Here is a 49,668-nt window from a genome sequence, read left to right on the forward strand (position 1 = left end):
CCCCGGAGCACCACGCCGAGCTGGCCGCCGCCCGCGCCCGCACCGATGAGGCCGCCGCCGTCTTCCGCCGGATCCAGGGCGGAGACCTCGCTTCCGTGTCCCACGAAGCACTGGACGCGCACGCGGCCTCCTTCGGTTCCGCGCTCGGCGCACTTTCCGCGCACCGCGACGCACCCGACGGCCTCGCCCGCCTCACCGACACCGCCGCGCGCGGCCTCACCCTCCTCACCTCGGCCGTCCCGCAGGCCGACACCCCGGACGCGATCGTCACCGCCGCCCTCACCTCCGGCCGCCTCACCGACGACGAACACGCGCTGTTCGGGGAGTACCTGGCGATACGTGAGGAGTCCGCCGCGCACCTCGCCGAGAGCGACACCACCCTCGCTTCCTTCATAGGCGTCCGCGCCGACGCCCTGCTGCTCGGCGCGGTCACCGGCGCCGTCGCCGCGCTCGCCCCGGTCCTCGCCGCCTGGCTCGTCTCCCGCAGACGCCGCCGGGCCTCTCTGAAGGACCTGCACGACCTCCACACCTACGCCGAGGAGCTCGCGGGCCGACGGCTCCCCGAGATCCTCGCGCGCGTGGAGAAGGGCGAGCGGATCGACCCGGCCGCAGCGCTCGGCACCGGCACCCGGCGGCGCGGCTCCGAGGAGATCCAGCGCCTCGCGGCCGTCATCGACCGCGTCGGACTCGTCGCCGCCGAGACCGCGATACGCCAGCACATGGGCCGCGAGGGCACCGAGAAGGTCGTCGCCCAGCTCATCCGCCGCACCCAGATCCTGCTGCACCGCCTCATCGCCCTCCTCGACGACCTGGAGCGCAAGCACGAGGACTCCGACCTCCTGCACGACATCTTCAAGGTCGACCACCTCGCCACCCGCGCCCGTCGGCACGCCGAGAACCTGATGATCCTCAGCGGCACGCCCACCGGCCGCCGCACCAACGCCGCCGTCCCGATCACGGACGTGATGCGCGCCTCCGTCGCCGAGACCGAGGCGTACACCCGGGTCAAGGTCAAGAACTCGCCCGCCGACCGCCGTACCGCGCTCGCCGCGCGCGCCGTCTCCGACGTCACGCACCTGCTGGCCGAGCTGATCGAGAACGGCACCAGCTTCTCCCCGCCGGAGACACAGGTCTCGGTGAGCGCGATCCAGGTCGCCAAGGGCCTCGCCATCCACGTCGAGGACCACGGCCTCGGCATCCCGCCCGCCCAGCGCCAGCAGGCCAACCAGCTCCTCGCCAACCCGCCCCGCCTGGACCTCACCGCCCTCGGCGAGGACCCCCGCCTCGGCCACTTCGTCGTCGCCAAGCTCTCCGAGCGGCACGGCATCAAGGTGGAGCTGCGCGAGTCGGTCTACGGCGGCACGCTGAGCATCGTCCTCGTCCCCGCCGAACTGCTCGAAGAGGTCGGCTCGCCGATCCTCGACCAGCTCCAGGCGGCAGCCGCCGCGACGCTGGACGCGCTGCCGGGACAGGAGCACGCGAGCCTCGGCGCGGGCGGCACGGAGACCTTCCAGCCCCCGGTGGAGCAGGTCCTGGCGGGCGCGGGCGCGCTCACCTCCACCGGCTTCGACCTGCCCACCCACACCCGGCTGACCGACTACGACGGCTTCCCCGAGTACGCGGGCGCGGGCCTCCTCCCGCCGGTCGCGGGCCACCCCGAACCCCAGGCCCCCTACGGCTACGAGCCGCAGCCGCAGACCCCGGCGGGCTACGAGACCCCGGCCTACGACGCCGCCTACGACCCCTCGGCCTACGGCGTCCCGGCGTACGAAGGCCTGCCCCCCGAGCCGTCCGCCCCGTACGGCGGCCAGGACGACACCCCGGTGTACGGCAGCCGCCCCGAGGCACCCTACGAGCCGTACCCCGCACAGGCACCCGGGCCCTACGGCCCGGGGGGCACAGGCCTGTACACCGAGCAAGCGGTTTCTCCGCTTTACCAGGAACCGCAGCCGCACCAGCAGTACGGCTACGACACCGCCGGCACCCCGGCGGCGCAGCAGTACCCCCAGCAGACCCGCCCCACAACCCCCCCGGCGGCGGCACCCATGACCGGCAATCCCCCCCTGACCACCCCCGACGTACTGCCACGGCGTACCCGGGGAGCCGCCCTCGCGCAGCAACTGCGCAAGGAGGCCACCCAGTTCGGCGGGGAGGGGGAACCGGACGAGAGCGTCATCTCCCCCGATGTGTCGGCACGCGCGCTGAGCGCCATCCAACGGGGCCTGAAACGAGCGCAGTCGCCCGAGACGGACCCTCCGCCTCCCGGGCAGTACGACGAAGGGCCCTGATGCTTACCAATTGTGAAGGAACGTTACGGAATGAGTGAGCAGGTACACCCCGGTCCGCAGCTGGACTGGCTGCTGGACGACCTGGTGGACCGGATCCCCGAGATTCGTTGTGCTGTCGTGCTGTCGGGGGACGGCCTTCTCATCGGCAAGTCGAAGGACATCCGCCGCGACGACGCCGAGCACCTCTCGGCCGTCGGCTCCGGCGTGCACAGCCTCGCCCGGGGCGCCGCACGCCACTTCCACGGCGGACCCGTCCAGCAGACGGTCATCCAGATGGAGAAGGCGTACCTCTTCATCACGGCGGCGGGCCAGGGCGCGCGCCTCGCGGCGTTCGCCTCGGACACCGTGGACATCGGGATGATGGCGTACGAGATGGGCACGCTCGTGAAACGTGTCGGCACCTATCTGAGCGCCCCACCACGGGTACAGAGCCATCCCGGCGGTCACGGCCAGGATGTCTGAGTCCCGATGGTCGGACGCGTCGGGCGGGGGGCGTTACTTACGGCCTTACGCCATCACGGGCGGCAGGACCCGCCACTCCCAGCACGCCTTCACGCTGATCACCCAGATCGTCTCGCGGTCCGTGGACGACACGGACCACGATTCGCTGGAGCCGGAGTCGGCCAAGATCCTGGAGCTGTGCCGGGACCGCGCGGTGGCGATCGCCGAGATCGCCGCCCTGATGGACCTGCCCGTGAGCGTGGTGAAGATCCTGTGCGGAGATCTCCTCAATACCTCGCTGATCCTAGTCCAGTCGCCGCCCGGCAAGGAAAGCCAGCCGGACGTCGAACTCATCGAAAGGGTGATGGATGCCATCCGTCAACTCTGAACCCGTCCTGCCGACGGCACTGAAGATCCTCGTCGCGGGCGGATTCGGCGTCGGCAAGACGACGATGGTGGGCTCGGTGAGCGAGGTGCCGCCGCTGGAGACCGAAGAGCGCATGACCGAGGTCAGCCGTGGCGTCGACGACCTCTCCGGCGTGGAGAACAAGGTGGCCACCACGGTTGCCATGGACTTCGGCCGGATCACCGTCGCGTCCGACCTCGTCGTGTACCTCTTCGGTACGCCCGGACAGGACCGGTTCTGGTTCATGTGGGACGACCTCGCGAACGGGGCGCTCGGAGCGATCGTCCTCGCGGACACGCGCCGCCTCGACGCGTCGTTCGCCTCCATCGACTTCTTCGAGTCGCGGGAGATTCCGTTCGCCGTGGGGGTCAACTGCTTCCACGGGCGTCGGGAGGCGTCCGTGGAACAGGTCCGGGCCGCGCTCGATCTCGATCCGGGGATTCCGGTCGTGCTGTGCGATGTGCGTGACCGCAACTCCAGCCGGGAGGTGCTGCTTTCGGTGCTTCAGGTGGCTCGTATGCGGGCCGCTGCGCGGCTCAGCAGGTTGGGGCTCGGCTGAGTGTTCGGAGGGGGTGGGGACTGTTTGCTCGAAGGTGCGGCGCCGTCTCGTTTTTTTGCGCCCACGCGGCGGAGCCGCAAATTAAATACAGTCCCGCGCCCCTAAAACGCTAGTGGGTATGTGACCGCCGGTGGGGCTTTGTCCGGTCTGCCTGCTGTGAACGTGAGTGTCACCTCCGTGTAGTGGCCCGCCCTCACGGCGTGCAGGCGGACCCTTACCGGGTAGGCGTGGAACTTGCCCGCCGCGCAGTACGGGACGCAGTCGTTGACCACGTTCACCCCCCGGCCCTCCGCCTCCCGGGACGTCCAGCTCGACCAGTGCAGGGACGTCAGGCGGCTGTTGCCGTCTCCGCAGGCCAGGGTGTAGTCGGTGGGGCGGGTCTGGGGGTGACCCGCGCAGTCCACGAGGGTGGTTCGGGGGTGAGGCGTCGGGGCTGACAGGGTCGCCACCGCGCACAGCGTCAGGGCGGTTCTCGTCAGGTACCTGGGCATGTCCGCTCCCTGTGCCGGTGCTCCCTTCCGACGCTACGGCTGTCCGTCGGGCGGCACCACCTCGCGGGCCCGCGCGAAGAACACGAACTCCTTGCCGGGGCGGTCCGGAGCGCCCCTGACCTCCTCGACGTCGAAGCCGGACGCCGTGAGGGCCGCCGTGACCTCGTCCTGTTCCCGGAAGCGCAGCGTGGACTCGGAGAGCAGTCTCTCGCCGGTCGCCGTCAGGACGTACACGGTCCGGAACGTCACCAGGGGCCACCGCACGCGGGTCACCTCGTGCCAGGTGTCGACCGGGCCGGTGCCGGGGACGTGCACCGTCCGGCGTGAGGACTCCCGTGTCCACTCCTCCCAGGCCCGCCGGGCCGGGTCCCGTGTCTCGAACACGAACCAGCCGCCGGGGCGCAGAGCCGCCCGCACCCCGCGCAGGGTGTCCGCCCAGAGGTCCTCGTCCACGACGGCCTGGGCGGCGTTGCCGGTCATGACGGCGAGGTCCGCGTTCAGGGCGGGCAGGTCGGTCGCGTCGCCGTGCAGCCAACGCACCTCGTCCGCACCGGGCTTGGCGCGGGCGATGTCGAGCGAGGCGCCCGCCGGGTCGACCCCCGTGACGGAGTGGCCCTGCCAGGCGAGCAGCAGCGCGAGGGTGCCTGTGCCGCAGCCGACGTCCAGGATCTGATGGGCCCTCAACTCCCTTGCTATGTCGCGGTAGACGTCGAGGTCGGGGCGGTCGCGTTCGAGGGGGTCGTAGAGGGCGGCCAGTCGCGGGTTCGTGTACTGCTCGTCCGTCATGCCGGTCACGCTAGGAGGCTCAGTGCGCGCCCGCACCCGGATTTCGGGCCGCCCTGCGGTGCGCGGCGACGCGTTCGCGGGTCGCGCAGCGGGCCGAACAGTAGCGGCGGGGGGTGCCGGAGGTGCTGGTGACATAGACGTTCTCGCAGGTGGCGGAGGTGCAGACACCGCCCGGGGGAAGCTGGCGGTCCCACAGGAGGACGGCGAGGGTCATGCAGGATGAGGCGAGGAACCACTCGGCCCAGGGGGCTTCGTCGTGCCGGTCCAGGTGGAGGTGCCAGGGGGTGTGACCGCCGTGGGAGGTGAGGCGGACGGGGCCGCAGGCGCTCGCGAGAAGGTGGTTGAGGCGGCCGGCGGCCTCGTCGGCGGTCGTGGCGGCGAACACCTCGCGCAGTGCGAGGGCCGCGTCCCGCATGCCGGTGACATCGGCGGTGGACAGGTCCAGGGGGTCCTCCTCGCCGTACTCCCGGAGCACGGCGGCGACGGCGTCGGTGCGGGGTTCGCCGGCCGTGAGGACGTTGACGAGGGCGACGGTGCGGTGGGCGGTGCGGGCGGGGGAGTGGCGGGTGAACCAGTCGTCCGGGGAGGGCTCCATGGCGGCGAGTGTAACGGCCTGGGCTTGACATGCGGTTACTTTGTAACGTCGGATCAATGAGAAGACGTTACGGACTTGTCCGGTACCTGCTCGGCGCGGGGGCCGCCCGCACCGGCGACGAGATGTCTGGCCCGGCTCTGCTCCTCACGGGGACGGCGCTCACCGGCTCCGCGTCGACCGGCTCGGCCCTCCTGGCGGCGGTGACGGCGTCGGCGGCCCTCGGGGGGCCGGTCCTCGGCACCCTCCTCGACCGCACCCCGCACCCCGGCCGCCTTCTCGGCGGGGCCCTCGCGGCGTACGCGGGGGCACTGACGCTGGTGTGGTGGTCACTGGGTGAACTCCCCTTGCCTGTACCCCTGTTCATTGCCCTGACCGGCGGCCTCCTCGCTCCCGCGCTCGCCTCGGGCTGGACCGCTCAGCTCCCTCGCCTGACTGACCCCGGGCGCCTGTCCCGCGCGGGGGCGCTGGACGCGGCGTCCTACGAATTCGCCGCCCTCGCCGGACCCGCACTGGCCGGGGTGGCGGCACTGGCGGCGGGACCGGAGGCGGCGCTGCTGACGTCGGTGACACTGATCGCGCTCGCGCTGCCGACGGCGTGGACTCTGCCGGAAGCCGGGCAGGCCGAAGGGGCGCGGGCCGGAGGTGCGCAGGGCATATCAGCGCGGGCAGCAGAAGCGCAGGCCGAAGAAGCACCGCACCTCCGCCCAGCCCCTCCCGCCTCCCGCGCCTCCCGCTCCTCCCACCCCTTCCTCGCCGACCTCCGCACCGGCTTCACCACCCTCCTCCGCACCCGCCCCCTCGCCCGCGCCACCCTCGCCTCCACCCTCTCCCACACCGGCCTCGGCGCGTTCACGGCTGTCACCCCGTACCTCGGCGGGCGGGAGTTCGGGGACGAGAGCGCGGGGGCCTTCCTGTCGGCCGCTCTCGCGCTCACTTCCCTCGCCGCGAGCCTGGCCCTCGCGCGGTGGCCCGTGAGGGCGAGCCCCGATGCCGTCCTGCTCGCCGGTGCCGTCCTGCTGGGTGCCGCGTTCCTCGCCGCCTCGGTGGCCTCACCCCTCGCCGGTGCGCTGCTCGCCGGGTTCGGTGCCGGGCCGCAGCTCGTCGCGCTGTTCGCGATCCGGCACCGGGAGGCTCCGCAGCGGCTGCGCGGACAGATCTTCAGCACCGGGGCGAGCCTGAAGATCAGCGGGTACGCGGCCGGCGCGGGCTCGGCCGTCCTCTGCCCGCCGCAAGGGACCCTGCTGGTCGCGGCGGGCTGCCAAGTCCTCGCCGTGCTCGGCTTCCTGGCCCTCTCGCGGACCGTCGACCGGCCGAAATCCCGGTCGGAGAGCTGTGGTTGACTACCCGGATGCTGCCCGAATCGGTGCTGAGCACATTGGACCTGCCTCCCGCCGACCGGTTCGAGGCATGGACGCAGCGGCTCGGCCGGACCCACGCGCCCATGCGGCTGCTCAGCGACCACGCGGACGACTACCGGGGAGTCCAACGCCTCATCGCGCTGGGCGAGGTGACGATCTGGCCGGCCTCCTTCGAGCACTTGGTCTTCCACCGCACCCCGCGCCTGGTGCGCCAGTCCGACCCCGAGGTCTACCACCTCTCCCTCCTGCTGCGCGGCGAGGGCGCCGCCGACTGGGGCGGACGACGACAGGCCGCGTACCGGGTCAAGGACCTCCATGTCAGCCACTCGTCACGGGAGTTCGAGGTCTCCACCGGTCCGGACCCCGTGACGATCGTCGGCGTCGAGATACCCCGCGACGCGGTCGTCCTGCCCGGCCGGAGCGCCGAGGACCGGGTGATCGGCCGGATCGACGGCCGCTCCGGGCTCGGCGCGCTGCTCACCCAGTTCCTGATCCAGCTCACCGACGACACCAGCGCGTACCGGCCGACGGACGCCACGCGCCTCGGCACCGTCGTCGTCGACCTCGTCACCGCCCTGTTCGCGCACCTCCTGGACGCCGAGCGGGCCGTGACCCCGGAGACCCGGGCCCGCGCCCTGACCCTGCGGATCAAGGAGTTCGTCCACCGCAACCTCTCCGACCCCGACCTCGACCCGGCGACCATCGCCGCCGCCCACCACATCTCCCGCAGCTACCTGTACCGCCTTTTCCGGGAGGAGGGCCTCACCGTCTCCTCGTACCTGCGCGAGCAGCGCCTGAGGAACGCGCGCCGCGACCTCACCGACCCGGCCCTGAGCGGCCTCCCCATCCATGTGATCGCCGCCCGCCGGGGCTTCCCGCGCGCCGCCGAGTTCACCCGCGCCTTCCGCGCGGCGTACGGCGACACGCCGAGCGAGGTGCGCGCCGAGGCGGGCAGGCGGTGGACGCATTGCGTAGTCCCTGTGGACTGTGTGCCAACGACACGCACCGGACCCGTGCCGCATGCTGGTGATCACCGCGCGGGGCACATGAGCCCGGGAGCCGGTCCAGGGTCACAGGGGAGCCCTGGGCGGCGCCGGGCGCCCTGAAACGACGCGGGTCCGTACCTCAGGGGGTGGAACCCCCCGGGGTACGGACCCGTCTCGCGGACCGGCCGGGCTCAGCGGCCCACGGTGATCACCCCGCCGGCCTTGCCGCCGCCGTCGTACACGACCTTGCCCGTCGACTTCTGCCAGATCCTGATCCGGAAGGTGTCGGGGGCGCCGTCGACGGCGGTGACGCGGAAGGCGTAGCCGGACTTCCTGTTCACCGTCGCCGTGCCCTGGTGGACGGCCTGCTTGCCGGTGACGACGAGCCAGTCCGAGGCGGTGGCGCTCAGCGACACACCGGGGGCGGTGAAGGTGACACGCCCGGTGGGAACGGTCGCCTTCTTGCCGTAGGCGGCGGAGAAGGAGAACGTCGCCCGGCCCTGCGCCGAGCGCAGCGTGCCCGACCCCGACGCCTTGCCCGCCCGGTCGTACACGACCAGCTCCGGAAGCGTCCGGGTGGCCTTGCCGCCGTCGTCGTCCTTGACGGTGACGACGGGACGGCGGATGCCCGCCGAGGTGTACCGGTGCTCCGCCCTGCACACCGGGCCGGTGTACGGCTTGCTGCCGTCGGCCCAGTCGATCGTGCAGGTGTGGGTGTCGCGGGCGCCCGCGTCGGTGAACGCGGCCGTCACGGACGCCGGCTGACCCATCGCCACCGGGGACGGGCCCGCCGCCTTCGTGATGACCGGCGCCGCGTTCGCGACCTTCACCGTCACCGTGTCGCGGCTGCCGCCGCCCGCGATGGCCAGGGTGAACGTGCCGTTGTCGGCGCACGTCACCGTCGTCCGCGCCTTCGTGGGAGCGGCGACCGTGCACGGAGCGCCGCCCTCGACGGACCACTTCGCGCCCGGTGCGCCGGAGGCGACGCCGGTCAGCGCGATCGGCGAGCCCTCGGTGCCGGAGACGTCCGGTCCGGCGTGCACGACCGTCACCGGGTCGATGCTCGACAGCGTCGGCACGACCTTCTTGATCAGGCCGTCCTTGTCGAACTCCATTCTGTCGATGGTCGTTTCGCGGTGGGTGCCGTCGCCGCCGGGGATCGCGAAGCGGTGGTAGGCGATGTACCAGTCGTCGGAGTTCGGGACCTGGACGACCGAGTGGTGGCCGGGGCCCTTGATGCCGAGGGCGAGGTCCTTCTCCAGGATCACGCCCCGCTTCGTCCACGGACCGGTCGGGGAGGGCCCGGTGGCGTACGCGACGCGGTAGTCGACGTCACGGGTGTCGTTCTCCGACCACATGAAGTAGTACGTGCCCCCCCGCTTCACGACGAACGAGCCCTCGTTGTAGCCGCTCGGCGTGATGTCCTTCACGGTCGCCATGTCGAGGGACTTCATGTCCGGGTTCAGCTTCGCCACGTACGCGCGGCCGTTGCCCCAGTACAGGTACGTCGTGCCGTCGTCGTCCGTGAACGCCGCCGGGTCGATCATCTGCCCCGGCAACTGGCCCGCCTTCAGCAGGGGCTTGCCCAGCGCGTCCATGAACGGGCCGGTCGGGGAGTCGGCGACGGCGACGCCGATGTTCGCGTCGGCGCAGAAGTAGAAGTAGTACTTCCCGTTCTTCTGCGCGATGGTCGGCGCCCACGCCCTGCTGTCCGCCCAGGCGACGTCCGGACCGAGGTCGAGGACGACGCCGTGGTCGGTCCAGTGGACCAGGTCCTTCGACGAGTACGCCTTGAATTTCGTCCCGCTCCAGCCGTCGAAGCCGTCCGTCGTCGGGTAGATGTAGAAGGTGTCGCCGAAGCGGACGATGTTCGGGTCGGCGTTGAGACCCGGCAGCACCGGGCTCTTCATCACGAGCGCCGACACGGTCCAGGTGAGCTGCTTGCCGTCGCCGCCGGTCACCGTGTACGTCACCGGCTTGGTGAAGTCCTGGACGCTGCCCGAGGCGGGGCTGATCGCGGAGCCCTTGGCGATGGTGAACTCCGGTGCCAGGCGCCGCAGATCGGTGCCGGGCTTCACCGGGAGGGTGACCTTGCCGTCGGAGACGATCGCGTCCACCTTCAGCTGCGGCAGCGTCACGCGGGCGATCCCCGTGGTGTTGCCGCTGATCTCCATGACCTCGGCGGCCGTCAGCGCCCGGCTGTAGATCCGGAAGTCGTCGACCTCACCGGCGAACGCCGGGTCCGCCGCGTACAGGGACTTGCCGATGTAGCCGGAGTAGTCCTTGGCCGCGTCGTACAGTTCGGACGGTTTGATGTTGGTCTTGGTGCGGGCCACCTCGACACCGTCGGCGTACAGGACCATCGTCCCGGTCGCGCCGTCCAGCGTGACCGTGACGTGCTGCCACTTGCCCGCCGTGAGCGCCGAGTTGCCCGTCAGTTTCTGCTCGGCCGACCAACTCGCCTTCGTGATCGCGGAGTAGAGGGTCGAGCCGCCGTTGGAGGGCGTCGCGAACAGGTACTTGTCGCTGTCCGGGCCGAGTCCGAACAGCCACTGGAAGCCCGCGCCGCCCTGCCACTTCGCGTACGTCGAGACGGTGACCGAACCGGCGTCCTTCAGCACGCCGTTCGGGATCTTCACGTACGAGCCGCCGGACAGCTTCACCGAGCCGCCCTGCACACCGGTCCCGAAGGACGGCGAGCCGACGTAGGTGCCCTGGTTGCCGTGCCCGCTGGAGTCGACGGCGATGTCACCCTTGGTCTCGTCGAACTTGTAGTGCACCAGGAGGTCCGCCGGGACGTCGGGGCCCTGCGCCGACACGGTCACCGTCGCGGTCACCGAAGTGCCGTCCGCCAGCTTGCCCTTGACCTCGAAGGTGCCGGGCTTCCGGTAGGCGTCCGCCGGGACCGCGTCCCAGGTGACCGCACCGGGACGGTCCACGCCGTCGGCGTACCGGGCGATCACGGTCGCCGGGAGCACCGGGGCCTCGCCGGTCCTCGTCGTCACCGCGACGTCCCGGACGCTCTCGACCACCTGGTCGGGCTGGTAGGCCCGCAGCAGCCGGTCGTACTCGGCCTTCGTCACCGGCAGGACCGTGCCGTGCCGGGGACGGGAGGGGAGTTCGTAGTTCGAGGACGGCGTCCACACGCCCTTGTCGAGGTCGGTCGTCTCGAACGGGATGTAGCCGCGACCGCCGAACTCGTCGAGGAACGCGTACCACTTGTTGTCGTCGGTGTTCGACTTGAACACCAGCGGCCCCTCGGCCGCGCTCATCGTGCCCTTGCCGATGCCCTCGGCGACCGGCGTCCAGGACGTGCTCAGCAGCGAGTCGCTCTTCTCCTCGAAGATGAACTTGCTGTTGGGCGTGGACGAGGAGTTGTTCCGCTCGTCCTTGGAGAGGCGGTAGTAGGTGTCGCCGCGCTGGATGACCGTCGAGTCGATGACCGAGTAGCCCCGGTCGACCCACACCTTCGGCGCGCTGAACGTGTAGAAGTCACGCGTCGTCGCGTACATCATCCGGTTGTAGGTGTCACCGGAGTGCGCCTCGTTGTCGTACAGCTTCGACGCCCAGAACACGACGTACTCGCCGAGCTTCGCGTCGTAGTACGCCTCCGGGGCCCACGTGTTGCCCGCGCTGTCCGGGGAGACCCGCACCAGGCGCTGGTTCGTCCAGTGCGTCAGGTCGGTGGACTCCCACACCATGATGGACTTGCTGCCGGTGCGCTGGGAGGCGTCCCAGTCGCCGTTGCCGTAGATCCTGAGGTCGGTGGCGATCTGGTAGAACTTGTCGCCCTCGGGGGAGCGGATGATGAACGGGTCCCGCAGACCCCGCTCGCCGAGCGTCGACGTCAGCACCGGGCGGCCGTCGTTCACCTCACGCCAGTGCAGCGGGTCGTTGCCCCGGCTGACCGCGAAGTGGACCTGCTCGCCGCTGGCGTCGCCCTCGCCCGTGAAGTAGCTGAACAGATAGCCCTCGGGCTGCTGCGCGGCGGGCAGTTCGGGGACCTTCGCCGTCAGGACGCGGGTCGTGCTCTCGGTGCCCTTCGTGACGGTCGCGGTCAGATCGGCGCTCGCCGGACCCGCGCCGTGCGCCGGGCGGTGGACGACGCCGTCGGCCGAGACGAGGTCCGGGCTCGCGGAGGTCCAGGTGACCTTCGTGCCGAAGTCGCCGGCCGAGGGCAGGGTCAGGTTGCCGCGCGCGTCGTCGAGGTTGTGGACGGTCAGCGCGTCGGCCGCCTGCCGGACGGCCGCCGCGTCGTCGAACATCGCCGGGACCGTCACCTCGAAGGACTTCGTGTCGCTGACAGGGCCCTTGCGGAGCGTCGCCGTCAGCGTCGCCTTGCCCGCGGACTGTCCGGACGCCGGGCGCGTCACGGCGCCGGACGCGGAGACGACGTCCGTGTTGTCGCTCGCCCAGGTGATGGCAGAGCCGCCCGCCGCACCCGACTTCGGGAGGGTCAGGTCGGAGGTCACCGCGCTCGTGTCACCGAGGGTCAGCGCCGCCTTGTCGGCCGCCACGCCCTGGGTCGCGACCGGCAGGGACAGGGTCTGCACCTCGGAGTTCGTCAGGGCGCGGTCGTACACACGGAAGTCGCGGATCTTGCCCTGGAACAGGTTGTCGGCCGTGTAGACCGACTTGCCTATGTAGTTCGCGGACGTCGAACCGCCGCCGATCGACCCCGGGGTGAGGGACACCGACGTGTTGCGGCCGACCTCGGCGCCGTCCTCGTAGAGGATGCCCGTCGTGCCGGACTGCGTGTACGTCAGGTGCTTCCACGCGTCGCGCGCGAGGTTGTGGCCGTCGGCGGCGCGGGTGTTCTGCTCCGTGGACCAGTTGCCGGACGCGATCGAGGTGCGCAGCGCGTTGCCCGTCGTGAACAGGTACCCGTTGCCGGCGCCCGCGTTCGTGTTGCCGAAGCCGTACAGGAAGTAGGGGGCCTGCTGGGCGGCGTCCATCCGCACGTCGAAGGAGACGCTGACCGCGTCCATGCCCTTCAGGACGTCGTCCGGCATCTTGACGTAGGTGTCGGAGCCGTTGAAGGCGAGGCCGTCCGAGAAGGCGCCGGTGCCGCTGAGGACACCGTCACGGCCGTGCCCCGAGGCGTCCGGCACGATGGCCGTCCCCGAGGAGGCGTCGAGCTTGTACCAGAGGGCCAGGCCGTCGGTGAGGGAGTCGGCGTCCACCGCGCGGGCGGTGGCGACGGGTGCGGCGAGGCCGATGACCAGCGAGGCGGCGGTCAGCCCGGCGAGCCGGCCCGCCAGGCGTCTCGCCCGGCCCCGGCTGCGCTGGGGTGCGATGTGCGGCATGTCTTGATTCCCTGTCGGAGGACACGAAGGGACGGGGGTGGACGTGACACAGCCGCACGGCCTTTCATCCAGAAGACCGTGCGGTTACAGCTGTGTGACGTCGTGTGGCGAGAGTGTCGGCTGTGGCGAGGAGCGGCGTCAAGAGGTGTCGAACAATGTCCGACATGTCGAACGCCCAGGTGAGGCGGGAGAGTTGACCGGGGCGAGCGCCGACGGCACCCGGCCCGGGGTGCGGCAGGGGGGTTCGTTCGTGAAAATCCTGGTGTGAGGACGGACGACGGTGACGAGCTGCTGCACAGGCTGCGCTCGCTCACCGCACAGGCGCGGGCCCGGGCGGAGGTGCAGCGGTCCCAGGTGGAACTGGCGATCGCCCTCCAGCGCGGCATGCTGCCCCGCGACCTGCCGAGCCCGCCCGGCGTCCGGCTCGCGGTGCGCTACGAGCCCGCCTGCTACGGCCTCAACGTCGGCGGCGACTGGTACGACGCGTTCCCCCTCCCCGACGGACGGTTCGCCCTGTCCATCGGCGACGTCCAGGGCCACAACATCGAGGCCGCCGCGTTCATGGGCCAGGTCAGGGCCGCCCTGCGCGCGCTGGCCTCCGTCACCGGCGACCCCGGCGACCTGCTCGCCCGCACCAACGACCTCCTGTGCTCCCTCGGCGGCGACCTCTTCGCCACCTGCGTCTTCCTGCGCCTCGACCCCGCCACCGGCGTCCTGGAGAGCGCCCGAGCCGGACACACCCCCGTCGTCTGGGCCACCGCCGACGGCCGCTGCGGCATCGCCGACGACGATCCCGGCCCACCGCTGGGCATCCAGCCCGGCGCCGGCTACCCCGTCTCCCACCACCACCTCACCAGCGGCGGCGTCTTCGTCCTCCTCACCGACGGCGTCGTCGAAGGCCCCGCCCTCCCCCTCGACGAGGGCCTCGACCAGGTCGTCCGCCTGGCCGGCATCGCCGCCGTGGCCGGCCTCGGCACCGAATCCCTCGCCGCCGCCGTCATCAAGGGCGCCACCCGCGTCGGCCACGAGGACGACGCGGCGGTCCTGGTGGTGGCCCTCGACAATCCCTGACCCCCGCGTCCGGCGTTCAGCCGAAATCCACCCTCACCTGGCCGAACGGCCCCACCCGGTGTGTGATGGGCCCTGTGGTGGCCACCCGGAACCTGCGCGGGCCGGCTGTCCTCGTCGTGCAGACGGTGGCCGTCGCCGCCCTCTACTACGGGGCCGGACGGCTGGGACTGCTGCGCCGCCTCACCGTCGAGGGCACCGTGTTCACCCCCGTCTGGCCGCCGACCGGCGTCGCCCTCACCTGTCTGCTGGTCCTCGGCCTGCGCGCCTGGGCCGGCATCGCGCTGGGCTGCTTCTTCGTGATCCTCCACCTCGCCGACGGCGGCCCCCTGCACTGGTCGCTCCTCGCGAACCTGGCCGGCAACACCGCCGCACCCGCCTGCGCCTACCTCCTCCTGCGGCACGTCGGCTTCCGCACCGACCTCACCCGCCTGCGCGACGGCGTCGCCCTCGTCTTCCTCGGCGCGCTCCCCCCGATGCTGATCAGCTCCACGACCGGCGTCGGCGTCGCCGTCCTCACCGGGGACCTGACGGCTGACGCCTTCTGGCCGGTGTGGGTCGCCTGGTGGGTCGGTGACGCGATGGGCGTCCTGATCGTCACGCCGCTGCTGCTGATCCTGTACCGGGCACGCCGGCCCTTCCTGGCCCACGTCCGCTGGAAGGAGGCCACCGCACTGGCGGTGACCGCCTGCGCCGTCGTCCCCGTGGCCACGCAGAGCCACGTCAACATGCTGTTCCTGAGCTACCCGGTGCTGATCTGGGCGGCGCTCAGGTTCGAGCTGGCCGGGAGCATGCTGTGCGTGCTGTTCGCGTCGGTGCTGGCGACGGTCGCCGCGACGGACCGGGCCGGCCCCTTCGCGCACCTCACGCACGTCGAGGTGATGCTGAAACTCCAGGCGTTCAACGGGGCGACCGCCCTCACCGCCCTCCTGCTGTCCGCCGTGATCACCGAGCAGCGCAACACCCGCCGCTCGGTGGAGCGCGCCTGCGAGGAACTCGCCGAGGTCCTGGAACACCTCACGGCGGCCGACCGCGCCTACCCGCCGGACCGCTCCAGCAGGTGATCCACGGCCTCCACCACGTCCGCGACACTGTGGTGCGGCACGTCGAGGCCCTCGGGCCAGACCCGGCCGCGCACCCAGATCGGGTTCAGCCCCGCCCCCCGGCCGCCCGCCATGTCGTTCACCGGATCGTCCCCGGTCATCCAGTCCCCGGCCGTCAGCTGCGTCCCGCACCGCGCCGCCGCCAGCTCGAACAGCCGCGCGTCCGGCTTGCGCACGTCGATGTCGCCGGACGCCGCGATGCCGTCCACGAGATCCGCGAGGCCCGCGGAGCGGATCTTCGCGCGCTGGAGGTCCGAGGAGCCGTTCGTCACGACGCCCACGCTCCAGCCGCGCTCCCGCAGCCGGCCGAGGCTCTCCAGGGTCTCCGGACGGCACACCACCGACGCCGCCATCCGGTCCACGTACACCCGCCACAGGTGCTCCGGCGACTCCGTCACCCCGAACCGCTCCGCCAACCTCCCCAGCACGTCCCGCCCGCCGTGCTCGGCCAGCTCCGCCAGCAGCCACGCCTCGACCTCCGGCCGGTACCCGTGATCCCGGCACAGCCCGGCGACGGTGGCGGAGAGGGCGGCGGTACGGTCCACGAGGGTGCCGTCGAGGTCGAACAGGGCGAGACGCATGAGGTGACCTTATCCGCAGGTCAGCCGGTCGCGGGATGGAGTTTCGTGATCTTGCCCTGAGGGGTGGCCTCCAGGTACCCGGAGCCGCCGTCCTCGTCGGACAGGTAGACCTTCATCGTCAGAGGATCGTCGAAAACCGTGAGCGGCGGATTCACCAGCACGTAGCGGGTCTTGGGGTTCGGCACGTTCAGCTTCCTGCGCGCCTCGGCGAGCAGCGCGGGCATCTGGTCCCAGTCGAAGCCGTCGAGGGTGAAGGGCTTCTGGACGGAGGGCAGGGTCCTCTTGATGATGCCGGGCTCGGCCCCCTCACCGGGCCGGTACGTGTACGACTCCAACCGGGTGTTGCTGCCCTCCCGCAGCACCTCCGCCGAGACGTAGTCCGGATACACCGACAGCGACCCGTACCGCTTGCTCCCCGTCTTCTTCTCGATCGCCGCGAGCGCCGTCCGGATGCCGTCCGGGGTGAGCATGCCGCCGGCCGGCTTCTCCTCGGGCGAGGCGCTCCCCGACCGCCTCGCGGAGACCGACGGGGTGGCGGACGACGGCCCCGCCTGCGTCCCGCCGTCCCCCTGGGGCAGGAAGTTCCACGCCAGCACCCCGACCAACGCCACCCCCGCCCCCGGCAGCACGACCGCCGGCCACCGGCGCTGACGCCGTACCGGTACCTGCGGCACGGTCGGCGCGGGGGCCGGTGCGGGAGGCTGGATGCGGTACGACGTCGTCGCCGTCCGGCTCTGCCCCTCCGCCGCCTCCGTCAGCAGCCGCTCCACCGTCTGGGCTCCCGGCCGTCCCGACGGGTCGCGGTCGAGGAGGCGGACGAGGACGTCCGTGAGGGGCCCGGCATGGACCGGCGGGGGTATCTCCTCGCTGAGGACCGCCGCGAGCGTCGCCAAGGTGGTGTTCCTGCGGAGGGGGTGGCGGCCCTCCACGGCCGTGTACAGCATCATGCCGAGCGACCACAGGTCGGACGCCGGGCCGCCGCCCTGTCCGGAGACGCGTTCGGGGGCCATGTAGTCGGGCGTGCCGATGATGGAGCCGGTCGCGGTGAGCGCCGTCGCCTCGCGGATCGCGGCGATGCCGAAGTCGGTCAGGACGGGCCGCCCGTCGGGCCGCAGCAGGACGTTCGCCGGTTTCACGTCCCGGTGCTGGATGCCCGCGTCGTGCGCGGCGCGCAGCGCGGACAGCACGCCCAGACCGGTCCGGGCGGCCTCGACGGGGTCCATCGGCCCCTCGGCGAGCCGGTCGGCGAGCGAACCGCCGGGCACCAGCTCCATGACGATCCAGGGATAGGTGCCCTCGCCCTCGTCGACGATGTGGTGGATCGTGACGACCCCGGGATGGTCGAGCCGGGCCAGCGCCCGCGCCTCGCGCAACACCCGCTGCCGCAACTGGTGCGCGGCCTCGGGGTCGTACTCCGCGAGGTCGGGGTCCGGCGGCCGGACCTCTTTGACGGCGACCTCACGGCGCAGCACGAGATCCGTGGCCCGCCACACGAGCCCCATGCCGCCCCCGCCGAGCCGCGCCTCCAGCTGGAAGCGCCCGTCGACCACCCGTCTGACCGCGTCGTTCATGCGCGGAGCATAGGACACCGCCGACCGTGTGCCCCGCGCGCGGGGTGGCCCCCGTCACATGGACCTGTGCCCCCGGCGCCGACACGATGGGTCCCACACCGGCGAAGGGATTCGGGATGTTCCGTAAGGTGCTGGTCGCCAACCGAGGCGAGATCGCGATCCGGGCGTTCCGCGCCGGATACGAGCTGGGGGCGCGGACGGTCGCCGTGTTCCCGCACGAGGACCGCAACTCGCTGCACCGCCTGAAGGCCGACGAGGCGTACGAGATCGGCGAGCCCGGCCACCCGGTGCGGGCCTACCTCTCGGTGGAGGAGATCGTCACCGCCGCCCGGCGCGCGGGAGCCGACGCCGTCTACCCGGGGTACGGATTCCTCTCCGAGAACCCCGAACTCGCCCGCGCCTGCGAGGAGGCCGGGATCACCTTCGTCGGCCCGGACGCCCGCACCCTGGAGCTGACCGGCAACAAGGCGAGCGCCGTGGCCGCCGCCCGCGCCGCCGGAGTCCCGGTCCTCGGCTCCTCCGCACCCTCCAACGACGTCGACGAACTCGTCGCCGCCGCCGAGGAGATCGGCTTCCCGGTGTTTGTGAAGGCTGTCGCGGGCGGCGGCGGACGCGGCATGCGGCGCGTCGAGGACCGGTCCGTGCTGCGCGAGTCCATCGAGGCGGCGTCCCGGGAGGCGGCGTCCGCGTTCGGCGACCCGACGGTCTTCCTGGAGAAGGCCGTCGTCGACCCCCGCCACATCGAGGTGCAGATCCTCGCGGACGGCGACGGGAACGTCATCCACCTCTACGAGCGCGACTGTTCGGTGCAGCGGCGCCACCAGAAGGTCATCGAGCTGGCCCCCGCGCCGAACCTGGACCCGGCGCTGCGCGACCGGATCTGCGCCGACGCCGTGCGGTTCGCCCGCGAGATCGGCTACCGCAACGCGGGCACCGTCGAGTTCCTCCTCGACCGGGACGGCAACCACGTCTTCATCGAGATGAACCCGCGCATCCAGGTCGAGCACACGGTCACCGAGGAGGTCACCGACGTCGACCTCGTGCAGGCCCAACTCCGCATCGCCTCCGGGGAGTCGCTCGCCGACCTCGGGCTCTCGCAGGAGACGGTGAAGCTGCACGGCGCCGCCCTCCAGTGCCGGATCACCACCGAGGACCCCGCCAACGGGTTCCGCCCCGACACCGGCCGCATCAGCGCCTACCGTTCACCGGGTGGTTCAGGCATCCGGCTGGACGGCGGAACGACCCACGCCGGTACGGAGATCAGCGCCCACTTCGACTCGATGCTGGTGAAACTCACCTGCCGGGGCCGGGACTTCAGGTCCGCGATCGGCCGGGCCCGGCGTGCCGTCGCCGAGTTCCGGATCCGGGGTGTCGCCACCAACATCCCCTTCCTGCAAGCCGTGCTGGACGACGCGGACTTCCAGGCGGGCCGGGTCACCACGTCGTTCATCGAGCAGCGCCCGCACCTGCTGACCGCGCGCACCTCCGCCGACCGGGGCACCAAGCTCCTCACCTACCTCGCCGACGTCACCGTCAACAAGCCGCACGGCGAACGCCCCGACCTCCTCGACCCGTTGGCCAAGCTCCCCGCGACCCCGGCGGCCGAGCCCCCGGCGGGTTCCCGGCAGCGCCTGATCGAGCTGGGCCCGGACGGCTTCGCCCGCTGGATGCGCGAGACGCCCCGACTCGGCGTCACCGACACGACGTTCCGCGACGCCCACCAGTCCCTCCTTGCGACCCGCGTCCGCACGAAGGACCTCCTCGCCTCCGCCCCGCTCGTCGCCCGCACCCTCCCCGACCTGCTCTCCCTGGAGTGCTGGGGCGGCGCGACCTACGACGTCGCCCTCAGGTTCCTCGCCGAGGACCCCTGGGAGCGGCTCGCGGCGCTGCGCGAGGCCGTGCCGAACATCTGCCTCCAGATGCTGCTGCGCGGCCGCAACACCGTCGGCTACACCCCCTACCCCACCGAGGTCACCGACGCGTTCGTCGAGGAGGCCGCCGCCACCGGCATCGACATCTTCCGCGTCTTCGACGCCCTCAACGACGTCGACCAGATGCGGCCCGCGATCGACGCCGTGCGCCGGACGGGAACGGCGGTCGCGGAGGTGGCGCTCTGCTACACCGCCGACCTCTCCGACCCGGGGGAGCGGCTCTACACCCTGGACTACTACCTGCGGCTCGCGGAGAAGATCGTCGAGGCGGGGGCGCACGTCCTCGCCGTGAAGGACATGGCGGGCGTGCTGCGGGCACCGGCCGCCGCGACGCTGGTGTCGGCGCTGCGCCGCGAGTTCGGGCTGCCGGTGCACCTGCACACCCACGACACGGCGGGCGGCCAGCTCGCGACCTACCTCGCGGCGATCGGGGCGGGCGTGGACGCGGTCGACGGGGCCGTGGCGTCGATGGCCGGGACGACGTCGCAGCCGTCGCTGTCCGCGATCGTCGCCGCCACCGACCACTCCGAGCGCACGACCGGACTCGACCTCCAGGCCGTCGGCGACCTGGAGCCGTACTGGGAGAGCGTGCGGCGGGTGTACGCGCCGTTCGAGGCGGGGCTCGCCGCGCCGACCGGGCGGGTCTACCACCACGAGATCCCCGGCGGACAGCTCTCCAACCTGCGCACCCAGGCCGTCGCGCTGGGGCTGGGGGACCGGTTCGAGGACATCGAGTCGATGTACGCCGCCGCCGACCGGATCCTCGGGCGGCTGGTGAAGGTGACGCCGTCCTCCAAGGTCGTCGGGGACCTCGCCCTGCACCTCGTCGGCGCCGGGGTCGCGCCCGGGGACTTCGAGGAGACGCCGGACCGGTTCGACATCCCGGACTCGGTGATCGGGTTCCTGCGCGGCGAGCTGGGCACCCCGCCCGGCGGCTGGCCCGAGCCGTTCCGCACCCGCGCCCTCCAAGGGCGGCCCGCAGCGAAGCCCGTGCAGGAGCTGACCGCCGCGGACCGCGAAGGCCTCGACAAGCAGCGCCGGACCACCCTGAACCGGCTCCTGTTCCCCGGCCCGACCCGCGACTTCGAGACCCACCGGCAGGCGTACGGCGACACCAGCGTCCTCGACAGCAAGGACTTCTTCTACGGGCTGCGTCCGGGCAAGGAGTACGCCGTCGACCTGGAGCCCGGCGTCCGGCTGCTCATCGAGCTCCAGGCGATCGGGGAGGCCGACGAACGCGGCATGCGGACCGTGATGGCCGGCCTCAACGGGCAGCTGCGGCCCATCCAGGTCCGCGACCGGGCCGCCGCCTCCGACGTCCCCGCCACCGAGAAGGCCGACCGCTCCGACGCCGGGCACGTCGCCGCGCCGTTCGCCGGGGTGGTCACCCTCGCCGTCGCCGAGGGCGACGAGGTGGCCGCCGGGGCGACCGTCGCGACCATCGAGGCGATGAAGATGGAGGCCTCGATCACGGCCCCGGCGGCGGGCCGGGTGACGCGGCTCGCCATCAACCGCGTCCAGCAGGTGGAGGGCGGGGATCTGCTGGTGGAGGTGCGCTGAGCGGTGTCTTGAGGAGGGCCGGGTTCCCGTGCGGGGACCCGGCCTCTTCCGGGTGGGGTGTCAGGTGGAGATCCCGGTGCGGCCCTCGGCGAAGTAGTGCCCCGCGTCCAGGTCGGCGATCAAGCCCGGTCCTTCGGGGGTCCAGCCCAGCAGCTCCTGGGTGTGGGCGCTGGACGCGGGGGAGTCGAGGCTGAGGAACGGGGCGAGCCAGCTGAAGTGCTCGCCCGCCCGGTCCGCCGTGACCGGGACGGCCGGGACCCCGAGCCCCCGTCCGATCGCCTCGGCGACCTCGCGCAGGGGCACCCCGTCCTCGGCGTTGCCGTGCAGCACGGAACCGGCCGGTGCCTTCTCCAGCGCCAGCCGGAACACCCGGGCCGTGTCGGAGCGGTGAGCGGCGGTCCAGCGGGCGCTGCCGTCACCGATGTATCCGGCGCTGCCGTGCTGCCGGGCGAGGTCGACCAGCGTCGCCAGGAACCCCGGGTCGCCGTCCCCGTGCACGATCGGCAGCCGCAGCACCGACGAACGCACCCCGCGCTCGGCGAGAGCGACCGTCGCGACCGCGTTGGCGTGCCGGCCGTGCGGACCCTCCTGACCGGCGGAGACGGCGGGTGTGTCGCGCTCCGTCGCCACCCGGCCCGGCGTGATCATCATCAGCCCCGACGCCAGCACGAACGGTCGGTTCGAACCGGCCAGCACGTCCCCGAACGCCTCCACGACCTGCCGGTCGGCGTCGACGGCCCGGTCGAAACCCCCGCTGAACGCCAGGTCGTGCTTGAACGCCAGATGCACCACCCCGTCCGTCTCGTCCGCCGCCTTCCGCAGGACCGCGAGGTCGTCCAGCGAACCCCTCCGCACCTCGGCCCCGGCGGCCTTCAGTGCGTCGGCCGACGCGTCGGAGCGCGCCAGACCCACCACTTCATGTCCCGCGCCCAGCAGTTCCGGCACGAGAGCCGAACCGATCCAGCCGGACGCACCTGTCACGAACACACGCATGGGAAACCCCCAGAACGAGTTGATGTCAGTCACTGTCATCGACCGTACACCTGATGTCAGTCACTGTCATAGAGATAAGATCCCGCCATGAGCCGATGGCAGCCCGACGCGCGAGGACGCCTCGCCAAAGCGGCACTCGACCTGTACGGCGAGCGCGGCTACGAGCGCACCACCGTCGCCGAGATCGCCGAGCGGGCCGGCCTCACCGAGCGCACCTTCTTCCGGCACTACGCCGACAAACGCGAAGTCCTCTTCGGCGGCACCGGACAGTTCCTGGAACGGATCACGACCGCCGCCGAGACCGTCCCCGCCGACGCGCCGCCCCTCGACGTCGTCGCCGCCGTCCTGGACGCGACCGCCGAGGACTTCCCAGAGACCCGCCGCTCCCACGCCCGGCGCCGCCAGGCCGTCATCGACGCCCACCTCGAACTCCGGGAGCGCGAACTGGTCAAGCTCGCGTACTTCTCCGCCACCCTCGCCACCGTCCTGCGTGAGCGCGGTGTGCCGGACCGGGAGGCGTCCCTCGCGGCCGAGGCGGGCACCGCCGTCTTCAAGGTGGCCCTCGCGCGCTGGATCGAGGAGGACGGCGGCCCGGGACTCGGGCCGCTGATCCACGAGACCCTGGCCGCGCTCAGAGCGGTGACAGCTCGCTGACAGTCCCACCCCCGGTTCCCTGCCGCCTCCCTGACAAGGGAAGATGACCCCGACCAGGGAACGAACCGATGCGGAGGAACCCACCCATGCGGCACGAGCGAGCGGGTAAGCCGGCCGAAGCCGAGGACCTTGTCGACGTGGCCCGGCTGGTCACCGCGTACTACGCGCTGCACCCCGACCCGGCGGAGATCGGCCAGCGCGTCGCCTTCGGCACCTCGGGCCACCGCGGCTCCGCGCTGAACACCGCGTTCAACGAGGACCACATCGCGGCCACCAGCCAGGCCATCGTCGAGTACCGCACCGCCCAGGGCACCGACGGCCCGCTCTTCATCGGCGCCGACACCCATGCCCTCTCCGAACCCGCCCAGGTCACCGCCCTGGAGGTGTTCGCCGCGAACGGCGTCACCGTCCTGCTCGACAGCGCCGGCGGCTACACCCCGACCCCGGCCGTCTCGCACGCGATCCTCACCCACAACAAGGGCCGCACCACGGGCCTCGCGGACGGCGTCGTCGTCACCCCCTCCCACAACCCGCCCGCCGACGGCGGCTTCAAGTACAACCCCCCGTCCGGCGGCCCCGCGGCCTCCGACGCCACCTCCTGGATCCAGGACCGGGCGAACCAGATCATCGCCGCCGGCCTCAAGGACGTCCGCCGCCTCCCGTACACCCAGGCCCTCACCGCCGGGACGACCGGCCGGTACGACTTCCTCGGCACGTACGTCGCCGACCTGCCGAACGTCCTCGACCTCGACGCGATCCGCGCGGCCGGAGTCCGCATCGGCGCCGACCCGCTCGGCGGGGCGTCCGTCGCCTACTGGGGCCGCATCGCCGAGCAGCACCGCCTCGACCTGACGGTCGTCAACCCGAACACCGACCCCACCTGGCGGTTCATGACGCTGGACTGGGACGGCCAGATCCGCATGGACTGCTCCTCCCCGGACGCGATGGCCTCCCTCATCGCCCAGCGCGACCGCTACGACATCGCCACCGGCAACGACGCCGACTCCGACCGGCACGGCATCGTCACCCCCGACGCCGGCCTGATGAACCCCAACCACTACCTCGCCGTCGCCATCGACTACCTGTACCGGCACCGCGCCGACTGGCCCGCCGGTGCGGGCATCGGCAAGACGCTGGTCTCCTCGTCGATGATCGACCGTGTCGCCGCCGACCTCGGCCGCACCCTCGTCGAGGTCCCCGTCGGCTTCAAGTGGTTCGTGGACGGCCTGGTCGGCGGCACGCTCGGCTTCGGCGGCGAGGAGTCCGCGGGCGCCTCCTTCCTGCGCCGCGACGGCTCGGTGTGGACCACCGACAAGGACGGCATCATCCTCGCGCTGCTCGCCTCCGAGATCACCGCCGTCACCGGCAGGACGCCCTCGCAGCTGTACGCCGGGCTCACCGAGAGGTTCGGCACGCCCGCTTACGCCCGCATCGACGCGCCCGCCTCCCGCGAGGAGAAGGCGCTCCTCGCGAAGCTGTCCCCGGCCCAGGTGACCGCACGGACCCTCGCCGGTGAAGAGGTCACGGGCGTGCTGACCGAGGCGCCCGGGAACGGGGCCGCGCTCGGCGGGATCAAGGTGTCCACCGCCAACTCCTGGTTCGCGGCGCGGCCTTCGGGCACCGAGGACGTGTACAAGATCTACGCCGAGTCCTTCAACGGGCCCGAGCACCTCGCCCGGGTGCAGGACGAGGCGCGGACAGTCGTGCTGGACGCGCTGGGCGGCTGACCCCGGCCGGATATGGGTGTCGCCCCCGATACCGGGGAGCGCGCGCGGACGGAAGGGTGGAAGAAGGCCCGGGTTGACCGGACCCGGGTCGTCCAACTCCACCGTTCGCGCCGCCTTCGGCGGTGCCGTCGTCCCAGGAGGACAGCCCTATCCACTCCCCGCGCGCAGCACGACCCCGTCCCGACGCAGGCCGGCGGGAGGTGACCCATGGGACACGCTGACTCGCTGCTGGCCCTCGGCGGAGCCTTCCTCGCCGCAGCCGTCCTCGCCCGGCTCGGCAACAGGTTCGGGCTGCCCACCATCCCGCTCTTCACCCTCGCCGGGATCCTGCTCGGCCCCCACACCCCGGGGATCGTGCTCGTGCGGGACGCGCACGACTTCGAGATGCTCTCCGCGCTCGGCCTCGTGCTCCTGCTGTTCTACCTCGGCCTCGAATTCCACGTCGACGACCTGAGGAACGGTGGCAGGCGGCTGCTCCTCGCGGGCGGCAGCTACCTCGTGCTGAACGTCGGCGCAGGTCTCGCCTTCGGGTTCGGCCTCGGCTGGGGCGCGCGGGAGGCGCTGGTCCTGGCGGGCGTCCTCGGCATCTCGTCGTCCGCGATCGTCACGAAGATCCTCATCGACCTCGGCCGCATCGGACACCCCGGCACGAAGATCGTCCTCGGCGTCATCGTCGTCGAGGACATCTTCCTCGCCCTCTACCTGGCCGTCCTCCAGCCCGTCATCAGCGGCGCGGAAGGCGGTCTGGAGATCGCCTGGCAGGTCACGAAGGCGTTCGGGTTCCTGCTGCTCCTGGCCACCGCCGCCCGCTACGGCACCCGGCTGGTCGCCCGGCTGATCCACGTCCGTGACGACGAACTCCTCGTCATCAGCTTCCTGGGCGCCGCCGTCCTCGTCGCGGGCGTCTCCGAGTACCTCGGGGTCGCGGACGCGATCGGCGCGTTCATGGTCGGCCTCATCTTCGGCGGCACGCCCTCCGGGCCCCGGATCCGCCGGCTGGTTCATCCGCTGCGGGACGCGTTCGCGGCGATCTTCTTCTTCGCCTTCGGACTCGCCATCGACCCCGGCGACTTCGCGGCCGTCGCCGTCCCGGTCCTCGTCGCGGTGGCACTGACGCTCGCCATGAACATCGCCGCCGGGCTCGTCGTGGCGCGGCTGTACGGCTACCGGGCGCGTGAGGCGGTCCTCATCGCGACGACGCTCCTCGCACGCGGCGAGTTCGCGCTGATCCTCGCCGCGATGGCCGCGAACGCCGGACTCGACAGCCGGCTCGCGCCGTTCATCGCCGGGTACGTCCTCGTCCTGGCCGTGCTCGGGCCGCTCGCGGCGGGACGGGTGCACGACCGTGCGGAGAAGTCCACGCCGAAGACTGAGCGGGGACCCGGAGCGGAAGACATCAGGAAAGAGGTGAGGGACCCCGTCACCGCCCCCGACCGGTGACGGACTCTCAGTCAGGCAGGGCCCCGCACAGGCCCGGACGGGAGGACCCGTGTCCGACGGCGACAAGGACCGCCTGGAGGCCCTGGCGTCCGCGACGGAACGCGACGACGCCCGCTTCGCCCGAGCCCTGGCCGAGGGCCGGCCACGGCGCCCCCGCGAGTACCGCCGCGCACACGCCTGGTGGGCCCTGGGCACCGCGGGCGCCCTGCTCCTCGTCGGCATCGCCCTGCCCCACGGTCTGCTGCTGGCGACCGGGCTGGTCCTCGCGGGGATGGCGGCGACCCTGTTCGACCCGCACCGCAGGCATCCGGGGGGCGGGGGGCGCTGAGCTGAGGGGGCGTGCACTGAACGTCCGGCCTTGTCCGTGCGTATCACCCGGTGTACCTGCCGACCCCGTCCGATCCCCCGGAGCCATCGCCGTGCCCCACACCGCCCGAGGCGTCGCCGCGCTCTCCCTGCTGTTCCTGCTGACCGCCTGTGGGGGAGGGGACGGGAAACCCGCCGCGAAGGCGTCCGGGGGGACCGCGCCGGCCGCCGCCGCGCAGGTCGTCGCGCCCGCGAAGGTCGAGATCATCGCGGGGATGACCGGCTGCACCCCCAGCATCCGCATCCAGGCGGACGAGTTGCGGGAGGGGAGCTGCCGGACCGCACAGGGGAACTACATCGTCACCACGTTCCCGAAGGAGACCCTCCGGGACACCTGGCTGGACGCGGCGGCCATCTACGGCGGCACCTACCTCATCGGCCCCCAGTGGGCGGTCGGCGGGAAGCCCGACGTGCTGAAGAAGCTCCGGCCCAAGATCGGCGGCGAGATCGTGCAGCTCACCGGCAGCGGGCCGAGCCCGCTGCCCACCGGCGCATGAGAAAGGGGCCCCTCTCACGAGGGGCCCCTCCGTCGTCGCGCCGGGTCAGTTCACCCGGGCGATCCGCCAGCGCTGGTTGGCGCCGGAGTTGCCGTACCACGTGGTGACCGCGGCGCCCTCGTTGGTCGACTGGCCGCCGACCTCCAGGAGACGGCCCGTCGAGGCGTTCACCAGGGTCCAGGTGCCGTCGCCCGTGGTGGACAGGATCCACTCGGTCGCCGGGTCACGCTTGCCGGTGTCCGGCTCGATCACCGGGACGTCGCTGCGGACGGCGAGGCGCTTGCCCTCCGCCGGGTTCGCGAAGACGTACCGCAGACGGTTGCCCGTCGTGCCGTACACCTGCTCCAGACGCCACTGCTGGGCGACCGCCCCGTTCGCCGAGTTGATGGTCAGACCGGTGCCGTCGGCGGCCACGGTCACCGACTTGTTCGACTGGACGCCCGTCAGCGTGTACGCCTTGCCCTTGCTGAACAGGCTCGCGTCGGCCGCGACACCGGAGACGCCCTTGACGGCGAACGACGTCACCGACTGCGCCGGGACCGTGAACGACGCCTTGCCGCCCGCGACCTTCACCGCGGCCTGCTTGACCAGCTTGCCCGCGGCGTCGGTGACGGTCGGGGTGACCGTCGCCTTCTTGTCGACCTTGCCGAAGCGCGACAGGTCGATGACGACCTTGCGGGGCGCGGTCGTCGAGTTGACGTGGACCAGCGAGGCGCCCTTGCCGTCCTGCGTCACCGCGGCGGCGCTGGAGGTGTCGTCCACCTTGATCAGGCTGTCGCCGGGCTTGATGAAGTGCGTGAAGTTACGGGCCGTGTCGAACTTGGTGTTCGTGTAGATCGGGCACGACTTCAGCGTGTCCTTCGACTTGCAGCTGAACGGGAGCTGGATGGAACCCCAGTTGCCGCCCTTGGCGGACTCGCCGCCCGGCTTCATGTTGTCGTAGTCCTCGACCGGCTGCCAGAACACCCACGCCTTGGGCTCCAGTTCGCGCAGGTCGTTGACCATCTGCTGGGCGAGACCCAGACCCGGGCGCATGTCCGTGAAGCTCTGCCCGTCGCCCCAGTCGCCCTCGACCTCGCTCATCCACAGCGGCTTGTCGGCCGCCTTGGCGAGGTCGCGCACGGTGGTGCGCTGACTCGTGCCGTAGGTGTGGACGTTCATCTGGCCGACGAGGTCCTTCGACGCCTGGGAGTAGGAGTTCCAGTTCGTCGTGAAGATACCGGGGTTGGTCTCGTCCATCGCCGATATCCTGGCGCCGACCTTGGCCTTCCTCAGCGCGGGGGCGAGCGCCGCGAGGACCTTCTCCTGCATCGCGGGCCCGATGTGCGCGCCCTCCTGACGGCCGCCCACGGGCTGGCCGTCCTCGTTCAGCCGGGTACCCCAGTAGTTGGTGTTGGGCTCGTTGAACGGGTCGACCGTGTCGACCTTGATCCCGGACGCCTTCTCCAGACGCTTCGTCGCCCCCGCGAGGTAGGCGGCGAAGTCGTTCACCGAACTCGCCTTCAGCTGCTCGTCGCCTGCGTTGAAGCCGCCCGAGACGTAACCGCTGACCGTCATGAACCACGGCGGGGAGTTGGAGAACGTCTCCCAGTGGGTGATGTCCTTCTTGATGCGGTCGACCCACCAGCGCTGGGTCGCGTCGGCCTTGTCGTTCCAGTTGGCCGGGTTGTCCGCGTTCCACCAGTTCACATCGGTGCGGGTGGTGCCCGCCGGGGCCTTCCACCAGCCCTGGACGGCGCCGCCGGCCCTCAAGTAGTCCTTCACGTCGGGGGCGTTGCCGCCGCCGATGTTGTAACGCGCGATGTTCAGCGCGAGACCGTCGTCCCCGAACAGGAGCTTCGCGAGCTTCTCGCGGACGTCCTTCGGGTAGTCGCCGGTCGCGTTCGCGAACCACACCAGGCTGGTGCCCCAGCCCTCGAACTTGTCCTGCTTGTACGACGGATCCGGCTGGACGGTGACCGTAGGGGTGGCGGTGTCGGCCTGCGCGAGCGGCGCGGGGACGGCCAGCAGAGCCGCCCCGGTCGCCAGCGCGGTCATCGAGGCCGCCCCGAGGAACCGTCTGTCGCGGGTGAGTCGTGCCATCGTGTGCTCCCAGCTTCATAGGTGGAAACGCTGCGGTGGCCCCTCCCCGCCGCACGGGCAGGGAGGGGTGGCCCCGGGCGGACGGACACACGTCGCCCGGGGAGTCGGAGATGTGGGGGATATGCGGGGGATCAGACCAACGGGCGGCGTACGACCGTCACTTCACGCGGGCCGAGGGTCAGCGAGCCGTACAGTACCTCACCGGCGAACGCGCCCAGGCCGACGGTGTCGTCCGTGCGGTTGACGAGGAACAGGAACTTCTCCTCGGCACCCTTGCGCACGGTCAACTCCACACGGCCCCGCGCCTGCTCGGGCAGTTCGCTCTCGACGCCGGCCGGCGCGAGCAGCTTCGGCAGCAGCGCCGTGAGCCCCTCGACACCGAGGCGCGTCGACACGTACGACGCCGAACCGCCGCCCGTGCTGCGGCGCGTGACGGCCGGGCGCCCGGACTGGTCGCCCGACGCGTAACGGGCGAGGACCTCGGTGGCGTCGTCGGCCAGGGAGACACGGTCCGTCCACAGGGTGCCGGTCGTGCCGTCGTCCAGCGCGACCGACTCGCCCGCCAGGAGGGGACCGAACTCCTCGATGCGGATGCCGAGGACGTCGCGCAGCGCGCCGGGGTAACCGCCCAGCCAGATGTGGTCGTTCTCGTCGACGACGGCCGAGAAGTACGTCGTCACCAGGTGGCCGCCCTGCTCGGCGTACCGGGTGAGCTCCTTGGCCAGCTCGGCCGACATCACGTGCAGGATCGGCGTGATCAGCACGTCGTAGCGGGAGAAGTCGGTGCGCTTGGTGATCAGGTCGGCGCGCACGCCGAGCGCGAGGAGCGCCGAGTACCAGTCCAGGCCCTCCTGGCGGTACTTGAGGAGCTCGGTGGGGTGCGAGTCCTGCTCGCTGGCCCACCACGAGTCCCAGTCGAAGACGATGCCGACCCGCGCGGACTCCCGGTCCGAACCGGCCACCGGCGCAAGCGCCTTGAGGGTCGCGCCGAGGTCGGCGACCGCACGGAACACCTCGCTGTCGCGGCCGGCGTGCGGGACCATCGCCGAGTGGTACTTCTCGGCGCCCGCCGCCGACTGCCGCCACTGGAAGTAGCAGACGGCGTCCGCGCCGTGCGCCACGTGCAGCAGCGCGTCACGCGCCAGCTCGCCGGGGCGCTTCGCGACGTTCACCGGCTGCCAGTTCACGGCGCTGGTGGAGTGCTCCATCAGGAACCACGGCTTGCCGCCCGCGATACCGCTCGTCAGGTTCGCGGAGAACGACAGCTCGTCGCGCGACTGCGGGCCGGGGTGGACGTAGTGGTCGTTGGAGACGAAGTCGATCTCCGCCGCCCAGTCCGCGTAGTCCATGCCCTTCGTCTCGCCCATCACCATGAAGTTCGTGGTGACGGGGACGTCCGGGGTGATCTCCTTCAGGATGTCGCGCTCGGCGCGCAGGTAGTCCTTGAGGACGTCGGAGGAGAACCGCTTGAAGTCGAGCTGCTGCGTCGGGTTCGGGTGCGAGGCCGCGAGGCGGGGCGGCAGGATCTGCGCCCAGTCGGTGTACCGCTGCGACCAGAACGCCGTGCCCCACGCGTGGTTGAGGGCCTCCAGCGTGCCGTAGCGGGCTTGCAGCCACAGCCGGAAGGCGCGCGCGGCGTCGTCCGAGAAGTCGTACACGTTGTGGCAGCCCAGCTCGTTCGAGACGTGCCAGGCGACCAGCGCCGGGTGGTTCCGGTAGCGGTCCGCCATCGCGCGCACCAGGCGCAGGGCGTGCTCGCGGAAGACCGGGGAGGTGGGCCGCCAGTGCTGGCGGGCGCCCGGCCACAGGGTCTCGCCGGTCTGCGTGACCGGGAGGATCTCCGGGTGGGCCGTCGTCAGCCACGGCGGCGGGGAGGCGGTCGCGGTCGCCAGGTCGACGCCTATGCCGCCGGCGTGCAGCAGGTCCATGACCTCGTCGAGCCAGCCGAAGTCCCAGGTGTCCGGACCGGGCTGGATACGCGCCCAGGAGAAGATCGCCACGGAGACGACGTTGACGCCCGCCTCCCGCATCAGGCGGATGTCCTCCTCCCACACCTCCCGGGGCCACTGCTCGGGGTTGTAGTCGGCGCCGTAGCCGAAGCGGGGGGTGGGGTCACCGTCCGCCCCGCGACCGGCGCGGGCGTGGAGGGTGGAGATCATGGCGGTCCTTCCCAAGGGTGGTGCACGGGGGCGGCGCGGCACAGGGCCGCGCCGCCCGGTCGTTCTGAGACTGCTCAGGCGAGAGAGAACTACTTCTCGACCGTGAAGCCCTGCTCGTTGCCGTACTTGATCGAGGCGTCCTGCCAGGCCTTCAGGCCCTGCGCCAGCGTCGTGGAGGACACGTACGCCTTGCCGACCGAGTCGTTGAAGATCGAGTTCGCGTAGGGCTGGAAGGGGAGGTACTTCCAGTCGCTCGCGACGTTCGCCGCGGACTCGGCGAAGATCTTGTTGGCCTCCTGGCCGCCGAAGTAGTCGAACTTCTTGGCCTGGAACGTCGGGTCGGCCAGCTCCGCCTTGGTGGCGGGGAAGGCGCCCTCGGAGACACGGGTGGCGACACCGGCACCGGAGTTCGCGTACTCGACGAACGCGTACGCCAGCTCCTTGTTCTTCGCCAGCGCCGGGACGGTCAGCGAGCTGCCGCCGTTCTCCGCGCTCGCCTTGTCGCCCTTGGCCCAGGCGGGCATGGCCGCGGCACGCCACTGGCCCTTCGCGCCGGGGACACCGGTGGCGAAGTTGGCCGGCATCCAGGCGCCGGTCGCGAGGGTGGCGATGCTGCCGTCGCCGAGGCCCTTGTACCAGTCGTCGGACCAGCCGGTGACCGGGGCGAGGAGCTTCTCGTTGATCAGCGTCTGCCAGACCGTCTCGAACTTCTTCGCGCCCGCGTCGTCGAAGTTGATGCCGACCTTGGTGCCGTCGACCTTGTACGGACGCGAACCGGCCTGCCACAGCATGGACGTCGTGAACCCGGCGTCACCCGTGTCGCTCGCGATGTACGCCTTCGGGTCGGCCTTGTGCAGCTTGCGGGCCGCGTCCAGGTACTCGTCCCACGTGGTCGGGACGGCGATCTTGTACTTGTCGAAGACCTGCTTGTTGTAGAACAGCGCCATCGGGCCGGAGTCCATCGGCAGACCCCAGACCTTGGAGCCGTCGCTGACGGCGTTCCACGGGCCCGGCGTGTACTTCGACGCGAGCTTGTCGGCGCCGAACTTCGACAGGTCGGTCAGACCCTTGGTGAGCGAGTACTGGCCGACGGCGAAGTACTCCACCTGGGCGACGTCCGGGACGCCCTTGCCGGCCGAGATCGCGTTCGACAGCGCCGTGTAGTGCTTGTCGCCGGACCGCTCGCCGACCAGGTTGACCTTGACCTTCGGGTACTTCTTCTGGAAGTCGGCGGCCACGGTCTTCAGCGTGGGCTCCCAGGCCCAGACCGTGATGTCGCCGCCCTTGTCCAGGGCCGTCTTCAGGTCCCCGGAGGAGACGGCCTTCTGCTCCGAGTCGCTGTCCGAGCTGCCACAGGCGGTGGCGCCGACGGCCAGGACGGAGACGAGGGCGACGCCGCGAAGGACACGGCTCGTTGTTCTGCGCATGGTGCTTCCACTTCTTCGTGGGTGGATCGGTGAGGGTGGGGGTGGTGCGTGTTGCGTGGGGTCTAGAGGGTCATTCCTTGACGCTCCCGGCCGACAGACCGGACTGCCAGTACTTCTGGAGGAGCAGGAAGACGGCGATCAGCGGCAGGATCGTCAGCAGCGAGCCGGTGATCACCAGGTTGAAGATCACGTCACCGCCGATCGTCTGCGCCTGAGCGCTCCAGGAACTGAGGCCCAGCGTGAGCGGGTACCAGTTCGGGTCCTTCAACATGATCAGGGGAAGGAAGTAGTTGTTCCACGTGGCGACCGTCGTGAACAGCAGGACAGTGACGATGCCGGGCGCCAGCAGAGGCAGCGAGACCTGGAAGAACGTCCGGATCTCCCCGGCGCCGTCCATGCGGGCCGCTTCCAGCAGCTCCGTCGGGATCGCCTCGGCGGCGAACACCCACATGAGGTAGAGGCCGAAGGGCGACACCAGCGACGGGATGATGACCGCCCACGGGGTGTCGGTCAGCCCCATTTTGCTGAACATGAGGAACGTCGGCACCGCGAGCGCCGTCCCCGGGACCGCGACCGCGCCGATGACGACGGCGAAGATGCCCTTCTTGCCGGGGAAGTCGAACTTCGCCAGCGCGTACCCGCCGAGCACCGCGAGCAGCGTCGCGCCGCCCGCGCCGAGGACGACGTACAGCAGGGTGTTCAGCAGCCAGCGGCCGAAGATGCCGTCGTGGTAGGTGAACGTGTCGCTGATGTTGCTCCACAGCGCGAAGCTCTTCGCGAACCACAGGCCGTTGGAGTCGGCCAGACCCTCCTGGGTCTTGGTGGAGGAGATGATCAGCCACACCAGCGGGGCGATGGTGTAGACGGCCATCAGCGCCATCAGGCCGGTCAGCAGCTTGCTGCGGCGCGGCTTGCCGGGGACGTACCCCTTGCGCGGGGTGCGCAGCTTCGGCGTGCTCCGCGTGGGAGCGGGGGTGGTGACAGAGGTGGTCATCGCTTGTCACGCTCCCTTGCGCATGCCGCGCAGCTGCACGACGTAGGCGACGATCATGGTGATGACACCCATGATGATCGCGACCGTCGCGGAGTAATTGTGCTGCTGGCCGTTGAAGGACAGCGAGTACGTGTAGAAGTTCGGCGTGTAGTCCGTCGTGATCGCGTTCTTCGCGAGCGGCTGGAGGATGCTCGGCTCGTTGAAGAGCTGGAAGCTGCCGATGACCGAGAAGATCGTCGCGATGACGATCGAACCCCGGATCGCGGGGATCTTGATCGACCGGATGACCTGCCACTGGCTCGCGCCGTCCAGCTCCGCCGCCTCGTACAGCGACGTCGGGACGACCCGCAGCGCCGAGTAGAAGATCAGCATGTTGTAGCCGACGAACTCCCAGGTCACGATGTTGCCGATGGAGGCCAGCACCAAGCCGGGGTCGAGCAGGTTCGGCAGGGTCACTCCGAACGCGTCGTTGATGTCACGGACCAGGCCGTACTTCGTGCCGTACATGAAGCCCCACATCAGGGTGGCGACCACCGCGGGGACCGCGTACGGCAGGAAGATCGTGATCCGGAAGAAGCTCTTGCCGTACAGCCGGCCGCTGTCGAGCGCGAGCGCCACCAGCAGCGCGATGCCGAGCATGATCGGCACCTGGACCAGCAGGAACAGGCCGACCCGGACCAGGGAGTCCCAGAACTGCGAGTCCTGGAGCGCCTGGGTGTAGTTGTCGAGGCCGACGAAGTGGTTCCCGCCGATGAGCTGGTCGCGGAAGAGGCTCAGGTAGATCGAGTACCCGATCGGCGCCAGGAAGACGAGAGCGAAGACCGCGACGAATGGGCCGATGAAACCCCAGCCGGTCCAGGACCGGCGGTCCTTCTTCGCCGGGGGCGGTGCCGGCCGCGGCTCGGCGGCCGGCGCTTGCAGCGTCTTCATGATCGATCCTCGCTCGTCCACTCATGGAACCCGCGGCGCCCCACGGTTCCCAGTGCGGCGTCGCTTTCGATGTTTACGCAAACATCAGCCAGCAAAAAAAGAGACCTGTGCTGTTATGTTTACGTAAACATCTGATGGCGGCATGTCTACACTCCTCCGATGACGCAGGTCAAGGGTCTCCGGGGGAGAGAGTGGCCGGCGTGGTGAAGGAAGAGGCCGGGGGTTGAAAATGGACACGACACACAGGCTCCCGGCACAGGGGTCCGGACCTGCCGGGAACAGAGGCAGGCGGACGAACGTGTCGATGGCCGACGTCGCCCGCGTGGCCGGCGTCTCCTCCCAGACCGTGTCCCGCGTCTCCAACGGGTACGAGGGTGTCACCGAGGAGACCCGCCGCCAAGTCCTCGACGCGATGCGGGAGTTGGGATACCGGCCGAACAGCGCCGCGCGCGCCCTCAAGCGCGGTGAGTTCCGCACGCTCGGCGTGATCACCTTCTCCCTGTCGTCCACCGGGAACGTCCGCACCCTGGAGGCGATCGCCAACTCGGCCGCCGCCGAGGGGTATGCGGTGACCCTCCTGCCGGTCGCCGTGCCGACCCAGGACGAGGTGCGCGGCGCCTTCACGCGCCTGGAGGAACTCGCGGTCGACGCGGTGATCGTGATCATGGAGGTGCACCTCCTGGACGCGGCGACGATCAACCTGCCGCCCTACGTCCAGGTGGTGGTCGCCGACTCCGACGCGGGGGAGCGGTACACGGTCGTCGACACCGACCAGGACGGGGGGACGCGGACCGCCGTCCAGCATCTGCTCGGGCTCGGGCACCACACGGTCTGGCATCTCGCCGGGCCCGAGGACTCCTTCGCGGCGCAGCGGCGCACGGACGCCTGGCGGGACACGCTCACGCAGGCGGGGCGGCCGGTGCCGCCGCTGGTCAGCGGGGACTGGTCGGCGGAGTCCGGCTACCGGGCGGGTCTGGAGATCGCCGAACGGGACGACTGCACGGCCGTGTTCGCGGCCAACGACCAGATGGCGCTCGGTCTGCTGCGGGCGCTGCACGAGCGCGGGCGGCGGGTGCCCGAGGACGTCAGCGTCATCGGGTTCGACGACATCCCGGAGGCGTCGTCGTTCCTGCCGCCGCTGACCACACTGCATCAGGACTTCGCCGAGGTGGGGCGGTTGTGTGTGCGGGCGGTGCTGCGGAAGATGCGGCACGACGGGCCCGCGCACGGCACGACGCTGGTGCCGACGCGGCTCGTGGTGCGGGAGAGCACTGCGCCGCCGCCGGTGCGCTGAAGGCGTCACAGAGGTGGATTCAGGCCATCGCGAATTCGCGCGATGGCCTCTTTTTCGTGCCCGGAACGCGGGTGCAAGAAGGGAGCAATACGACGATCATGCGGGGGAGTTGTGGTTGAATGGTGAAGAATCGGCCAGGTGACTCGTTTCAGTCGCCGTATTCAGCCGCAGACCCCTGTCCGAAAGTAGAGAGGCGTCGGCACCTTGACCGCCACCCTGTCCGAGTTCCACTACGGTCTCGTCACCCCCGTCGCCGCCTATGTGATGGCCTGCATCGGCTCGATGCTCGCCCTGCGCTGCACCACCCGGTCCCTGCGCCGGGCCGGCGGCGAACGCCGCTGGGGCTGGCTGGCCCTCGGCGCGATATCCCTCGGCTGCGGCATCTGGACCATGCACTTCATCGCGATGATCGGCTTCACCGTCGACGGGCAGCTGATGAACTACGACGTCGGCCAGACGATGTTCAGCCTGCTCGTCGCGATCGTCGTCGTCTCCGTCGGCGTCTTCCTCGTCGGCTACCGGGGCGCCGGAGTCGTCAACCTCGCCATCGCCGGCACCGTCACCGGGCTCGGGGTCGCCGCCATGCACTACATGGGCATGGGCGCGCTCCAGGTCGGCGGCGGACTGCGCTACGACACCGGCATCGTCGTCCTGTCCATCGTCATCGCCATCGTCGCCGCGACCGCCGCGCTCTGGGCCGCCGTCTCCATCAGCGCCGTGTGGGCCACGCTCGGCGCGAGCCTCGTCATGGGCGCCGCCGTCTCCGCCATGCACTACACCGGGATGTCGGCGGTCAGCGTCCACGCCGCGCACGGCACCCTCAGCGGGCAGTCCTCCGCCGGCCTCCTCTCCTTCATGCTGGCCATGCTCGCCGGGCCGCTGATCCTGCTGCTCATCGCCGGGGTCATCGTCATGTTCGACCCCGAGGTCGTCATGGGGCGCTCGGAGTGGGAGAAGGCGCAAGTGCCTTCGGCGGAACCGGCGCGGGAGGTGGGGGCGTTCGACTGGAAGTGAGGGGTGGGGAGGGGCCGGCGGGGGGTGTTCGTATCCTGGCCGGTCCCTCTTTTTTACGGCGGGGTGAGCCGGCCGACCCAGTTGTGCGCGCCGATCGCGCCGGGGCCGCGCACCTGGCAGAGGTGGACGGTGTAACGCTCCTGGAGCACAGCCAGGTTGAGGGTCTCGCCCGGTTCCGCCGCGAGCCGCTCGTGGACCGGCAGGCCCTGCTGGGTCTCTCCAGCACGGTCACGGCCCGGTCGGCCGACCGAACTCCGCCTGGTGTCGCGCCCTGCGGCGCGTGGGGGAGTGGTGAGTGGCTCGGCGATGCCCTTCACCGTGTTCCGCAGGGCGTCGGGCAAGACGTCCGTCGGCTCTCTTGACTCCCGTGTTTCCCGCGCACCACCATCGAAGGCGGCCGAACGAACCTCTGTCGAAGAGAAGGGGACGGCCCATCCCATGCGAACGAGACTCATCGCGAGCTGTCTGACCGTCGGCGCCGCACTCGGCGCGGTCCTGTGGCCCACGGCCGCCACCGCGGCCCAGGTGGTCTGCATCCCGGAGGCCCGGGTCTGCGCCGGGGTCGACGGCGACGCGGCCCAGGGCTACCAGTACGTGTTCGTGATCCAGCAACCGCCCTCCCCCCTGTCGCTCTCCTTCACCGTCAACGGCGCACCGGCGAGAGGCAGTACCGCGATCGTCACCCGGCCGAACCTGGTGCAAGGCTGGTTCAGCCCGTCCTCGGCGCTGGTCCAGGGAGACCGGGTCTGTATGACCGTCGCCCTCATCCCCGGCACCTACTGCGGCACGGCGCGCTGACCCCGCCTCACGCCTCCGCGAGCAGCGGATCGAACGGCGTCGTCCGCCGGTGCCCCGACATGAACGACAGGAAGTCCCGCACGAAGTCACCGCGCTCGTACGCCTCGCCGGCGCCGGACAGGTCACGGTGGAAGCCCTTGCGGAACAGCGCCCGGTACTCGTCCGCGTCGATCCTCCCGTCACCGTTCCTGTCCGTGGCGGCGAAGAGGACCTCGGCGACCTGGATGAGCGCGGGCCCGGCGAGCGCGGGAACGCCGGCCGCGTACTCCTCGCGGCTGATCCGGCCGTCGCCGTCGGTGTCCAGGGCGGACTGGAGTTCGCGCCACCAGTCGGCGAACGCGGTGTAGAGGCGGGCCTCCCGGGGTTCGTCCAGATCGAGGCGGGAGGAGAGTTCGCGGGCCATCGCGGCCAGGTCGGGCCAGGTGATCCGGCCGTCACCGGTCTGGTCGAGGACCGCGTCGAAGAACTCCCCGGCGTCGACCGAGGTTTCCGGCGCCCAGGCAGGCTCGGCGGGCAGGGGAGTGACCAGCCGGACGAAGGCGCCCGCCCGCTTCACCGTGTCCCGCACCGCCCTGATCCGGGGATCGTCGCCGTCCGGCGAAGCCGACAGCAGCGCCACCACCTTGTCCGCCTCGATCCAGCCCTCCGGCAGGAACCGCGCGAGACCGGCGGCGAAGTAGGTGCTCTGCAACAGCGCCCCCGCCCCGGGCACCTCGGCCAGCCCCGCCCGCCGACGGAACGCCTCCGGCAGCGACGCGACCGTCACCGCGCCGATCACGGGCCCCGCGACCGTCCGGCCCGCCGCCCACAGCGTCGGCACACCCCGCAGCAGCGGCGGCGCCGGAACGTGGTCGAACAGCCGGTACAGGATGATCCGCACCGCCTCGGTGTTCTCCAGCTCCTCGGCCACGACCCGCTCGTAGTACGGCCAGAACTCCCGCACCGTCCCCGGCAGCCGCGTCCGTTCACCGTCCAGCGCGCCCAGGAACGCCCGGTACTCCGCGTACACCCGGTCCATCTCCGCCGGGTCCAGCGGCTGGCCGCTCAGCCGGCACATCGTGACCGTGCTCTCGAACAGGGTGGCCACCACCCACGCCCGGACCTCCGGGTCCAGCGCGTCGTACGGCCGCCCGTCCCCGCCTCCGTCGCCGCTGAGCCGCGCGTGCAGCCGGTTGAGGCGGGCCGCCTCCCGCGCGCGGACCTCGTCGTCGGCGCCGAACATGCGGCGCAGGCTGCGGTAGGTGTTCCACAGACGGCGCCACGGATGCGCCACGAACGTCGAGTTGTCCAGCAGTGCCGCGCCGACCTGCGGATGCGCGGCCTCCAGGACGAGCGCCCGGACCAGGGCCAGCGCCCACCGGGGGTCGTCCACGAACGTGTCGAACTTCGAACCCGGGCCGAACAAGGGGACTTCGGCGGTGGCGGTGTCGGTCACGGGCGGGACTCTCCGATCGGCTGCGGGGACGGGGCCGGGGGCTGTACGACGCCGCCGTAACGGCGGTCCCGGTGCCGGTAGGCGTGCAGGCACTCCAGGAAGTGCGGGGCGCGGAAGTCGGGCCACAGGACGGGCGGGAACGTCCACTCCGCGTAGGCGACCTGCCAGAGCATGAAGTTCGAGATGCGCTGCTCACCGGAGGTACGGATGGCGAGGTCCACGTCCGGCGTGTCCGGGAACGGCAGATGCGCGGCGAAAGTCTCCTCGTCCACCGCGTCGGCCGCGATCCCGTCGCGGATCAGCGACCTCGCCGCCTCCACGATGTCCCGCCGCCCGCCGTGGTCGAACGCGACCGTCAGCGTCATGCCCCGGTTCGCCTCCGTGAGCGTCATCAGGTCGGCGAAGTCCCGCGCGAGCCCGGCCGGGATCCGGGGATCGCTCACCCCGAGGAACCGGCAGCGGATGCCCCGCGCGTGCAGCAGCGGCGCGTGCTTGCGGACCACCCCGCGCACCAGCCGCATCAGGTAGTCCACCTCGGGGCCGGGCCGCCGCCAGTTCTCCGTGGAGAACGCGTACAGGCTCAGCCACTGGACACCCGCCTTGCGCGCGGCCTCGATGACGTCGATCACCGTCGCCTCCGCGGCCCGGTGCCCCGACGTCCGGGGCAGCGCCCTGCGCGCCGCCCACCTGCCGTTGCCGTCCATCACACAGGCCACATGCCGAGGCACTTCCCCCGGCGCCACCGCGCCCCGCTCACTCCCCGCCGACACCCGTGTCCCCACCATCCCGCAAGCCCCTCCCGCCCTCGAAACCCACCCCCAGCCTGCCTCCCCCTTCCACCGAACGGTCGAACACGTCCCCCGATTCACCCGAAAGAGATCACCGGCCGTACGACTCGGCCAGACGCGCGCCTGTTTCGGCCACCCTCGCGTTTTCCTCGGCCGGTGAGACCGGTGGCCGTGAAGTCCCGGAGGAGGGCGGAATTTCCTCGCCGTGCGCCAACGGGCAACGCCGGCCCGGGACATGGGACACCGCCCGATAAGGTCGGTGCATGGTGAACACATTCTTCGCGCCGGGGCAGGTCATCGTCCGGCGCGAGATCCTGGACGGCCGTGAGTGGCTGGTCCACCCGGTGCGAGTGGTGGCGCACGACGCCGACGGACTCGCCGTCTTCACGGCTCAGGGCACCCCCCTCACCTTCGGGCAGGGCGACTTCTCCCTCGGCCTCCACCCCTGGCTCGCCCTCGGCGACACCTGGCTCTCCGAGGGCGTCCTCCAACTGGTGCGCCCCGGCGACGGGTACTCGGTGTGGAGCCGGCCCGCGGGCGGCTGGTACGTCAATTTCCAGCGCCCCATGCGCCTGACCCCCGACGGCTTCGACACTCTCGACCAGGAACTGGACCTCCTGATCCCGCCGGCCCCCGAGGTCCCGCCCTACATCTGGAAGGACGAGGACGAGTTCGCCCACCGCGCCGCCACCGGCGGATTCGAGCCCGGCGAGGACGAGTCGGTACGGGAGACGGCGGCCGGTGTCGTCGCCCTGATCGAGAGCGGTGACCACTGGTGGGCCAAGTGGAGCGGCTGGCGGGCACCGGACGGCTGGACCGTTCCGGCGCGGGTCGCTCTGACGTAGGGCCGGCCGGGGCGCGAGGTCGGACCGGCTCCCGTACCCCTCAAGCCACCCCGAGGAACCGCAACACCGCCAGCACCCGGCGATGATCGGTGTCCGCGCGCGGCAGATCCAGCTTGGCGAGGATGTTGTTGATGTGTTTGGCCACCGCGCTCTCGCTGACGACCAACTGTGCGGCGATCCCCGCGTTGGAGCGTCCGCCGGCCATCAGTTCCAGGACCTCCCGTTCGCGGGGGGTGAGGCGGTCCAGGGGGTCGCTGTGGCGGCGGATCAGGAGTTGGGAGACCACTTGGGGGTCCAGGGCGGTGCCCCCGGCGGCCACCCGGCGCACGGACTCGGCGAACTCCTCGACGTCCGCGACGCGTTGCTTGAGGAGGTAGCCGATGCCGGTCGTGTGCGCGGCGAGCAGGTCGGCCGCGTACCGCTCCTCCACGTACTGGGAGAGCAGCAGGACCCCGGTGTCCGGCCACTGGCGTTTGATCACCAGCGCCGCCCGCACCCCCTCGTCGGTGAACCCGGGCGGCATCCGCACGTCCACCACGGCGAGTTCGGGCCGGTGCTTCTCGACCGCCGCCAACAGCTCCTGCGCGTCGCCGAGTTCGGCGGCCACCTCGAACCCGGACATCTCCAGGACCTTGACGACCCCGATCCGCAGCAGCACCGAGTCCTCGGCGATCACGGCACGCATGGCAACTCCACAGTCAGCACGGTCGGCCCCCCGACGGGGCTGTCGAGGGACAGCCTGCCATCCACCGAGGCCACCCGGCCCGCCAGCCCCGTCAGCCCGGACCCGGCACCGATCCGCGCCCCGCCGACACCGTCGTCACTGACCACGACCAGCAGCGTCGGCCCGAACCGCTCCACGTTCACCTCGACCCCCGAGGCCTCCGCGTGCTTCACGACGTTCGTCAGCGCCTCCGACACCACGAAGTAGGCGACGGACTCGGTCGTCGCGGACGGTCGTGACGCCAGATCGACCCGCACCCGTACGGGGATCGGCACCCGTGCCGCGAGCCCGGACAGCGCGGCGTCCAGCCCCCGGTCCTCCAGCACGGCCGGATGCAACCCCCGCACCAGCGCGCCGAGTTCCTCGATCGCCTCCTTCGACTCCCGGTGCGCCTCGTCCAGCACCTGCCGCACGTCCGGCGGCAGATCGGTGAGGGTCGCCTTCGCGATCCCCAGGTTCACGGCGAGCGACACCAGCCGCTGCTGGGCCCCGTCGTGCAGATCCCGCTCGATGCGCCGCCGCTCGGCGTCGACGGCGTCCACCAGCTCCGCCCGGCTCTCGGCGAGCGCGCTCACCCGGTGGGCCAGCGCCTGTGCCCGGCTCGGACCTAGGAGCGACTCGGCGGCCCGACCGTCCAGCCGGGCCAGCGCCCCCGACAGCCACGCCGTGCCGTACAGCAGGGCGATCCCGGCAGCGGTGACGTAGGCGCCCTGCACCGAATAGCCGGCCTGCGTGATGCGCCAGTCGGCGGGCACGGCCCAGATCCACACGTAGAACGAGACCGCCCCGGCGGCCACGGGCCACATCAGCAGGGTCAGAGCCGCGGCGAGCGCCATGAGGGGACCGGCCGCCAGGTGGTACTTGAGCGGTCGCCGCGAGCGGTCCCGCAGGGGCGGGATCTCCACCCCGAGCCGCTCCCGCAGCCGCGCCCGCTGCAACCGGGTCAGCACCGGCGCGGCCGACACCACCGCCGCGAGCGGCACGAGGACCGCGACGAGGACCGCCCACAGCGCCGACGCGTCGAAGAAGATCCACGGCAGGCCCAGGACCAGCATGACGCCGAGCTGGATGAGGAGCCCCGTGAGGTGGAAGGCGACCGGGCGGGCGGCGCGGCGCAACGGGTTCAGCGCGGCCCGGAGCGGACGAGTGGTGAGGTGCATGTGCGTCACCGTAGAGCGCGGGACGGGTGCCGGGCCATGAAGGGGGTACCCGTCTCAGGGGTGGCACTGGTACCACCCCTGACCAGGCGCTTTCCGGACGTCAGGGGGTCGCGGAGCCGTGCCCGGCGGCGGGCTCCAGGAACCGCAGCAGCACCTCCGCCTCGTCCCGCAGCCGCCCGGCGTGCGCCGTCCCCTCCACCTGCTCCGCCGCCCGCAGCCGCTCCTCGACCTCGGCCCGCACGATCCGTACGACGTCCTCCTCCTCCCCGAGCACCCTCCGCTCGGCCTCCGTCGCCCCGGCCCCCACCGGCACCTGCTCGATCGCCTGCCCCCGCAGCGCCGACGCGTCCACCGGCACCGCCTCCGCGTTGTCGAGCGCGGCCAGGGTGGCCCGCAGCGCACTCACGGCGGTCTTCTCACGGGCCCGCATCGCCTCGGGCAGGGCACGGCGCAACTGATCACGTAGGGACATGCCGGGACCCTACGAGCCCGCCGCCCGGCTGCTCAACCCGATTGTCAGTGGCGGTCGCTAAGGTCGACGGCACCTTGAACCGACGAGGAGCACGGTCCATGAGATCTCCGGCGGACCTGGACACCGTCCAGTGGCACACCCTGACCCACGCGTACGGCACCGCCGAGGACGTTCCCGGGCTGATCAGGGCGCTGTACGAGGGCGACGAACCGGCGGACGAGGCGATCTACGAGCTGTACGGCAATATCCACCACCAGGGCTCGGTGTACGAGGCGTCCGCGCCGGCCGTCCCCTTCCTGGCCCACGCCGCGAGGCACGCCGAGGGCAAGGCCGCGGACCTCCTCATGCTGCTGGCCGTCCTCGCCGACCACGACGAGGAGGACCTCGCCTCCAAACACTGGGCGGGCAGCGAGACCGCCGGGATCTGCGCCGAGCTGTGCCGGGTGCTCCCGGACCTCCTGCCGTGCCTCGAAGACACCGACGTCTCGGTGCGGCGGGCCGCGCTGCGGGCGGTCGCGGTGGTCGCCGGCCTGCTCCCGGCCGGCCTGCGCGAACAGGCGGAGAACCGGCTCGACGCGCTGTACGCGGGTGACCCGGAGCCAGTGGTGCGGGCGGACGCGCTCACCGCGCTGGCCCGCTTCGGCCGCGCACCGGAGGGGCTCGACGACCCCGCTGCCGAGGTGCGGCTCGCATCGGCCGTGCTGCACGCCGAGCGCTCCGGGGCGCCGTACGAGGCCGGGCTGGTGGAGGTGTTCGCCGCGATACCGCCCGCGTCGAGGGACGGCTTCCCGTGGTCGGACGGTGTCGGGCAGCACCAGCGGATCACCGAGCTGCTCGGCAAGGACCCGGTCGCCGCACTGACGATCGCCGCCCGCTGGATCGAGGCGGGGGACGACAGCACCCACGGCTCCTGGCTGGCCGAGGAGATCGCCGAGACCTGGCGCGACCGCGAACCCGAGGTTCTCACCCTCCTGTTGGCCGCCCTGCCCCACCACGCGGCCGACCCGACGGCCCGGCTCCGAGCGATCGCCCACTGGAGCGACCGCCTGCCGAAACGGCCGGCTGCGGGGACGCACTCGGGCGGGCCGGGCCGCGAGAACACCCCACACGCCCGCCTCCTCACCGCCCTCCGCGCCACCCTCCACCACCACGCCACCACCGAGGGCGACGCCGCCGCCCCAGCCCTCCTCGCCCTCGTCCGCACCGGCGACCCCCGAGCCCTCGCCCTGATCGCCGACCACCCCACCCCCGCCCTCCTGGAAGCCGCCGCCCACCACTTCCCCGAGGCCGCCAACCGCCTCGTCCCCCTGATCCGGCGTGAACTCGCCGCAGGAGCCACGGGTAACGCGGCGATCACCCTCGTCGGCGCCCTGGCCCCCTTCGGTGACGCCGCCCGCGCCGCCCACCCCGAACTCCTGGACTGCCTGGCAACCGGCCGCGCAGCCATCGTCGCCGCCCGCATGCTCGGCCACCTCGGCATACGCACCCCCGAGACGACCGCCCTCCTGAGGGAAGCGATGGACAGCCCCGACTCCTCCCTGAGCGTCTCGGCAGCCGTCGCCCACCACCAGCTCACCGACAACCCTGGCCCGACTCTCGACGCCGTCAGATCCCGCCTCCTCGGCGACGGCCGCACCCACTGGTACCTCCGCAGCCTGCGCCCCCTGGGCAGCGTCGCGGCCCCGCTGCTCCCCGTCGTCGAGCCCCTCCTGGACTCGAAGGACGACTGGACGCGGCTCGCGGCGGCCGAGGTGCACCACTGGATCACCGGTGCCCCCGACCGCGCCGTGCCGGTCCTCGCCGCACTCGTCGGCCCCACCCCGGTCGGCCTCGACGCGCTGCGGACCCTGACGGCCCTCGGCCACTGCCCCGAGGACCTTCGCCCCACCCTCCGAGGCATCTCCTTCTCCCCGCTCCGCCTCCTCACCGACCACCCCCACTCCGGACAGGGTCACGCCGACGACGAACTCCGCACCCTGGCCCGCACCCTGCTCACCGCCGGCCCGACATGACATGCTCCCTCACGTCCCGAAGAAGTCCGCGAGCCCCCGCGCCGAGTGTGTCGCGACGCTCACGTTGCCCGCGCCCACCACCAGCACGAGGAGCGTCATGAGGACCCCGAGCCCGCCGAACAGGCCGAGCAGGCGCCGCGCGCGGTGGTCCGTCGTCCGTGCGAAGTGCCTCCACAGCACGACGCTCACGACGGCGAACGCGACGGCCAGCACCCCGGCGAGCACCGCCATGGTCACGTGGTAGCGGACGTTGTCGTCGATCATCTCCGCGAGCGCCGGCGGAGCGCTGTCGGGGCGGCCCAGTTCCGTCCGTACCTGGTCCAAGGTGTTTCCGTATGTCCCGGATCCGGAATGTGTCCCGGTCGGCAGCATCGTCAGGACCGATGTGAACGGCGCCACCGCGCCCTGCACGTTCGCCACCACGACCAGCAGTGAGAGCAGCCCGGCCCCGCTGACGGCACTCCCCGCCACGGCGAGCCCCGCCCGCCGGGCCCCCTCGCTTCTGAGGAACGCCCGCCACACCGCCGTCCCGAGCGCCACCAGCACGGCCAGCAGTACAGCGGAGATCGCCGCCTTGGCCACATGGAACCGGAACCAGTAGTCGACGACGCTCCCCAGTTGCGGCGAGTAGTCCGCCTGTCCGGCGGCCCAGTAGCGGACGAACCCGTCCTTGACGACCCCGACGAGCGTCCCCTGATCCCCGAACCGGCCCTGTGACCCGTCGGCCGCCAGCAGATGAGGCCCGAGAGCGACGGCGGGGACGAGCAGCGCGGCGAGCGGCACCAGCACACGGGCACGCGGCCGGCCGGTCGGCGGGGGGACGATGGAGGTACTGGACACGGCACTTCCCGGGGTCGGAGCGGAGCGACCTCTCAACCTTCCCGTACCCGGGCCCACTTGCCCACTGGGGAACGCCACCGGACCGGAGGAGGGGTTACCCCCACCCTCACCATCCCGGCCGCACGCTCACACCGCCGTCCACCGGAAGGTCCGCCCCCGTGATCCAGGACGCCGCGTCGGACGCGAGGAACACGCAGGCCGCGCCGACGTCCTCGGGGCGGCCGAGCCGCCCGAGGGGAGCGGAGGCGTGCCAGCGGGCGACGCCCTCGGGCCAGTCGTCGGCGAGGCCGGGGCGGTCGACGAGACCGGGGGAGACGGTGTTGACGCGGATGCCGAGGGGCCCGTACTCCAGGGCGGCGGCGCGGGCGTGCGCGACGAGGGCGGCCTTGGAGACGCTGTAGTGGGCGTGCCCCGGGGCGGGGCGGGCGCCCTCGACGGAGGCGATGTGGACGACGCTGCCGCCACCCCGGCCCGCCATGGCCCTCACCGCCTCCTGGGTACAGACGAACGCGCTGGTGACGTTGGCGTCCTGCGTCTCCCGCCAGTCGGACACGGTCAGCGCCGAGAGCTCCTTCACCGGCTGCACCCCCGCGTTGTTCACCAGCACGTCCAGCCGTCCCCGCCACCGCACCGCTTCCCGGACCACCCGCCGGCACTCCTCCTCCCGCGTCAGATCCCCGCTCACCACCACCGCCTCCCCGACCTCCCGCGCCAACTCCGCGGCCCGCGTGACCTCTTGACGGCAGTGGACGACGACCCCGGCCCCCGCGCGGGAGAGCTGACGGACGATCCCCTGCCCGATCCCCCCACCGCCCCCGGTGACCAGGGCGACACGGCCGGACAGCGGACCCGGGACGGTGCTCACGAAGCTCTCTCCCTCTCGACGACCGTCGACGACCCTCGACGACGTGAGCCAACTATGACTCCGGATAGAACTGCGCGTACCACTTCCGCAGCGCCCGGATCCCCTTCTCGTGCGGCAGCAGCACCGGCTTCGCGAGATGCACCTTGTGATCCCAGATCAGCAGCTCCTCCCGCACCTCCCCGAGCGCCTGCGACCGGAACACCAGCTTCAGCAGCGGCGTCAGGAACGGCGCCCGGGGCGGCTTGCGCAGGTAGTACAGCATCCGCAGCTCACTCGTCCGGTCGTCCACCGGCGTGCTCAGCGCGATCGCCGTGAGCGACAGCACCGGCCCCTGCGTCCGGACGACCATGACGCCCGGCCCGTACATGAACGCGTCGAAGGTGTTGTCGATGTCCCGGCCCAGCACCCGCCGCCCGATCCGCCCGCGTGCCTCCGCGAACGGCCCGTCCTCCCGCCACTCCTGGGCCAGCGGCTCCGGCTGCCCGTGGATGAAGTGGAAGTGCGACTCGTCGACGATGTTCTCCCGCATCTCCTGCACGTGCACCCGCGCCCGGCAGGTGTCGTCGATCGGCGCCGCGTACCCCCGGTCGCCGGTCTCGGGGATCTCCGGCACCTCCCACTGAGGCTCCCCAGGGCCCACGTACACGAACACCAGCCCGCTGTGCTCGCGCACCGGGAACCCGCCCAGCGCCACCTTCGGCACCCGGGGTGCGAACGGCGCCTTCACGCACCGGCCGTCCGCCCCGAACCGCCACCCGTGGAACGGGCATTCGACCGCCCCGTCGACGACCTTCCCGCCCGCCCCCAGATGTGCCCCGTAGTGCGGACAGTGCGCGTCCAGCACCGCGGCCCGCCCGTCCTCCCCGCGGAACGCCACCAGCGCCCGCCCGAAGTAGTGCAGGCTCACCACCTGCCCCGCCTTCAACTGCCCGCCGCGCGCCACCGCGTACCACCCGTACGGCACGCTCGGCATCGGATACGCGTCCGCTCGCCCGTCCCGGGGGAGCCGCATCAGGTCGTCATGTCCATGCCGTGATCGCATGCGGAGATGGTAGCGACCCTGCTCCTTTCAACTACCCCTTGCCGCAAGGAAGTTGACGCAAAACCATGGCTCGGGGGCAGAAGCGCGGGGAAAGTTGACCGGAGCATCACGCTTCACGGCCGCAACCGCCCCACCGGGAGGCCCACGTGTACCGTCAAGTGCTCGACCCGCTGGCCGGATCGTTGTACTGGTCCGCCGTCCTCGCCGCGACACCCCTGCTGACCCTCTTCGCGCTGCTCGGCTTCCTCCGGGTCCGCGCCCACTTCGCGGCCCTCGCGGCCCTCGCCCTCGCGCTGCTCGTGGCGGTGACGGTGTGGGGGATGCCTGCCGGGCAGGCCCTGTCCGGCGCGGCCGAGGGCGCCTTCTACGGACTGTTCCCCGTGCTGTGGATCCTCGTCAACGCCCTGTGGATCTACCGGATGACGGAGGTCACCGGCTGGTTCGCGGTCCTGCGAAGGTCCTTCCGCGCGGTCTCCGCCGACCAGCGCGTCCAGGGCATCCTGATCGCGTTCTGCTTCGGCGCGCTCATCGAGGCCCTGGCCGGCTTCGGCGCCCCCGTCGCCATCACCGCCGTGCTGCTGGCCGCCGTCGGCGTCGTCCCGCTCAAGGCGGCCACGGTCGCGCTGGTCGCCAACACCGCGCCGGTCGCGTTCGGCAGCATGGCCGTGCCGCTCACCACGCTCGCCGGGGTCACCGGGCTGCCGCTGGACGACCTCGGCGCGATGGCGGGCCGGCAGACGCCGCTGATCGCCGCGTTCGTCCCGCTCGTCCTCGTGTTCCTCCTCGACGGGCGCCGGGGTGTGCGCGAGACGTGGCCCGTCGCGGTGGTCGCCGGGGTCAGCTTCGGGGCCGCCCAGTTCGCCGCCGCGAACTACATCAGCGTCGAGGTCACCGACATCGTCGCGGGTGTCGTCGCACTGGTGTCGGTCCTCGGGTTCCTGCGGGTGTGGCACCCGGCGCTGGTCACCGTCGGCGGCGGGATCGACACGTACGAGGAGCCGGACCCCGGCGCCGAACCACCCCCCGAGGGCAGCGCCCTCATGGCCTTCGCCCCCTATCTGATCATCGTCGCCCTCTTCGCCCTCACCCAGCTCGGCCCCGTCAAGGACTGGCTCGCCGTGCACGGCGTCGCCACCTTCTCCTGGCCCGGCCTCGACGTGCGGACGGCCGCCGGACAGCAGGCCGGGGCCGTCACCTTCAAACTCGAACACCTCAAGGCCGCCGGGACGATCCTCCTGCTCGCCGGACTCCTGACGGCGGCCCTGTACCGTCTGCGCCCCGCCCCCGCGCTCAAGGCGTACGGCGCGACGCTGCGCCGACTGCGCCGGACCGTCGTCACCGTCACCTCCGTCCTCGCCCTGGCCTGGGTGATGAACCTCTCCGGGCAGACCGTGACCCTCGGCACGGCCCTCGCCCAGACCGGCACCGCGTTCGCGTTCTTCTCGCCGGTCGTCGGCTGGCTCGGCGTCGCGGTCACCGGGTCCGACACCTCCTCCAACTCCGTCTTCGGCGTCCTCCAGGTCACCGCCGCCCACGAGACCGGCCTCGATCCCGTCCTCCTCGCCGCCGCCAACTCCACCGGCGGCGTCCTCGGGAAGATGCTCTCCCCGCAGAACCTCGCCGTCGCCGCCGCGGCCATCGGCATGACCGGCAGCGAGAGCGTCATCTTCCGCAAGGTCCTCGGCTGGAGCCTCGGTCTCCTCCTCGGGTTCGCGGTGCTCGTCTACCTCCAGTCGACGCCGGTCCTGGGGTGGATGACGGTCTGAGGGGCGGGACATCAGCGTTCCGTCAAGGTCCCGTCCGGGCGGGCCGTCCGAGCGGGGGAGCGGGCATAACGTCGACGACGAGCCCCGGTCCCGCCTCCCCGCGACCGGGGCACCCCACACGGAGGCCACCCATGAACGAAACCCCGCACGGCGACGACCCCGAACCCTGCGATCCCTCCCCGGCCGGACCCCTGTACGTCCCCGTCCGGCCGCGCCCCTCGGGCTGCGCGGCCCGCCTCTTCCGCACCCCGCTCGGCACCCGCACAGCCGTCGCCTTCACCTCCGCCGACCGGCTCGCGGCGACCCTCGGCACG

General features: G+C 71.7%; 39 protein-coding genes and 3 pseudogenes. 21 read left to right on the forward strand and 21 right to left on the reverse strand.

Annotated features, from left to right (window positions below; translation table 11 throughout):
* The 4 genes from ACVNF4_RS03575 to ACVNF4_RS03590 form a co-directional block, all read left to right on the forward strand.
* A partial coding sequence (locus tag ACVNF4_RS03575) for an ATP-binding protein (RefSeq protein ID WP_461801167.1) occupies window positions 1-2,288 on the forward strand: 2,288 nt, incomplete at its 5' end.
* A gap of 30 nt (window positions 2,289-2,318) precedes the next feature.
* Window positions 2,319-2,750 (forward strand): roadblock/LC7 domain-containing protein, encoded by a 432-nt coding sequence (locus tag ACVNF4_RS03580; protein WP_461801168.1) that lies wholly within the window; start codon window positions 2,319-2,321, stop codon window positions 2,748-2,750.
* Window positions 2,743-3,117, forward strand: a complete 375-nt coding sequence (locus ACVNF4_RS03585; protein ID WP_461801169.1) for a DUF742 domain-containing protein — start codon at window positions 2,743-2,745, stop codon at window positions 3,115-3,117. The genes ACVNF4_RS03580 and ACVNF4_RS03585 overlap by 8 nt, the downstream gene beginning before the upstream one ends.
* A complete protein-coding gene (locus ACVNF4_RS03590; protein ID WP_461801170.1) occupies window positions 3,098-3,694 on the forward strand; it encodes a GTP-binding protein in 597 nt (198 codons plus the stop codon). The genes ACVNF4_RS03585 and ACVNF4_RS03590 overlap by 20 nt, the downstream gene beginning before the upstream one ends.
* Before the next feature lie 101 nt (window positions 3,695-3,795).
* Here ACVNF4_RS03590 and ACVNF4_RS03595 read toward each other — a convergent pair whose 3' ends face one another.
* The 3 genes from ACVNF4_RS03595 to ACVNF4_RS03605 are packed head-to-tail and all read right to left on the reverse strand — an operon-like array spanning window position 3,796 to window position 5,566.
* Window positions 3,796-4,185, reverse strand: coding sequence for a hypothetical protein (locus ACVNF4_RS03595; RefSeq protein ID WP_461801171.1), 390 nt, complete (start codon window positions 4,183-4,185; stop codon window positions 3,796-3,798).
* Window positions 4,186-4,218: 33 nt separating this feature from the next.
* Window positions 4,219-4,971, reverse strand: coding sequence for a class I SAM-dependent methyltransferase (locus tag ACVNF4_RS03600; protein WP_461801172.1), 753 nt, complete (start codon window positions 4,969-4,971; stop codon window positions 4,219-4,221).
* Window positions 4,972-4,990: 19 nt separating this feature from the next.
* Entirely contained in the window at window positions 4,991-5,566 is a 576-nt protein-coding gene (locus ACVNF4_RS03605; RefSeq protein WP_461801173.1) for a CGNR zinc finger domain-containing protein, read from the reverse strand.
* Window positions 5,567-5,622: 56 nt separating this feature from the next.
* Between ACVNF4_RS03605 and ACVNF4_RS03610 the strand changes: the two genes are divergently transcribed.
* The gene (locus ACVNF4_RS03610) at window positions 5,623-6,906 is read left to right on the forward strand and encodes an MFS transporter (protein ID WP_461801174.1); all 1,284 of its coding nucleotides are present in this window, start codon (window positions 5,623-5,625) and stop codon (window positions 6,904-6,906) included.
* An 8-nt stretch (window positions 6,907-6,914) separates the two neighbouring features.
* Window positions 6,915-7,880 (forward strand): annotated as a pseudogene (locus tag ACVNF4_RS03615) (AraC family transcriptional regulator); the annotation flags it as partial.
* A gap of 221 nt (window positions 7,881-8,101) precedes the next feature.
* Here the strand turns inward: ACVNF4_RS03615 and ACVNF4_RS03620 are convergent.
* The gene (locus tag ACVNF4_RS03620; protein ID WP_461801175.1) at window positions 8,102-13,216 is read right to left on the reverse strand and encodes a family 43 glycosylhydrolase; all 5,115 of its coding nucleotides are present in this window, start codon (window positions 13,214-13,216) and stop codon (window positions 8,102-8,104) included.
* A gap of 264 nt (window positions 13,217-13,480) precedes the next feature.
* On the opposite strand from ACVNF4_RS03620, the gene ACVNF4_RS03625 reads away from it, so the two are divergent.
* Window positions 13,481-14,287, forward strand: a complete 807-nt coding sequence (locus ACVNF4_RS03625; protein ID WP_461801176.1) for a PP2C family protein-serine/threonine phosphatase — start codon at window positions 13,481-13,483, stop codon at window positions 14,285-14,287.
* Window positions 14,288-14,352: 65 nt separating this feature from the next.
* Window positions 14,353-15,348: an MASE1 domain-containing protein gene (locus ACVNF4_RS03630; protein ID WP_461801177.1), complete on the forward strand. Its 996-nt coding sequence runs from the start codon at window positions 14,353-14,355 to the stop codon at window positions 15,346-15,348.
* On the opposite strand, the gene ACVNF4_RS03635 is transcribed toward ACVNF4_RS03630, so the two are convergent.
* Together ACVNF4_RS03635 and ACVNF4_RS03640 are read right to left on the reverse strand one after the other, a co-directional pair.
* On the reverse strand, window positions 15,321-15,968 hold the full coding sequence (locus ACVNF4_RS03635) for an HAD family hydrolase (protein ID WP_461801178.1): 648 nt from the start codon (window positions 15,966-15,968) through the stop codon (window positions 15,321-15,323). The two genes, ACVNF4_RS03630 and ACVNF4_RS03635, sit on opposite strands and share 28 nt — an antisense overlap.
* A 20-nt stretch (window positions 15,969-15,988) precedes the next feature.
* Entirely contained in the window at window positions 15,989-17,539 is a 1,551-nt protein-coding gene (locus ACVNF4_RS03640) for a serine/threonine-protein kinase (RefSeq protein WP_461801179.1), read from the reverse strand.
* Between the two features lie 116 nt (window positions 17,540-17,655).
* Between ACVNF4_RS03640 and ACVNF4_RS03645 the strand changes: the two genes are divergently transcribed.
* Window positions 17,656-21,030, forward strand: coding sequence for a pyruvate carboxylase (locus ACVNF4_RS03645; protein WP_461801180.1), 3,375 nt, complete (start codon window positions 17,656-17,658; stop codon window positions 21,028-21,030).
* Window positions 21,031-21,090: 60 nt separating this feature from the next.
* Here the strand turns inward: ACVNF4_RS03645 and ACVNF4_RS03650 are convergent, their stop codons facing one another.
* Entirely contained in the window at window positions 21,091-22,023 is a 933-nt protein-coding gene (locus ACVNF4_RS03650) for an SDR family oxidoreductase (RefSeq protein WP_461801205.1), read from the reverse strand.
* 87 nt (window positions 22,024-22,110) lie between these two features.
* On the opposite strand from ACVNF4_RS03650, the gene ACVNF4_RS03655 reads away from it, so the two are divergent.
* The 5 genes from ACVNF4_RS03655 (at window position 22,111) to ACVNF4_RS03675 (ending at window position 26,707) form a co-directional block, all read left to right on the forward strand.
* Window positions 22,111-22,677, forward strand: coding sequence for a TetR/AcrR family transcriptional regulator (locus tag ACVNF4_RS03655; RefSeq protein ID WP_461801181.1), 567 nt, complete (start codon window positions 22,111-22,113; stop codon window positions 22,675-22,677).
* An 86-nt stretch (window positions 22,678-22,763) separates the two neighbouring features.
* Window positions 22,764-24,404, forward strand: coding sequence for a phosphoglucomutase (alpha-D-glucose-1,6-bisphosphate-dependent) (gene pgm / locus ACVNF4_RS03660; protein ID WP_461801182.1), 1,641 nt, complete (start codon window positions 22,764-22,766; stop codon window positions 24,402-24,404).
* Window positions 24,405-24,611: 207 nt separating this feature from the next.
* Window positions 24,612-25,844 carry a cation:proton antiporter gene (locus tag ACVNF4_RS03665; RefSeq protein ID WP_461801183.1) on the forward strand — a complete coding sequence of 411 codons (1,233 nt, stop codon included), beginning with the start codon at window positions 24,612-24,614 and terminating at the stop codon, window positions 25,842-25,844.
* A gap of 49 nt (window positions 25,845-25,893) precedes the next feature.
* Window positions 25,894-26,172, forward strand: a complete 279-nt coding sequence (locus tag ACVNF4_RS03670) for a DUF3040 domain-containing protein (RefSeq protein WP_461801184.1) — start codon at window positions 25,894-25,896, stop codon at window positions 26,170-26,172.
* Window positions 26,173-26,263: 91 nt separating this feature from the next.
* A complete protein-coding gene (locus ACVNF4_RS03675; protein WP_461801185.1) occupies window positions 26,264-26,707 on the forward strand; it encodes a hypothetical protein in 444 nt (147 codons plus the stop codon).
* Between the two features lie 45 nt (window positions 26,708-26,752).
* On the opposite strand, the gene ACVNF4_RS03680 is transcribed toward ACVNF4_RS03675, so the two are convergent.
* From ACVNF4_RS03680 to ACVNF4_RS03700, 5 genes are all read right to left on the reverse strand, one after another.
* Window positions 26,753-28,789: an RICIN domain-containing protein gene (locus ACVNF4_RS03680; protein ID WP_461801186.1), complete on the reverse strand. Its 2,037-nt coding sequence runs from the start codon at window positions 28,787-28,789 to the stop codon at window positions 26,753-26,755.
* 131 nt (window positions 28,790-28,920) lie between these two features.
* Window positions 28,921-30,948 (reverse strand): beta-galactosidase, encoded by a 2,028-nt coding sequence (locus ACVNF4_RS03685; RefSeq protein WP_461801187.1) that lies wholly within the window; start codon window positions 30,946-30,948, stop codon window positions 28,921-28,923.
* 89 nt (window positions 30,949-31,037) lie between these two features.
* Window positions 31,038-32,375 (reverse strand): ABC transporter substrate-binding protein, encoded by a 1,338-nt coding sequence (locus ACVNF4_RS03690; RefSeq protein ID WP_461801188.1) that lies wholly within the window; start codon window positions 32,373-32,375, stop codon window positions 31,038-31,040.
* 70 nt (window positions 32,376-32,445) lie between these two features.
* Window positions 32,446-33,369, reverse strand: coding sequence for a carbohydrate ABC transporter permease (locus ACVNF4_RS03695; RefSeq protein ID WP_461801189.1), 924 nt, complete (start codon window positions 33,367-33,369; stop codon window positions 32,446-32,448).
* 6 nt (window positions 33,370-33,375) lie between these two features.
* Entirely contained in the window at window positions 33,376-34,299 is a 924-nt protein-coding gene (locus ACVNF4_RS03700) for a carbohydrate ABC transporter permease (RefSeq protein WP_461801190.1), read from the reverse strand.
* Between the two features lie 304 nt (window positions 34,300-34,603).
* Here ACVNF4_RS03700 and ACVNF4_RS03705 point away from each other — a divergent pair, with 304 nt between their 5' ends.
* The gene (locus ACVNF4_RS03705) at window positions 34,604-35,593 is read left to right on the forward strand and encodes a LacI family DNA-binding transcriptional regulator (protein ID WP_461801191.1); all 990 of its coding nucleotides are present in this window, start codon (window positions 34,604-34,606) and stop codon (window positions 35,591-35,593) included.
* 204 nt (window positions 35,594-35,797) lie between these two features.
* Entirely contained in the window at window positions 35,798-36,607 is an 810-nt protein-coding gene (locus tag ACVNF4_RS03710) for an MHYT domain-containing protein (RefSeq protein WP_461801192.1), read from the forward strand.
* Window positions 36,608-36,666: 59 nt separating this feature from the next.
* On the opposite strand, the pseudogene ACVNF4_RS03715 reads toward ACVNF4_RS03710, so the two are convergent.
* Window positions 36,667-36,822 (reverse strand): annotated as a pseudogene (locus tag ACVNF4_RS03715) (IclR family transcriptional regulator); the annotation flags it as partial.
* Between the two features lie 223 nt (window positions 36,823-37,045).
* Here ACVNF4_RS03715 and ACVNF4_RS03720 point away from each other — a divergent pair.
* A complete protein-coding gene (locus ACVNF4_RS03720) occupies window positions 37,046-37,405 on the forward strand; it encodes a hypothetical protein (RefSeq protein WP_461801193.1) in 360 nt (119 codons plus the stop codon).
* A gap of 7 nt (window positions 37,406-37,412) precedes the next feature.
* Here ACVNF4_RS03720 and ACVNF4_RS03725 read toward each other — a convergent pair whose 3' ends face one another.
* Complete coding sequence (locus ACVNF4_RS03725; protein WP_461801194.1) at window positions 37,413-38,840, reverse strand: oxygenase MpaB family protein; 1,428 nt, start codon at window positions 38,838-38,840, stop codon at window positions 37,413-37,415.
* Window positions 38,837-39,625: a polyprenyl diphosphate synthase gene (gene uppS, locus ACVNF4_RS03730; RefSeq protein WP_461801195.1), complete on the reverse strand. Its 789-nt coding sequence runs from the start codon at window positions 39,623-39,625 to the stop codon at window positions 38,837-38,839. Before uppS ends, ACVNF4_RS03725 begins: the two co-directional genes overlap by 4 nt.
* Window positions 39,626-39,891: 266 nt before the next feature.
* Here uppS and ACVNF4_RS03735 point away from each other — a divergent pair, with 266 nt between their 5' ends.
* Window positions 39,892-40,473 carry a ribonuclease FAU-1 family protein gene (locus ACVNF4_RS03735; protein ID WP_461801196.1) on the forward strand — a complete coding sequence of 194 codons (582 nt, stop codon included), beginning with the start codon at window positions 39,892-39,894 and terminating at the stop codon, window positions 40,471-40,473.
* 40 nt (window positions 40,474-40,513) lie between these two features.
* On the opposite strand, the gene ACVNF4_RS03740 is transcribed toward ACVNF4_RS03735, so the two are convergent.
* The 3 genes from ACVNF4_RS03740 to ACVNF4_RS03750 form a co-directional block, all read right to left on the reverse strand.
* Window positions 40,514-41,158, reverse strand: a complete 645-nt coding sequence (locus ACVNF4_RS03740) for a LuxR C-terminal-related transcriptional regulator (protein ID WP_461801197.1) — start codon at window positions 41,156-41,158, stop codon at window positions 40,514-40,516.
* Window positions 41,146-42,357 (reverse strand): sensor histidine kinase, encoded by a 1,212-nt coding sequence (locus ACVNF4_RS03745; RefSeq protein ID WP_461801198.1) that lies wholly within the window; start codon window positions 42,355-42,357, stop codon window positions 41,146-41,148. Before ACVNF4_RS03745 ends, ACVNF4_RS03740 begins: the two co-directional genes overlap by 13 nt.
* A gap of 100 nt (window positions 42,358-42,457) precedes the next feature.
* Window positions 42,458-42,829, reverse strand: coding sequence for a GatB/YqeY domain-containing protein (locus ACVNF4_RS03750; protein WP_461801199.1), 372 nt, complete (start codon window positions 42,827-42,829; stop codon window positions 42,458-42,460).
* Window positions 42,830-42,927: 98 nt separating this feature from the next.
* Between ACVNF4_RS03750 and ACVNF4_RS03755 the strand changes: the two genes are divergently transcribed.
* Window positions 42,928-44,841, forward strand: a complete 1,914-nt coding sequence (locus ACVNF4_RS03755) for a hypothetical protein (protein WP_461801200.1) — start codon at window positions 42,928-42,930, stop codon at window positions 44,839-44,841.
* A gap of 9 nt (window positions 44,842-44,850) precedes the next feature.
* On the opposite strand, the gene ACVNF4_RS03760 is transcribed toward ACVNF4_RS03755, so the two are convergent.
* From ACVNF4_RS03760 to ACVNF4_RS03770, 3 genes are all read right to left on the reverse strand, one after another.
* On the reverse strand, window positions 44,851-45,681 hold the full coding sequence (locus ACVNF4_RS03760; protein ID WP_461801201.1) for a hypothetical protein: 831 nt from the start codon (window positions 45,679-45,681) through the stop codon (window positions 44,851-44,853).
* Between the two features lie 106 nt (window positions 45,682-45,787).
* Entirely contained in the window at window positions 45,788-46,546 is a 759-nt protein-coding gene (locus tag ACVNF4_RS03765; RefSeq protein ID WP_461801202.1) for an SDR family NAD(P)-dependent oxidoreductase, read from the reverse strand.
* A 52-nt stretch (window positions 46,547-46,598) separates the two neighbouring features.
* Window positions 46,599-47,588 carry a Rieske 2Fe-2S domain-containing protein gene (locus ACVNF4_RS03770; protein ID WP_461801203.1) on the reverse strand — a complete coding sequence of 330 codons (990 nt, stop codon included), beginning with the start codon at window positions 47,586-47,588 and terminating at the stop codon, window positions 46,599-46,601.
* 146 nt (window positions 47,589-47,734) lie between these two features.
* Here ACVNF4_RS03770 and ACVNF4_RS03775 point away from each other — a divergent pair, with 146 nt between their 5' ends.
* Window positions 47,735-49,354, forward strand: coding sequence for an L-lactate permease (locus tag ACVNF4_RS03775; protein ID WP_461801204.1), 1,620 nt, complete (start codon window positions 47,735-47,737; stop codon window positions 49,352-49,354).
* A gap of 131 nt (window positions 49,355-49,485) precedes the next feature.
* Window positions 49,486-49,668 (forward strand): annotated as a pseudogene (locus ACVNF4_RS03780) (SAV_915 family protein); the annotation flags it as partial.

The organism is Streptomyces sp. S6, from assembly GCF_054880855.1.

Bases quoted from the DNA above. Each gene is read 5' to 3' on its own strand.
- ACVNF4_RS03650 (WP_461801205.1), bottom strand. From the start codon at position 22,023: ATGCGTGTGTTCGTGACAGGTGCGTCCGGCTGGATCGGTTCGGCTCTC.
- ACVNF4_RS03635 (WP_461801178.1), bottom strand. From the start codon at position 15,968: ATGCGTCTCGCCCTGTTCGACCTCGACGGCACCCTCGTGGACCGTACC.
- ACVNF4_RS03585 (WP_461801169.1), top strand. From the start codon at position 2,743: ATGTCTGAGTCCCGATGGTCGGACGCGTCGGGCGGGGGGCGTTACTTA.
- ACVNF4_RS03745 (WP_461801198.1), bottom strand. From the start codon at position 42,357: ATGCACCTCACCACTCGTCCGCTCCGGGCCGCGCTGAACCCGTTGCGC.
- ACVNF4_RS03640 (WP_461801179.1), bottom strand. From the start codon at position 17,539: ATGAACGACGCGGTCAGACGGGTGGTCGACGGGCGCTTCCAGCTGGAG.
- ACVNF4_RS03580 (WP_461801168.1), top strand. From the start codon at position 2,319: ATGAGTGAGCAGGTACACCCCGGTCCGCAGCTGGACTGGCTGCTGGAC.
- ACVNF4_RS03595 (WP_461801171.1), bottom strand. From the start codon at position 4,185: ATGCCCAGGTACCTGACGAGAACCGCCCTGACGCTGTGCGCGGTGGCG.
- ACVNF4_RS03645 (WP_461801180.1), top strand. From the start codon at position 17,656: ATGTTCCGTAAGGTGCTGGTCGCCAACCGAGGCGAGATCGCGATCCGG.
- ACVNF4_RS03590 (WP_461801170.1), top strand. From the start codon at position 3,098: ATGCCATCCGTCAACTCTGAACCCGTCCTGCCGACGGCACTGAAGATC.
- ACVNF4_RS03655 (WP_461801181.1), top strand. From the start codon at position 22,111: ATGAGCCGATGGCAGCCCGACGCGCGAGGACGCCTCGCCAAAGCGGCA.
- ACVNF4_RS03740 (WP_461801197.1), bottom strand. From the start codon at position 41,158: ATGCGTGCCGTGATCGCCGAGGACTCGGTGCTGCTGCGGATCGGGGTC.
- ACVNF4_RS03680 (WP_461801186.1), bottom strand. From the start codon at position 28,789: ATGGCACGACTCACCCGCGACAGACGGTTCCTCGGGGCGGCCTCGATG.
- ACVNF4_RS03755 (WP_461801200.1), top strand. From the start codon at position 42,928: ATGAGATCTCCGGCGGACCTGGACACCGTCCAGTGGCACACCCTGACC.
- ACVNF4_RS03705 (WP_461801191.1), top strand. From the start codon at position 34,604: ATGGCCGACGTCGCCCGCGTGGCCGGCGTCTCCTCCCAGACCGTGTCC.
- uppS (WP_461801195.1), bottom strand. From the start codon at position 39,625: ATGGTGGGGACACGGGTGTCGGCGGGGAGTGAGCGGGGCGCGGTGGCG.
- ACVNF4_RS03600 (WP_461801172.1), bottom strand. From the start codon at position 4,971: ATGACGGACGAGCAGTACACGAACCCGCGACTGGCCGCCCTCTACGAC.
- ACVNF4_RS03630 (WP_461801177.1), top strand. From the start codon at position 14,353: ATGGGCCCTGTGGTGGCCACCCGGAACCTGCGCGGGCCGGCTGTCCTC.
- ACVNF4_RS03610 (WP_461801174.1), top strand. From the start codon at position 5,623: ATGAGAAGACGTTACGGACTTGTCCGGTACCTGCTCGGCGCGGGGGCC.
- ACVNF4_RS03665 (WP_461801183.1), top strand. From the start codon at position 24,612: ATGGGACACGCTGACTCGCTGCTGGCCCTCGGCGGAGCCTTCCTCGCC.
- ACVNF4_RS03695 (WP_461801189.1), bottom strand. From the start codon at position 33,369: ATGACCACCTCTGTCACCACCCCCGCTCCCACGCGGAGCACGCCGAAG.
- pgm (WP_461801182.1), top strand. From the start codon at position 22,764: ATGCGGCACGAGCGAGCGGGTAAGCCGGCCGAAGCCGAGGACCTTGTC.
- ACVNF4_RS03685 (WP_461801187.1), bottom strand. From the start codon at position 30,948: ATGATCTCCACCCTCCACGCCCGCGCCGGTCGCGGGGCGGACGGTGAC.
- ACVNF4_RS03690 (WP_461801188.1), bottom strand. From the start codon at position 32,375: ATGCGCAGAACAACGAGCCGTGTCCTTCGCGGCGTCGCCCTCGTCTCC.
- ACVNF4_RS03750 (WP_461801199.1), bottom strand. From the start codon at position 42,829: ATGTCCCTACGTGATCAGTTGCGCCGTGCCCTGCCCGAGGCGATGCGG.
- ACVNF4_RS03700 (WP_461801190.1), bottom strand. From the start codon at position 34,299: ATGAAGACGCTGCAAGCGCCGGCCGCCGAGCCGCGGCCGGCACCGCCC.
- ACVNF4_RS03605 (WP_461801173.1), bottom strand. From the start codon at position 5,566: ATGGAGCCCTCCCCGGACGACTGGTTCACCCGCCACTCCCCCGCCCGC.
- ACVNF4_RS03770 (WP_461801203.1), bottom strand. From the start codon at position 47,588: ATGCGATCACGGCATGGACATGACGACCTGATGCGGCTCCCCCGGGAC.
- ACVNF4_RS03735 (WP_461801196.1), top strand. From the start codon at position 39,892: ATGGTGAACACATTCTTCGCGCCGGGGCAGGTCATCGTCCGGCGCGAG.
- ACVNF4_RS03720 (WP_461801193.1), top strand. From the start codon at position 37,046: ATGCGAACGAGACTCATCGCGAGCTGTCTGACCGTCGGCGCCGCACTC.
- ACVNF4_RS03620 (WP_461801175.1), bottom strand. From the start codon at position 13,216: ATGCCGCACATCGCACCCCAGCGCAGCCGGGGCCGGGCGAGACGCCTG.